The following is a 57,671-nucleotide window of genomic DNA, read 5'->3' on the forward strand; positions in this document are numbered from 1 at the left end:
CCTTGAGTCAGGAGTTCATATTTATGAGGATGAATGGATAAATTGACGCCTCCTGCAATTGCAATTTCACATTCATTCCTGATTAAACTTTCACAGGCAAAATGAACAGCCGTTAATGATGAGGAGCACATCGTGTCCAAAGCAATACTTGGCCCGCTGAAATTAAAGAAGTAGGATACCCGGTTGGCGATTGATGCATATGAGGAAGAAACGGCCGCTTCGTGACCAACGCTGTACAGCTGATATTGGCCGTACATAACCCCTGCAAAAACACCGACGTTTTTTCTTTCAAGCGTTTTCTTTGCGTACCCCGCATCTTCTATGGTGTGCCAAACCGTCTCTAAAAACAGTCTCTCCTGCGGATCAATTAATTCAGCTTCGGCAGGAGAAATATTAAAGAACAACGGATCAAAATGATACACATCGTCAATAAATCCCCCCCATTTGCTTTGGTTTTTTACTTCATCGCCCGCTGCGGGCTGATAGTGCAGCCCCGAATCCCACCGATCCTTAGGTATCTCAGTTATACAGTCTTTACCGTTCAATAAGTTTTCCCACAGAGTATCAAGATCATTTGCCATCGGGTAACGTCCGCTGATACCGATAATCGCGATATCATTGTCATGATACTTCTCCTGCTGCTGCACCTGATTTTTCATCTGGATTTTCTGTTTCCCGTTAACTTCGGCTGTCTGTTTATTGTCTTTTTTCTTCTGAGATGGGGTGCTGCTCCTGTTTTCTCCTAACCGGAGTTTATGAAGAAGAGTATCCCTGTGCTCCTCAACGAAATACTGTGACAATTCTGCCGCAGTCTGATATTCGAATAACAGCGTTTTTGAGAGCGCGCCGAAATGTTTTTCAAGCTCATTCGTCATATTGATAATCATAACGGAATCAAGTCCGTATTTTTCCAATGCCTCTTCTGCATCTATTTTGTCCGCAGGCATCCTGAATTCTGCAGCAATCATTTTTATAATAAAATCAGATGTTTCAGCTGTCAGTTTCTCTGAATCAAATGATTCGATATTTCTCCCTGTTCCTTCATCTGCCTGAATATTGTCTTTTCGTTCATATAATTGATGAACATGATTGTCAATTTGCTCATCTCCGTAAAATACAGTAAATTGCGAAAAACCGGAGGACAATGCGACTGCAAACGCTTCTTTACCTTCTTCTTTTTCTAAAGGATAAAAACCCGCCTTTTTCATTGTCTCTACCGTGCGCTCATCCACTTGCATGCCGACTTCTTTCCACAGCGGCCAGTTCAGAGAGAGAGAAATCGTATCAGAATCCTGGGCAGAACGCATATTCATGAAATGATCCATATAACTGTTTCCGAACGCGTAATCAGATTGCCCGACATTTCCCAACACTGCGGAAGTAGAGGAGAAGCAAATGAAAAAGTCAGGATTTTCTTTCTCAACAGCATCATTCAGCCACATCGTACCCAATACTTTCGGTCTGATTACCTGATCGAATTCCTCTCGTGACTTGTTAAGAAGGAAAGAGTCACGGATGATTCCCGCGCCCTGAATGACCCCGTTTACTTTTCCATAAGAAGTTTTGGCTTTTTTGACTACATATTCGGCTTCTTCCTTATTGGTAATATCAGCCTGAACATAAACAGCTGAAGAACCGGCATCCTCTAATCGTCTCAGCTGTTTTCTTATATGATCTGAAAGCGGAGATCTCCCCGTTAAAACAAGGCAGCATTTTGTTTGAAAAGCCAAATATTCTGCAAAGGTAAATCCTAATCCGCCCGCGCCTCCCGCGATAATATATACTCCATTTTCTCTCAGCGGCACATCTCCGCTTCGGGAATTTTTTTCGGGTTCATACGTTTTGAGCTGTTTAACATAACGCTGCATGTCTTTATAACGGATCTCTACATCTGAAGGCTGGAAATCACTCAGCTCATTGCGTATGATATCAGCCGCGTGAACGGCTGCTATTGACTGCTCCAATTCAATGCTTTTTGCTGAGATTAACGGATTTTCCAGCTGCAATGTCCGCAAAAATCCGCTTGCCGCCGCGTAAAGAGGCTGTTCTCCAGAAAGATGCGAAAAATATCCGTATAACAGCTTGATCGGTTTGCGGCAGTTATTTTTGAAGAGCGCCTGTTGCAGTAAAAACAAAGAATAGACTCCGCTGTCGCATTGTTCACGAATCGCTCTCTCAGTCTTTTCAAACGGCATGTCTGACCATAAATGCACCGCTTCCCGTATATCTGACTTCTCTTCTTCTATAAGCCATCCTAACAGGTTTATGTAATCTCTTTCAGAGCGGGGGTCGATTTCAAATACACCGTCCCCGGTTTTTCGAAACTCTTTCCCCGGCTTAACCAAAATAACCCTTGTATCATGCAATGCAGCAAGTTCATTTCTCACAATTTCATTTTTATCAAATAATAAAAGGCTGCCCTCACGTCGGCCGCCTTTTACATGAATGCTGAGATCTGTCCGCTGCCAGACCGTCTGATAATATATCGCCTGTCCGTTACCCCCTGCGGAATGAGAACCAAGCTGCTGTATCCGCTTTACTCCTTCTTCCAAAGAAATGATGCCGCTTTCTATGTCAGAAAGTACTTTTTTTCTAATATGACGGGCTTCTTTCATAAAAATCTTCATCCCCTTTACAAATGGCACTGCCGCAAAATGATAAACTAATCCTGCATACGCTCCAGCGCATAATCTGCTTCCTCCGCAGTCAGTTCGCCCGCTTTTAATTGTCTGAGGAGCTCTTTTACTCTCTCGTTCTTTCCATTGGAATCCGCTGTTGCACGAGTCTGTGTCTCCGCGGAAAACGTTTCTTTTTTACGAATGGTTACATCCTTCAAACCTGCAAGTCTCTCTCCGTGTTCATTAAGCAGCTGAATATCGTAAATAAGCTCGGATTGACCTTTTTGGCCTGTTTTACGCGCATAAGCCCAGCATTCTGCTGAAACTTTTTTCCGAATCGTAATCTCTCCTATTGAAAAAGGAACATAAACAGATGCCTCTTCTCTTCCGTCGGTAATTCCGAACAAAGATTGCAGAGCCCCATCAATTAAAGACGGATGCAATGTATAATTTTCAAGAGCATATGCGGCTTCTTTTGGCAGCAATAAGTGTGCAACCGCTTCCGTTCCGCCGCCCCATAAACGTTGAATCGGCTGAAAAGCGCGCCCATACAGGAACCCGTTTTCCTGAAAATACTCGTAACATTCATCTTGTTCACGGACAAAAGCACTTCTGTTTATCATCTCTTGTCTGTCGATGTTCTCTATATCATCATCACTGTAATGATGATCATAATCTAATTCCCCCGTCACAAATCCAGTCCTTACAGCAGCATCCTCGTCAGGTGACATGTTAAATAATATGCTGCCGTCTTTTACGGAAATGTGAGTGTAAATGGTCAGGCTCTCTTGCAAAAGCATGGCCGGTCTGGCAAATATCACGTTTTTTAAACGAGTGACCTTTTTCTTTCGATATGACCGCGTTCCCGCTGCGCATGCCATTTCAAGAAAAGCAGCTGCCGGGAGAATGCTCTTGTTTTTTACAATGTGGTCTTTTAACCAAATCTCTTTTTCTCTTAATGTCGTTTTAAAAAACTGCTGTTCCAGAGTAGATTCATTCGAATCCAGAAGCGGGTGCAGTGAAGACTGCTGCGGCAATGTTTCCGGAAATACTGCACTTTGGCTTCCAGGCACCCAGTAAGACTCCTCAGCAAATGGATATAAAGGAAGCTTGACCTTTTGCGGGGTATATTCTTCATATAACTCTCGCCATTGAATATCAGCCCCGAAAGACCATAATTTTGCAAGAAGATTCAAGTCCTTTGTCTCCATCATCGCCTCGAGGAATTTATCTTTCATCTTTTGATCATGAAAGATAAAGACTTTATCAAAATCTTTCGTAACATTGCCTTTGTATACGCCCTCTCCAATTGTTCCTTCGGTACAGAAAGTTCTCAGCTTCTCCTTAAGCTCCGGCAAATCGGAAGCTACAACAGCAAGTCTGTCTTCCATCGGTTCCCTGCATGTCTGCAATGTAAAAGCGATATCAGCTGCCGAGGCCTTTGTCTCCCGCTCTGTGAATTGCAGAAGGCGCCGGGCGTATTCTTTCAGTCTGTCTTCATTTTTGGCAGAGAGAACTGCGGCAAACGGCCCGCTTATTGTTTGTGTGTCCGCATGGTTTTGATATTCTTCCACAATGACATGGGCATTTGCTCCTCCCGCTCCGAACGAACTGATTGCTGCTCTCCTGTTGGAGGCGCCTGATTCTTTCCGCCACTCTTCTTCTTTCCGCTGAACGTAAAAAGGCGTCTTTTCAAATCGGATATTTTGGTTCAGCTGTTCCGAGTGAATGGATGGCGCCAATTTCTGATGCTTAAATTGTAAAAGAACTTTTGTAAGAGCTGCTATACCTGCAGCAGACTCCAAATGTCCGATATTAGACTTCACTGAACCTATAGCACAAAATTGTTTATCATCCGTAAATTTCTCAAACGCTTTTGTCAATCCTGCGATCTCAATCGGATCTCCGAGCGAGGTACCCGTTCCGTGTGCTTCCAAGTAGCTGACGGATCGCGGACTGATGCCCGATTTCTTAAAATTTTCAGCAATCAGCTCAGCTTGTGCATTCGGATTCGGAACCGTAAATCCATTGGTTTTTCCGCCATGATTTACAGATGTTCCTTTAATCACTCCGTATATATGATCCTGATCGGCAATTGCTTTTTCCAGAGGTTTCAACAGGACGGCTCCCGAACCTTCTCCCGGCACATAGCCGTCTCCGCCCTCTCCGAAACTTCTGCACAATCCTTCGGTGGAAACAAAATTACCTTGACTCAGCCAAAGGTATTTGCTGGGGTGTATGGATACATTAACGCCGCCCGCAAGCGCAATTTCACTTTCCCCTCTTTTAATGCTCTCACATGCCAAGTGAATGGCCGTCAGCGATGATGAACACATCGTATCCAGTGCAATGCTCGGGCCGGAGAGATTAAAAAAGTATGAAACCCTGTTCGCAATAGATGAAAAGAAGGAACTGAGCGCGATCGGATTGCCCCGCGCAGTTTCTTCTGCGCCGAATAATTGGTATTGTCCGTACATGGCTCCGACAAACACACCGGCTTTCATACCGTCAAGCTTCTCTTTTGTATATCCTGAATCTTCAAACGTATGCCAGGAGGTTTCGAGAAAAATTCGCTCCTGAGGGTCCATCAGCTCAGCTTCTTTATGAGAAATATGGAAAAACAGCGGATCGAATTGATCAACACCGCTGATAAAACCGCCCCACTTACTGTTGATTTTCCCCTTCTCCATTCTGTCGGGACTGTAAGTCGATCTGAAATCCCAACGTTCCTCGGGGATTTCAATAATACAGTTTTTCCCTCCGGCAATGTTTTCCCAGAACTCCTCAAGAGTATCGGAATTCGGATATCTTCCGCTCACACCGATAATGGCAATATCCTCACCCGGCTGAACCATGCTCGGTGCAGCTGCAACCTTCTGCTGCCGGTGCTGTTTTTTACTCAGATTTTCTCTTTTCTTTTGCACTCTTGTTACCGGAGCTGCCCCTGCGGCCTTAAGCACTTTTTCTTTAAAAGATGTTAGGAAGAAGTTTGAAAGCTCTTCAATGTTCTGATATTCAAAAAAGATTGTTTTTGGAAGATCCCCGAAAGTATCTTCAAGCTTTGAAATAAGTGACATGATCATAAGTGAGTTGATTCCGAATTTCTCAAAAGAGTCTTTCGCATTTATTTTATGAGCTTGGATTTTCAAGACACCGCTGATGATCTTGATTAAATAGTCATTGACTTTTTCTTTCGCAGCATATTCCTCTTCTTCATCGTGTTCCGCCGTGATTGTATCTTGATCTGCTGCAGCTGTATTTCTTTGAATCGAAAGAGCTTTTATCATTTTATCCCGCTCTCCTTCTGCAGGCATTAAGCTGGTAAATGAAGACCGCAGCATTTTCAGAAACGCTTCCAGAACAGAGGAAGTTCGCATCGGAGTCATTCCGTATTTTTCTTTTATTTGAATGATTCCACTGCTGTCGAGACTCATCCCGCCATCTTTCAATAACGGCCAATTGATTGAAAGGGTTTTTCCGTTTCGGGAGAGCTGAGATCGAAGCACTGCAAAACTGTCCATAAAATGATTTGCGTACGCATAGTCACTTTGGCCGGCATTTCCGTAAGCGGAAAAAGAAGAAAAAAGAACAAAAAAATCAAGATCTTCGTCTTTTGTCAGCTCATCCAGCCAGATTGTCCCGTAAACTTTCGGTTTCAGTACGTCCGTAAAATCACTGAGACTTTTATTTACAAGAAATGAGTCACGAAGGATGCCGGCAGCATGAATGATCCCGTTTATGCTGCCGTACCGCTGTTTAACGCCGAAAATGAATCGCTCTGTCTCTGTTCGATCTGTTATGTCCGTCCGCTGATATTCAACAATAGAGCCGCTCTCATTAAGCTTACTGATCCGTTCTTTTTGATCAGCGGTTAAAAAAGAACGGCCTGTAAGTATAATCACGGCTTGGTTTTCTTTAGCGATGTGTTCCGCAAACAGCAGCCCGAGTTTTCCCGCTCCTCCGGTAATGATATATATGCCGCCTTTTTGATACGTTACAGATCCGTTATCGTGTTCCGGATTATCAATATGCTGCAGCCCTTTCACATAACGGGTATGTGAGTCTATTAAAACCTCACATTCATCGGATTGAAAGTGCTGTATTTCACTGATTGCAGCATCCCACACCTCGGAAACCGGAGGATTTATCTCAGAATGCTCATGGCGAATCTGTATGGTTTTCGCTTTAAGCTTGGAGCTTTCCATGTTTACCGTTTTCATGAACCCTCCGACAGCTTCATGAAACGGCTGATTCAGACCGCTTGTCCAATAAATATGCAATAACGTAACAGGTTCGTTTCTTCGCATTAAAGCTTTTGATAATAAAAAGAGCGAGTTTATCCCTCTGCGAAGAGTTTCGTTAACGGATTCTTCAGTGAATTCTCTGATTTCTCCGTTCCATAAATAAAGCACGACATCAGGTGTAAATCCGTTTTCAGCCAAATCAGACAGCAGCATTTCGACATGATTTTCATCAGAAGGATTGATTATGCATCTATTCCGTTCAATTCTATAATCAGAATCGGGCGTTACGAGAATGACACGGTTATGTTCTCCATTCATCATCTCGGCATGCTGAAAAAGACGGTTATCCTGATCAAAAATCAGCATATTTCCCGGCGCCTGCTGATTCGGCATATCAATGTTATTTGTCCTTACCCAATCGTTCTTGAAAAAAATGGTTGGGGACGGAGCTTGTGATTCCGGCTCCGCCTTTTTTTCCATTTGTTCTTTTCTGTAAGTGCGAATTAGCTCCAGTCCTGCATCAGGAGACATTTGCTGTTCTTCAATTAAGGAAAGTATTTGTTTGATCTGCACTATTTTCCCTCCAGCAGCTGATAAACTTGGTCAGCAGAAAGTTCACCGTTTTTCAATTGTTCTAATAAGAAGAGAATTTCCTGATCTTCATTTTTACGTCCTGCGGTTAATTCTCCCCCGGTCACTTTTCTGACAGAAAAGTCTTTCATGCTCACGGCTATTTCGCCGCTCTCGTTAATAAAATCAATGTTATACGTATAAAAACCGGTTTCTTTCACCGAAACATGGCATCGGGCAGTAAGCTCCCTCTTAATGTGAAGCTCTCTAAGTGAATATGGAACAAATAAGCCCTCTTTCTCATTATCTCTTAACAAAAATGCCGCCGCTTGAAAACCGCCGTCAATTAATGAAGGATGAAGTGTAAAATGTGAAAACCCGTTCGCTAAATGAGCAGGAAGCTCCAATTCTGCCATTAACTCCATATCACCGCGATATACGGCTTTCAATGTTTGAAAACTGCTATGATATGTCAGGCCCATACGGCTGAAGCGGTGATAACACTCTTCCCGGCTTATGACCGGCTCACTGCTGCGTATGAACTGATCAATATCGACATACTCAGGATTGCTGTTTATGTCTCCGAATACTGTTTCACTTTGTGTGCAGATTTGCTGCACGCCATCCGGACCCTCTTTACATATCGTTACGTTCAACTTATCTTGTTTCATTTCCAAGTCGGTATAAATGTGCAGCGTTTTTCCTTTAAATAATATAGGTCTGTTCCACATCACATCTTTTATTTTATATACTTTACTTTCTCCGCTTATTTCCGCACAAACAAGAGCCATTTCAAGCGAAGCGGCTCCTGGCAGCACATAGTCTCCTGAAACAAGATGATCAGTGACGAAAAATTCAGTTCCGGAAATAACAGTTTTAAATGCTTGTTTCTTTAATGTTGAGACATTCTCGCTGATTAATGGGTGAAGACTTTTACTATTAACCTCGCTTTTGTTCTTTTTCGGAGTAAACCAATAACTCTCTTTTGCAAACGGATAAGTTGGCATCGGCACTCTATTCAATTTCTTATTGCCGATTGTCTTCCATTCAAACTCGGCTCCATTGGCCCACCATTGTGCGAGCAGCTCCTCTTTTCCGCTTTGAAGAGCCTCCTGAATCATATATTCAGAAACAGCTGTGCGCTCTTCAGTGTTTTCGCTTATAAATACGCCTTTTTGCACCTTGCTGTCATCAAGAAAGCTGACGTATTTATCTCTCAGCTCAGTCAGACTCGCTGCACATACGGCAATTCTTTCGTTCATTGCTTCCCGGCCGTTTTGCAATGTAAATTCCATGTCACTGGCATTAACGGTCATGTCACCGGCAATCACGCGATCCAAGTACTGAACCATAAGCCGGATATACTCAAGTAATTGATCTTTGCTTTTCGCAGATAAAACAAAAATATGTGTGTTACCGTTGTTTTCCGGCACTTCTTTTTGAGGTTCCCTATATTCCTCTAATACAATATGCGCGTTCACACCGCCGAATCCGAATGAGCTGACACCTGCTCTCCTCGGCAGATCGTTGTTCTCTTCATCTTTTATCGGATTCCACTTTTGAGCGGTTTCCGTGATATAAAATGGCGTATTTTCCAGTTTGATGTATGGATTGAGTCCTGAAAAATGGGCGAGTCCCGGAAGTTTGCGATATTTAAAAGCCAGTAACACTTTCAGCACTCCGGCTATTCCGGCAGCGGTTTCGAGATGGCCGATGTTTGTTTTCACAGACCCGATTCCGCAGCATTTCTGTTTCGCAAAAGGAATGTCCCATTCTTGATATAACGTTTTAAATGCCTTTATGATGCTGTTCACTTCAATCGGATCGCCAAGACTTGTTCCTGTGCCATGCGCTTCTATATATCCCGCAGTGGCAGGGCTGACCCCCGCCTTCCGCCAAGCTTCGGTTAATAAGTCCGCCTGTGCGTTCGGATTCGGAGCTGTCAAAGAATTGGCGCGGCCGCCGTGATTTACAGCTGACCCTTTAACCAAACCATATATATGATCACCGTCTGCCTGTGCTTTGCTGAGCGGCTTGAGCAATACTGCAGCCGCCCCTTCACTCCTTACATAGCCGTCAGCGCTTTTATCAAACGTTTTGCACTTTCCGTCTTTGGAAAGCATACCTGCTTTATCAAAAGCTATAAACAGAGTAGGGCTTGTCATAATATGCACTCCGCCTGCAATCGCCATTTCAAAATCGCCTCTTTGAATCCCCTCAGCCGCACGATGGAGCGCAACTAACGAACTTGAACAGGCAGTGTCAATCGGTTCGCTCGGACCCGTCAGGTTCAGCTGGTAAGAAATACGATTTGCCAATATACAATGATTTAAACCGGTTGCGGTCTGCGCCTGAACAGAGACGCCATTTTCATTCAGACGTTCAGCATAATCCGTTGTGGCGACCCCTGCAAACACCGCGGTTTTCGTCCCTGCCAAATCGGACGGCTTATAGCCCGCATCTTCTATTGTTTTCCATACAGTCTCCATAAAAATTCTTTGCTGGGGATCCATTAATTCTGCTTCGGCGGGAGAAATCCCGAAAAACAACGGATCAAAACTGTCCGCGCCTTTGATAAATCCGCCTTTTTTTATTTTTGTTCTATTGACGTCCCTGATCGGATCGCCGTCAAACTCTTTCCAGTTCCAACGGTCTTCAGGAATGTCTGTAATCATATCCCGGCCTTTTTCAATTCCTTCCCAAAAGTCTTCCAGCGTATCTGTTTGGGGGAAACGGCCGCTTATTCCCACTATTGCCACCGGCTCATTTATATGTCTTTCCTCTTGCCTAGTTTTATTTTCAGGCTCAGGGGAATGTTCATAAGATTCCGGCGGAGGCGTGCTGTACAATGTTTTTTCGTCAGCTGCAGAAAAAGATTCTGTCTCAGCAAAAAGGATTTCTCCGTATTGCTCGATTACATAATCAGTCATTTCAGCCAGTGAATTGCATTCAAAGAAAATGGACGGCAATAATTCCGTACCATATTGTTGATTGATTTCATTTCCGAGTCTGGTAAACGTAATAGAATCAAATCCGTACTCGCCGAATGAAGTCTCTTCTTCTATTTCCTTTCTGTCAATCTTCAAAATACTTGACATCATCTTTGCGATGCCCTCAATCAGATTTTCTCTCCGGTCTTTCGCCGCAGATTCATCTGAAGAAAAAGAACCGCAGAGATGAAGCTCCTCGGAATACTCACTCTTTAAAAACTCAAGAAGTTCATTAAAATCAGTAAGACCGAAAAAATCTGACGGCATCATTGATATTCCTAATGACTCGTTTAATTCGTTGCCCAGCATTGTAAACATAATTGAATCAAATCCGTATTCACTTATCGGCAGTTCAAAATCAAATTCCCGTTCTTCAATTTTTAATACGCCGGTGATGATGCGCGTCAAAGTGCTTTTTAAAGATTCAGTTATTGACAGCTCTTTCGGTTCGTGATTTTCGTCGGCGATTGCCGGATCACTTTTTCCGCTGTCAATCGTTATCATTCGTTCCAGCTTTAATTCATTACCGCTAAATACCATTATTTGATGTTCACACCCTGTCATTGCTTGATCAAATGCTGCAAGGCCTTCCCGTTTTCCCAGAGGCAGCATTCCGAAACGGTCATAAAGGAACTTCTCTGAATGAATATCAATTTGCATACCGCCTTCTTTCCATAAAGGCCAATTAATCGAGACTGTTTTTCCAGGTTTATTTTCCGCCGCTCTCATTTCCGCAAAATAATCCATAAACCGGTTTGCATAAGCATAATCGGTTTGTCCCGCGTTCCCGATTATTGCGCTGATAGATGAAAACATTACAAAAAAGTCCAGAGGTTCTCTGTCTGTATACCGGTCAAGCCATATCGTTCCGTAAACCTTGCTGGCCACGACTGAATCGAGATCCTCTTTTTGCTTATTGATGAGTAATGAATCTTTTATCACACCGGCGCTGTGAATAATTCCTTTAACAGGACCTAATTTGTTTTTGACGAGGTTTATCAGGTTATTGACATTTTCCTTATCAGAAATATCGGTTCTTACATAAAAAACCTCTGATCCGTTTTTTTCGAGCTCTTTTACATTGCTTACGGCTTCCTCAGAAAGCTCTGACCTGCCGATAAGGACAAGTTTTATTCTCCCTTTTCGCACAAGATGTCTGGCGAAAATCAGTCCCAGACCGCCCGTTCCTCCTGTAATGAGGTAAACTCCCCCTTCTTTTACTTCCATCTTTTCGGGGGGCTCGGCACTTTCAATTTCTGCAGAGTGCTTGACCTGCCTGATTCCATCTCTGTATCTGATTTCTGAAGTACCATCGCTGATGATTGTTTCTTTCACAAGGTTTTTTAATTCAGGCAGACCGGCGTTCAGCTGTAACTGAATTTCATCGCTTTGTATTTCAATATTTTTACCGGACAACATTGGATGTTCTAAATGAAGCGACCTAAAAAAGCCGCTGATTGCCATTTGATAAGGTAAGATTTGATTTTCCCTTGTGAAAAACACATGTGATATCAGGATTTTATGTCTCGGGATTGTTGCTAGCAGAGCTTTCGTTACATTGAAAACCGGCAAAACAGCCTCTTCCAGCTTTTCATGAATGTTCTGCTCAATTCCCGTTTCAGGGCTCATCCCGATTAAAATGACGCGGTCAATTGTCACTTGTCTTTCTTTAAGAATCGCCAGCAATTTCTGATAGCCTTCAAGTTTGACGCTGTTCAATTCAAAGGAATCAGCTTCTTTTTCTTGAAAACTGCCGCCATGGCGGACAAAGATCATGTTCAAGCCGATATCTTTATATGCCTGGCGGATCAGCGGTTCTGATATATCCCGACGGAGTGAAATCACAAGGCAGCTGTTTAAACCGCTGGCTTCAGGCTGATGAAGCAGAGGGGCCCGCTTCCACATATCAGTGTAATACTTAACTGAATGCCGCTCATCCTGAGTCTGCGGTGCAGCCCTTAACGCCTTCAACGCTAAGTTTTTTATTTTAAGACTTACAGATCCGTTTTCATCCATAAATAATATATGAAACCTTTTGACATCATCATGTTGTCTTTCATCGGCAGCTGTAATGTAAGCATAGCCGTTTGCCGAAGGTGCATGAAGAATCTCCAGCTCACCTAATTCAAAAGGCAAATATGCGGTGTGATCTCCTTCTTGACCGGACGTAAACCCGGTTGTGGATTGAAAAATGCCATCCAATAAACACGGTTCCAGCAGCGTGCCGGATTTTTTATGAATGCTCTCAGGAAGTGATATTCGTGCAAGAACAGCATTTTCATGGATAAACAGCTGTTTTATTACCTGAAAACTGGTTCCATAGTCCAAACCGCTCTGCCGGAAATCCCTGTAACACTCAGCGCCGCTGATTAATCTTTTCTGTCCGGTTAACCAGCTGTCCAATTGAAAATGCTCTGTATGAGAGGCATCTTGATCTCCGCATGTGATAATGTTTCCTTGGCAGTGAACTGCCGCTTCAGGTTGCATATCGGTTTTTACCACAAATCTGCCGTCTTTTTGATTCGGCAGCAGATCTATCATTACCGTCTTTTCTTTCTCAACGGTTATTGGAACCGCCCATACAACCTGACTCAGTTTTATGACTGATTTTCCGTACAGCCTCTCTCCCGCTTCTCTGGCCGCTTCGATGATTGCCGCTCCTGGCAGAACCATATTCCCATGCACAACATGATCTTTTACATAATATTCAGAATCAGAAAGCGTTTTATAAAATCGGCACTCACCTGCAGAAAAATCAAATAAAGGAGCTTTATCAGCTGTTGATTTTGATTGCGCCTTATTTGACACCCACAGTCTGTTTTTTAAGAAAGGGTAAGTCGGCAGGGTAATTTTCGCCGGTTTTCTGCCGGTGCGGAAATCTTCCCAGCTTAAATTGCCTCCTGATACCCAGAATTCAGCCATTTCGGCTAATGTGGTTCTGCCGGATTTGAGCGGAGGATCCGATTGCTGCTGTCTGCGTTTATGATTCGGTTTTTTTCCTCTAAATATTTCGTGATCGTTAATTCCATTATAAAAGTGATTTAATTTCAACATCAGATCATCGATATTATTTGAAATGACAGCAAGCCTTTCCGGCATGGCTTCACGCCCTTCAAGAAGGGTATACGCAATATCAGAAAGGTGAAGCGGCTTGTTTGTTCCCGCTTGCTGCAAAAACTCGCCCTGTTGTTGACGGGCATTTTGAAGATATTCCACCAGCTGTTTTGCCGATTCCCGTAAACTCAGTGAATGCTTGGCTGAGAGTACGATAAGTTCCTCACTTTCCTCACAATCCGTATGACAGTCAGCAGCAGACTCATACTCTTCCACAAGAATATGAGCATTCGCCCCGCCCGCTCCGAAAGAACTTAATCCCGCACGCCGCGGATATTTGCTGTCAGAATGTTTTTCATTCGCGGGTTTTATCCAGTCGGCGGTTTCCTGCTGAAGGCAAAAAGGTGTCTCTTCCAGATAAAGATCCGGATGCACCCGTTCAGCATGCAGTGTTGCGGCTATTTTTTTATACTTCATTTGTAAGATAATCTTTGTCAGGCCGGCAATACCCGCAGCCGCTTCAAGATGACCGATGTTAGATTTAATCGATCCGAGAGAGCAATATGAAACATCTTCGGTATAAGCTCTAAACGCCTTGGTCAGGCCTCGGACTTCAATCGGGTCACCCAGCGGCGTTCCCGTGCCGTGGGCTTCAATAAAGCTGACACTTCTGGCGCTCCAACCGGCCGCTTTAAGAGCTCCTTGGATTAAATCCGCCTGTGCGGCAGGATTAGGCACCGTATAGCCATTCGTCTTTCCGCCGTGATTAATTGCCGTTCCTTTAATGACGGCGTACACAGTATCATTATCACGTATGGCATCTTTAAGCGGTTTAAGAATTACGGCCCCGACACCTTCCCCGGGTACGAAACCGTCGCCGCCTTCTCCAAAACTTCTGCATTTTCCCGATTTTGAAAGCATCCCCATCTGACATCGGTATAAATAGTCAGAAGGATGAAGATACAAATTTACTCCTCCCGCAACCGCAACCGAGCACTCACCTTTTTTTAAACTTTGGCAAGCCATGTGAATTGCCGTTAAGGATGAAGAGCAAGCCGTATCTACAGGGACACTGGGACCTGTAAAGTCAAATGTGTAAGACACTCTGTTCGCGAGAGACCATGGGAACGAATTTGGAAGTACATCGTTTTTGTCCGTCGGTATTCTTTCGCCGAGCAGCTTGTAAGAATTGGTCGTCACTCCCGCAAATACACCGACATGTTTTTCGGTCTGCTTTCTCAACCCTTCAATGGTATATCCCGAATCTTCAAATGCTTTCCACACGGTTTCGAGAAATATTCGTTCCTGAGGATCCATCGCTTCTGCTTCTCTCGGCGATATTTGAAAAAACAAAGAATCAAATGATTCAGCGTTCTTTAAAAATCCGCCCCATTTGCAATAAATTTTCCCCTCATGCGCTTTAGCGGGGTCTGGATCATAGTAGGTCTCATAATTCCAACGTTCTTTCGGAATTTCTGTGATTGCGGTTCTCTCTTTTGATAGAAGTTCCCACAATTCTTCGATATTTTCAGCCCCGGGATAACGGCCGCTGATACCGATTACCGCTATCCCGTCAAGATGTTCTTTTTCCTCCGCCGCAGGTGCAGTGATGTTTTGTTCCGGCCTGGCGGGGGTAATGCTCTGAATCTGTTTTCCTTTTTCCTCCCGTGAAAATAAACGCCCCAGCCGATCCGGATATTCCTTTACAAGATGATCTGCTAAATCTCTGATTGTATGAAATTCAAATAAAAGCGTTTTCGAAATTGCTCCCAGTGACTGCTCCAGCTTTGTGTTGCATTGATGAATCATAACCGAATCCATTCCATATTCAGCCAGATGCACATCTTGATCGATCTCTTCCCGTTCTGCACCGACCTCAGAGGAGATGATATTGGTTAAAAACAAAACTGTCTGATCCAAAATATCGCCTTGAGCCAAAGGAATGGCACTGCCTGTCTCTGTTTCGTCCGTCAAAAATCTCTGCCGCATAAATTGTTCAAAGCGCTCATGATCACCGCAGACTGCAATATTATGCAGCTGACCCGAAGTTACAATCCGCGAAAACCATTGCGTTCCGTCTTCAGCAGGAAGTTCTTCGAGCCCGGAACCATGAAAAAGAGACGTCCGCCCTTGACCTGACAGGTTCGCCCCCATTCCGATGTCTTTCCATAAAGGCCAATTGATTGTCAGCGTACGGCCGCTGCGCAGAGAATTTTGCCGTTTCCATTCCCGATATTCTGCAAAATGATCTAAAAAGCCGTTTGCATATGCATAATCACACTGGCCTTCGTTCCCTGCAATAGAGACGACTGAAGAAAAAACGGCGAAAAAATCCAATTCCAGCGACTTCGTTGCATGATCAAGATTCAACGCACCATGAACTTTCGGAGCAATCACCTCTGAAAGTTCCTGCTTTGTTTTTTGAAAAAGCAGCGAGTCTCTGATAACTCCTGCGCAATGAATGACGCCATGAAGACCTGCATGCTGATCGGTAATACCGTCAATCATTTTTTTTACCGCTTCTTTATCGGATATATTCGCCTGTATATAATAAACCTTGGCTTTAAAGCTGTTCAGGTATTCTAAATGTTTCTGCTTATCTCCGGTTAAAGCAGATCGCCCCGATAGAATAATGGTGGATCTTTCAGTTTTCGCGCAATATTCAGCGACTTTACTGCCAATCCCCCCAAATCCCCCTGTAATTAAATATACTTTATCTTTTTCAGGGTATTGAATGGTCTTTGTGTATGTTTCTCTCTGCTTCTCTAACATCCGTGCATATCTTACGCAGCCTCTGTAAGTGATATGAATATGCCGATCAGGTGCTGTGTTTATTTCTTTATAAAGAATGGCAGCCTTCTCTGAAAATGAAACGGCTGCAGAATCATGTTCAAAGCAAACCGTCTTACAATGCAGCTGCGGATATTCTTGTTTTACCGATTTTAAAAAACCGTTCACACCTTCAAAATACGGCAATTTTTCTTTTTGATCTGCGCTGAATGTATAAATGAACGTTACTTTGTTTATAAGGTTCTCGCTGATTAAAGCCTTAGTCAGATAAAACACGGAATAAATTCCTGATTCGAGTGTTTCTTCCAGTTCAGGCTGTTTTTCAGACCACGTATGCAAAATTGCATCAGGCGCTGCGCCTTTTTCTTTTAACAGACGAATGACACTTTGATAATCATCGGGACGCTGCCTGTTGATCGTGAAAACACTGTCGCTTATCTGCTCTAAACGGTCACCGGGCATAATAAGATATGCGGACGTATTCTCTCTTTTTTTCATCTCTTCAAAATAGTCTTTATTCTCGGAGAACAACAAAATAGTACAGGCTTGTCCGCTGTCCGCTTCATTCTCAAGTGCGGTTTCTTTCCATATCGGCGCATAAAGTGCCTGATTCTTCTTTGCTGAAAAAGCCGCGTCTGATTTTACCTGCTGAGGGTTTAAAGAAAATTGACAGCGCTCAAACGGATAAGGCGGAAGCGGGGCTTTTCTTTTATGATAGTCACCTAGTTTCGCCCATTCAATCTCTTCTCCTGAAAGCCACAGTTGCATAAATGAATGATAAAGAGCTTCATCAGCTGCTTTGTCCGCTTCAAAAGCAGCCGCTTTGTTTAGTTTTGCTGATGGAGGGAGCGATCCGAATTGGAAAACTGAAAAATCAGAAATAACCACATCCGGCTCCGTTCCCTTTTCTTCCGTGTGAAGCGGCATATGATCAGCTATCTCCTGAGACACGGCATCCATTTGATTGTATTCTGTCATCAACGGAAAACGATCCTTATCATAAAAATCTGCCGGCTGCTCATTCATACAAGCAACAGCCTGTTTAATTCCGTCTTGCTTTTTCAATAACATGCTCAGAAAAAGTTCTTTAGACAAAATCCCTTCATCAAGTAAATTTAATATTTCCAGAACATAATCATTATTAAAGAATCCATCATAATCTGTTAAATCCCATCTCTTATACAGTCTTCTCATAGAGGCAAGGATAGCCATGATCGCCGCTTCCTCATCAGCCGGCAGTGCGTTTCTTTTATCCGCCGTGCGATTCACAATATAAGATAAAATCTCGATTTCCTGAGTCTTTCCCGCTTTATCCCACTCTTCTAAAAACCCTTTAAACGTATATTGGTGCTCAAGAAGCAGCCGTGTTTTCCCGTACAGGCGGTCTGCAAAATCAGCCGGGAAGCTCAGACCGTTCAGCAGCATCCTTACATATTCTTCGTTTAATCGAACCGGCGGGTACATTTTTGAAGTGTACGGATTGACAAATGGAATGGACGGCGGCTCACAGGATAAGTGCGAAGGTTTTTCAGCGCCTGTGATGACAGAAATGGCCTTTTCAATTTTGATGATACCCGCTGCTGCAAGAGCAACGTAATATCCGTCTCCGGCGCCTGTAATGAGGCTTGGCTTAAAACCGGATGCCAGGATACTTTTTATGATTTCCGTATTGATAACTAAAGAATACAAGCGGATTTTCTCAGGCGTCCATTTTCTTTTAAATGAACTGTGCAATGTTGGTATACCCTTCAGCACCGGCCTTACGTTCTTTTCTAAATCAGGGAACACCCGTTTCAAAACGGCAAATTGTTTATAACTTTCCCATTTGAAGTCACCGATGGCAAGCGCCCATTCAGAATCTTGTTTCCTCCGAAAACTCAATCCCTCTTTAAGCTGATTTTTAAATTCCTCCTTGCTGCCTGCCAATAAACCAGCCCTGTAATCAAACGATGTCCTCCCTGTTAAAAGGGTGCTGCTGATCACTTCATTTGATATTTTGCAAAATTCCTCTGAATCGTCAGCAAAGGTTCTCCAATGATGTATCATTTGTTTCATGCTTTCTTCACTTTTAGCGGAAAAAAGGAAGGGTACCCTTCCTTTTCTGTCAGATTCGTCTTTTGTATGTATAAATTCTTCGATGATGACGTGAGAGTTGACACCCCCAAAACCGAAGGAGCTGATTCCCGCCCTGAGCGGAGCCCCGTCTGCCGCCTTCCAATCACTTGAATCAAGTGCCGGCCTAAACGGTGTTTTTTCAAACTGTATAATTGGATTTACCGTATGTACATTCAGGCTTTTCGGCACCCTCCGGTGTTTCATCATCATTAGAACTTTTATCAATCCGGCCATTCCCGCCGCTGCTTCTGTATGACCGATATTTGTTTTCACACTTCCGATCCTGCAATATTGAGTATCCTCAGTATATTGCCGATACGCTTTTGTCAATGCTTCTATTTCTATCGGATCGCCCAGAGATGTACCTGTGCCATGTGCTTCTACATAAGAAACCGTCGCAGCATCGACAGCAGCGTTGTGTAAAGCTTCTGAGATGACCCGGCTCTGCGCTTCTGCTCTGGGAGCGGTTATGGAACGGGATTTACCGCCATGATTAACAGCTGTCCCTTTTATGATCCCGTATATATGGTGACCGGCTTTTACTGCATCACCAAGGCGCTGCAGCAATACAACGCCTGCCCCTTCTCCGGGAACGTACCCGTTCGCCGCTGCGTCAAAGGTTTTACATTTGCCGTCAGGACTCAGCATTCTGGCTTTGGAAAAAGAAATATATTTTCCGGGTTGGAAATTCAAGTTTACTCCCGATGCGATTGCATAATCGCTTTCTTTTGTCCGCAATGACTTAACCGCTTCATGTAAAGCAACAAGCGATGATGCACAAGCGGCATTTACAGACATGCTTTTTCCGGTCAAACCGAATGTGTATGAAAGCCGGTTGGAAAGCATAGCTTCGAAACTTCCTAAACAGGCGTAACTGTCGATTTCCGATTCAGCATGACCTGTCTGCCGGTAGTCAGAATTCATAATACCCGCAAAAACAGAAGTGGTTTTACGCTGGATATCCTGCAAAGAAACCCCGGAATCTTCGATGCACCGCCAAGTTTCTTCTAAAAGGATTCTTTGCTCAGGATCCATGTTTTTCGCTTCCCGGGGAGAGATATTAAAAAACTTATGGTCGAAATGGTCAGCTTTATGAATAAAACCTCCCCACTTGCTGATTGTTTTGTTCGGTATACTGATATCAGCTGAATAATAAAGATCGGGATCCCACCGTTCAATCGGCACTTCCCGGATGGAATCTTTGCCGCTATTTATGTTTTCCCAGAATTCATGATAATGATCTGCATCGGGGAATCTGCAAGCAACCCCGATTATCGCGATATCCGCACTCTGTTTATTCAAATGAACCATTGGCCTCCACCCGCCCCTTCTTTAGTGTAGAAATAACGTATCCAATCTGCGCCTCAGCAGACTTTCGGTCTCATTCATCAATTTTTCACCAATGTCATCGACATGTCTGTTTCTCCATGATTCCAAATCCGTGCCCTTTACCCAATGATTAAAAGCGCCTAAAGACGGGCCGCAATGAACTTGGAAATTCACCTTTTGTTCTTCCTGCCCTTCCAAAGCAAGCAGACATCCTCTTTGCAAATACCACTTAAATAGTAACAGCATCTTATATTTTTGATTGCGCTCAGCTTTTTGGGCCAGGTTCGGCTGTTTTTCTATTATGCTTTCGTAGATTTCATCAAAAGTCTTGTTAAAATAATCATTTTCGAGCTGAATCTTTGTCTTTTCATCTATCTCATTCAAAGACTCGTATTGTTGGTAGATTTGAAATAATTTATTTGCCCTGACCGGAAACAGCGTGCCCTTTTTCAGCACCTGAACCTTTGTTCCGAACTCAAACAGAGTCTCCGAAGGCGCATAAGCAGTATCGCATATTCCTGTCTCACTCAGCATTTCTTTAACAAAACCGCTTGTATCGGCTTCAACTGTACATTGATTAATGGATCCCGTCATAATAAAATCAGCGCCCATTAAAAAAGCAGACGCGGCAGACTCGGGAGTCCCGATTCCTCCCGCAGCCCCGATCCTTATCTTCCTTGCGTATTTGTGTGTTTCCATCATTTCATCCCGCAGGTTAACAAAAAACGGCAGCATCGCTGTCAATGAGCCCTGTTCAGTATTACTTCCGCAATCTGCTTCAATAATGATATCGTCTGCTGCCGGAATACGGCTGAGCCACTCCGCCTGCTCTTCCGTCAGCATACCGTGCTGACACATTCTCTTTACGATACTTTGAGGAGGCGGACTCAGAAATGCGGCCGCAACTTCCGGCCGTGAAACTTTGGCAATGATCCGATTATGAGGTATGACGCTGCCGCTTTTGTCTATCTTCAACTGATGCGCTTTGTAATAAATTAATGGCGCGCTGACGGAAAGATACGAAGACGCTTCTATTACTCGTACGTCATGCTTGATATATAAATCTATCAATTCCTTTTCTCTATCTTGATGATCCGGCTCAAATCGCAGATTCATTCCGTAGGGCTGGCCATTTTTGAGTGTCTTCTTAATAGAAATAAGGGCCTGTTCAATTTCCCTTATCGTTAAACCTGCTGTGCCAAAGAACCCCAGCATTCCTTTCTTCCCGAGGCGGATCAGCATTTCAGCGGAAGAGATCCCTCTATGCATCGCACCTGCCAAATACGCGTATGTCAAACCGTAATCTTCTTTAAAAGATTGATCACCCAATCGGGACATCGGTGAAGCTGCACCGCTCTCTATATTTTCGGCCAAGAGGCTATGCTCTTTCCCGCTTTCCGAATTGTCCTTATTCCCTTCAGAAAAGAAGAGACTGTCTTCCGGCGCACTGATAGTAAGCGGTTCCTCATCTCTTTGTATGGTTTGAATTAATTTAGTCAGAATGTTGCCGGGACCGATCTCTTCAAACACAGTGACGCCTTGTCCCATTAGATACCTGATGCTTTCAGTCCATTTTACCGAGTTTGTTATTTGTTCAATTAAATTCCGTTTGATATCTTCTTGTTTATAAGGTCTTGCCGTGTAGTTAGAAATGACCGGGAAATTCAATTCAGAAAATTGAAACCCCTCGATAAATTCCGCAAATTCACGCTGTGCACTTTCCATGAAACGAGAATGAAAAGCCCCGCCGACCTGCAATACGATATAAGCTTTCGCCCCTTCTTTTTCAAAAAAAGAGGCTGCCCGCTTTATCTCTTCTGCAGCCCCTGCTATCACAATTTGTGAAGATGTATTGTAATTGGCGATATCTATTTGGCCGAATTCATACTTTTGAAGTATTTTTTTTATGTGGTGCTCATCCAGTCCGATCACGGCAGCCATTCCGCCCTCGGAAGCCTCACTCATTAGCTCGCCTCTTTTAGCAACCAGCCGGAGACCTGTTTCAAAATTAAAAACGCCGGCCGCAAAAAGCGCAGTATATTCACCCAGACTATGTCCTGCAACAGCATCTGGGCGTGTATGACCTTCTTTTAAACCCTTTAAATATTGCAGTGCGCTCACTGTATAAATTGCAGGTTGTGTATACTTCGTATCAGTCAGCCTCTCTTTTTCGTCTGAAAGGCATAAATCCTTTATGGAGTATCCTAAAATATGATCTGCCTTTTTAATGAGCTCACTGAATTCATCGAATAAGTCTCTGCCCATTCCTTTAAACTGCGCTCCCTGTCCGGGAAAGACGTAAGCAAGCATTTGTTTTCCTCCTGTTCCGTATTTCTGCCGTTTCTTTTCGTTCCGATTTTGATAAACGTTTTTCACTTCAATTTTAAAATTGTCGTTTACTTTCAACACCCTTACTTAATAAGCATTACTAAGCAAAATAAAAAAACCTTTATGCCGGATAAAGGTTTAAAAGCAAAAAGCATGTACAAATATCATATTGCCGTAAATATAAATAGATAGAATTTTCTGATAATTAAAATCACATTTTCATTCTGTTTTATATATATATATCAATATAATAAAAACATTCCAACGTGCCGAAACAACGATTGGTTTTATGTGAATATTTCCCTAAATAAATACTATACTATGATTTACTTGTTGTCAATGGGAAACACACGTATTTACCAATTCTTCAGCCGCCTTTTTACAGGCGGCTGAACTCGGTTGTTATCAGTTCATCAGCCCATGCCGATATGCCTTCACTATACTATTTGCGGAATAATAGTTCTTTCTCTTTGTTGTAGTCTTTAGTAAATTGATTGAACTCATCTGCTTGTTTATGCACCTTTTCGTAAACTGAGTTTACTTTGCTGATTTGCTCTTCCAGCTGCGCTAATGTGAGCTTTTTATCTTTAATCAGTTTATAAAGGTCCTTATCAAGTGAAATGGCTTTTTCGTACTTTTTGTACAAAAGGTCATAAGATGCATACCTTTTCTCCATTAAAGCGACCGCATGCCCGGCTTTTTCTTTTACTTTCTTATCCTTTATTTCTTGAGAAGTTTTTTTTGCGGATTCAAACGCTTGTTTTGAATCATCAATACTGTCTTTTTCTGCTTTCAGATGTTTTTTTCGCTGATTTGCATTGCTCAGAGCCTGATCAGACAGTGTGACAATTTTCTGGTAATCATCCATATTCAGTTTAACCGCGCTGTCGTATAGCTTATGCTCTTTTTTCTCCAATTTTTCTAATGTTTTCTGCTCTTTTTGAAACGGTTTTTCCGCTTGAACGGCTTTTTCCATCGAGTCATGAAGCGATTCAACCGGATCTTTTCCCCCGCAGCCGGCAAGCAGCATACTTGCGGCGCCGAGCGCTCCGATTCCTGCTAATACCTTTTTTTGAATCATATTCACTTAAAATCCCCCAATCTTGACAATTTCCACTATAGAAGCCCGAACGCTTTTTGACAATAGCTGAGCTGTAATTGGCATGACCGGGTAAAAAGACGCTTACGGTGCTGTCAAAGAATACTTGCGTAAAAAATTGAGAAAACAGGGCGGATGACCATACATCTTTTTGGCTTTTACATAGTTTATAGTAGACGCCGGCCCTGCTGACAGAGGGTCAGCGTAATTAAAAGAGGAGGTTTTTTTATGTACGGATATGGATTTGGCGGCGGATTTGGCGGCGGTTGCTGCGGCGGCGGATATGGTTATGGCGGCGGTTACGGTTACGGCTGCGGCGGCGGATACGGCCGCACATTCGCATTAATCGTCGTATTGTTTATCTTATTAATCATCGTCGGTGCCGCTTATTTAGGCTGCGGCTGCTGACCTTATACACCATGAACATCGGCCGGCCTGCTATGGCCGGCCAATTGTTTCGTTGCGCCGCGATAAAGAAATTCGCTATAATTTACATATTAAGCTTTAGGAGTGAAGTTTCTTGATTACTATGGAAAATATTGTACGCGATGGACATCCCGCGCTCAGAGAGATCGCTGAAGAGGTTCAGCTTCCCGCTTCTGACGAAGAAAAACAGCATCTTGCTGATATGATTGAGTTTGTGAAAAACAGCCAAAATCCTGAATTAGCCGAGAAATACAAGCTTCGTCCGGGCGTCGGTCTTGCCGCTCCGCAAACAGACGTAAAAAAACGGATGATCGCCGTCCATGCAGAAGATGCGAAAGGCACTTTATACAGCTATGCTCTTTTTAACCCTAAGATCGTCAGCCACTCAGTGGAAAAAAGCTACTTGACGAGCGGAGAAGGCTGCCTGTCGGTAGACGAACCCATTCCCGGCTATGTGCCGCGCTACGCCCGCATCCGCGTAAAGGCGGTGACGCTTGAAGGAGAACAGATTGACATCCGCCTCAAAGGTTTTCCGGCCATCGTGTTTCAGCACGAAATCGATCATCTGAACGGCGTGATGTTTTACGACCATATCGACAAAGAAAATCCGTTCAAAGAACCTGAAAACGCCATTGCCATTGACCGTTAAAAATAACCGGCACTTCCCAAAGTGCCGGTTTTCTCTATTTCAAAAGGCCCAGTTCTTTGACGGCCCAGCTGATTCCCTCTTCATCCACCGGCTTTGTGACGAAATCGGCGGCAGCTTTTAATTCCGGAACCGCATTTCCCATCGCCACCCCGGTGCCGACAAAACGGATCATCTCAAGGTCATTTAGTCCGTCGCCGAATGCATAAGTGTCACTTACCCCGTACGGAAGCCGCTCAAGCACTCTTTTAATGCCTTCCGCTTTTGAACCGCCTTTCGGAAGCACATCCGTTGACAATTCATGCCAGCGGACATAATCAAACTCCGGAAAAGCGGCATATGCTTTTTCTTCATGACCGCGGCAGAATAAAAGCAGCTGATAAATTTCTTTTCCTTTATAAAATGTTTCATCCACTTCGGGATAAGGCGCTTTCAGACTGCCGATACCTTCCGAGACGTGCGGATGTCCGGGGACGGTCGTTTTCATCGTGTCTTCCGCCATAAATACGACGGGGTGCTCCCCTTCTGCCGCCTGCTTTAATAAACGCGCAACCGCATCTTCAGGAAGCGGATTTTTATAAATGACCTCACCTTCAAATACGACATACTGGCCGTTGTATGAAATAAATGATTCAATCTCAAGCTCTTCCAGAATCGGTTTTACCATAAACGGGGACCTTCCGCTGGCGATAAAAACGTGATGGCCAGCCTCTTTAAGCGCCTTCACGGCGTTTCTTGCGCTATCGGGAATATGTTTATCATGGTCATAGATCGTGCCGTCAATATCAAAAAAAATCAATTTTGGTTTCATGTCAATTTCTCCTTTTTCCCGTTTATCAGTCGTGTCTTTTTCAATATCATCATACATAAAGTTTTTCTTCCGGAAAACCGCATTGATGAAATTCCAGTTTTACCCACGAAAACAAATTCATTTTTTCCGCATACTACTGCTATAAAGGGCTTTTAAGGAGGTATACGATGCTGCGCCGATTACGGAAGAAACTCAGAAGACAGTGGGGCGGAATGCTCCGGAAAAAAGTCATCGCGTAGAAGGGATCTTTCGGTTTTTGAAAGTCCCTTTTTTGCTCGAGACTTTCCTTATAATCCGTTTTCGAATATAATAGAATAAGCGAGTCTAACATACGGCATTTAAGGAGAGATTTGGATGATTTATAAGGTATTTTATCAAGAGAAGGCTGACGAAGTACCTGTTCGGGAAAAAACAGATTCACTTTACATTGAGGGCGTTTCAGAACGGGACGTCAGAACGAAACTGAAAGATCAGAAATACAACATTGAATTTGTTCAGCCTGTGGACGGTGCTTTTTTAGAATATGAGAAGCAGAGCGAAAATTTTAAAGTATTGGAGTTATGAGCGGAATGAAATTTGTAAAAAATGACCAGACTGCCGTTTTCGCCCTCGGCGGATTGGGCGAGATCGGGAAAAATACGTACGGGGTGCAGTTTCAGGATGAAATTGTACTGATTGATGCGGGAATCAAGTTCCCGGAAGATGAACTTCTCGGCATTGATTACGTAATCCCCGATTACACGTATTTAGTAAAAAATGAAGATAAAATTAAAGGTCTGTTTATCACCCACGGTCACGAAGACCATATCGGCGGTATTCCGTACCTGCTCAGACAAGTAAATATTCCCGTTTACGGCGGTAAACTCGCGATCGGCTTACTTCGGAATAAACTTGAAGAGCACGGGCTGTTAAGACAGACCAAATTAAACATCATCGGTGAAGACGACATCGTGAAGTTCCGCAAGACGTCTGTATCCTTCTTCAGAACGACACACAGCATTCCGGATTCATACGGAATCGTCGTCAAAACACCGCCGGGCAATATCGTACATACCGGGGACTTTAAGTTCGATTTCACACCGGTAGGCGAACCGGCAAACTTGACTAAGATGGCTGAAATCGGGAAAGAAGGCGTTCTGTGCCTGCTTTCTGACAGTACAAACAGTGAGGTTCCTGATTTCACCATGTCAGAACGCCGCGTAGGCGAAAGCATTCACGATATTTTCCGAAAAGTGGACGGCAGAATTATATTTGCGACATTCGCTTCGAATATACACCGTCTTCAGCAGGTGATTGAAGCAGCCGTTTTAAACGGCAGAAAAGTTGCCGTATTCGGACGCAGTATGGAATCGGCTATTGAAATCGGACAAAATCTCGGTTACATTACCTGTCCTAAAAATACGTTTATTGAGCATAACGAAATCAATCGTATGCCTGCCAATAAGGTAACGATTTTATGTACGGGAAGCCAAGGTGAACCGATGGCGGCGTTATCACGCATCGCTAACGGGACGCACCGGCAGATTTCCATTAATCCCGGAGATACGGTCGTCTTTTCTTCCTCTCCGATTCCCGGAAACACAATCAGCGTAAGCCGCACCATCAACCAGCTGTACCGTGCGGGCGCAGAAGTCATTCACGGTTCATTGAATGACATTCATACATCCGGGCACGGCGGACAGGAAGAGCAGAAATTAATGCTCCGCCTGATCAAACCGAAGTTCTTTATGCCGATTCACGGTGAGTACAGAATGCAGAAAATGCACGTCAAACTCGCGACTGATTGCGGCATACCCGAAGAAAACTGCTTTATCATGGATAATGGCGAAGTGCTGGCCCTCAAAGGCGAAGAAGCCGCTGTGGCAGGCAAAATTCCGTCCGGCTCCGTTTACATTGACGGAAGCGGAATCGGTGATATCGGCAATATCGTGCTCCGCGACCGCCGCATTCTTTCAGAAGAAGGCCTTGTTATCGTTGTTGTCAGCATCAATATGGACGACTTTAAGGTTTCAGCGGGACCTGATTTAATCTCAAGAGGTTTTGTATACATGAGAGAATCCGGTGATTTGATCAATGACGCGCAGCAGCTCATTTCGAACCATCTGGAGAAAGTAATGGATCGGAAAACAACGCAGTGGTCCGAAATTAAAAACGAAATTACCGATACGCTTGCTCCGTTCCTATACGAAAAAACAAAACGCCGCCCGATGATCCTTCCGATCATTATGGAGGTCTAAAAAAACTGCACTCATTACGAGTGCAGTTTTTTTATTGCAGCGGAATATGCTGAAAGGCTTTGACATCAAACAGACCGGCTGCTGTCATTTTAATATCCGGAATCACCGGAAGCGCTAAAAACGATAATGTGAGAAACGGATTGAAATCACCGGTGAATCCGAGCAGCGGAAGCTTTTCATGAAGCACGCCCAAGCTGTCATTGACCCATTCCGCCGACTTATCAGACAAAAGCCCGGCGATCGGAAGCGGAACGGAGTGAAGCAATTCTCCGTTTTTCACGGCTGTTAATCCTCCTCCGGTGTCACGGAGCCTGTTGATTGCTTTTGCCAAATCGGCATCGTTTGTACCGACGGCGATGATATTATGGGAATCGTGAGAAATGGTTGTGGCGATGGCGCCTTCTTTTAACCCGAACCCTTGTACAATCCCGAGTCCTATCATTTTTTCGCCGCTGTGCCGCTCTGCGACGGCGATTTTTAATAAATCATTTTCTGTATCAGGACGAAACGCGTCAGCAGACGGTGCAGGCACTTCTTTTTTTCTCGTCTCCAAATGATTCGGTATCATTTCGATTACATTCATTTTCTTGCCCTCTTGAATCGGTATATGAAAATCCGATTCAGTCAGCGGCGCTTTCAGCCGCACTGTATCCAACAGCGCCTGGTCCGGCGAATAGGAACCGGCAGACTGTTCATAAACCGTGCGTCCGTTCTCGGCAACGGTCCGGCCGGCGACCATGGTCTTCGTGACGGCAGCCTCCCGTACATCTGAAATGAACAGCAGATCTGCGTCAAAACCCGGCGCTACCGCCCCTTTTGTTTCAAGACCGTAGCACTCAGCCGCATTTAAACTGGCAAGCTGATACGCAAGGAATGGATCAAGTCCCGCCTTTATCGCCATTTTGACTTGGTGGTTCACACTTCCTTCTGAAAGCAGATCATCTACATGCTTATCATCCGTGCAAAAGAAAAAGCGCCGCGCGTTTTTTTCATTCACCGCCGGCAGCACATTGAGCGTATTTTTTGCCACCGATCCTTCGCGCAGCATGACATACATTCCCCGTCTGATTCTGTCCAGCGCTTCTTCTTTTGTCGTCACTTCATGATCATTTGACACCATTGCGGTTCTATATATATTGATGATATCTGAAGAGAGTCCGGCTAAATGCCCGTCGATCCGTTTTCCGTGACGCTTGGCGTCAAGCAGTTTCTGAAGCATATCCTCTTCACCTTCCGCAACAGACACATAATCCATTACTTCCGCAAGTCCGAGCACCTCTTTCTCCTGATAAAAAGGCTTTAAATCCTCGGCTTTTAATACGGCTCCCGAGCGTTCAAAGCTAGCGGCGGGAACACAGGAAGGAAGCATGAAACGGATGTTCAGCGGCGCCTTTTTCGCCTGCTCTATCATAAAAGAGATGCCTTTTGCTCCGGAAACGTTCGCAATTTCGTGAGGATCAGTAATGACCGTAGTCACTCCGTGTGGGAGGACGGCTTTAGCAAATTCAATCGGAGTAACCATAGAGGACTCGATATGAACATGTCCGTCAATAAAGCCCGGAACGATCATTTGGCCTTCTGCATCAATGACTTCTTCCCCTTCATATTCGCCCAGCCCGACGATCACTCCGTCCGTAATGGCGATATCTGCAGAAATCCATTCCTGGTTAAATACATCCATGATTTTTCCGTTTTTAATGACGGTATCGGCTTTTTGTCTGCCGGCTGATGCATTCAGCCGTTCAGCCAGTGTTTCTTTGTTCAAAATGAGGCCTCCTCTTTTTCTTTATATGGTACAATATGCTATCGGATCGCTTGATCATAGTCAATAAAAATCGCAGAAAATACCGCTTACACGATAAATGTCTTACTATTCTGACATAATAAAAGACCGCCCTTTTACGGACGGCTTTTCACTTTGTATGAAGCACTCTTTTTTCAAATCGGGAAATGTCCGTAAGAGAGCCGATAACGATGAGAATATCTTCTTTTTGGATCATTTCAGTCGCCAGCGGAGATACGATCACTTCTTTTTCTCTCTTGATGGCCACGATATTAATGCCGTACTTCGCCCGGATGTCCAGGTCAAGCAGTGTGTTGCCCGCAAGCCTGCTGTTGGCCACGATCTCCACAATGCTGTGTTCGTCGGACAGCTCCAAATAATCAAGCACATTATTTGATACGATGTTGTGGGCGATGCGTTTTGCCATGTCACGTTCAGGGTGGACGATGTGGTCGGCCCCGATTTTCGCAAGCACTTTCTCATGATAATCGTTCTGCGCTTTAACCGTGATCGTGTTCACGCCGAGTTCCTTTAAGATCAGCGTCGTTAAAATGCTCGCCTGTATATTTTCGCCGATTGCCACAATGACGTGGTCAAAGTTGCGCAGCCCTAAGTTTTTCAGCACCGATTCATCGGTTGAATCGCCGATGACCGCGTGTGATGCGATTTTGGCGTATTCATTTACTTTATCTTCATCAATATCCATCGCCATGACCTCAAGGCCTTCTTCACTTAATGCTTTGCAAATACTTCCGCCGAAGCGTCCGAGACCGATAACGGCAAACTCTTTTCTCATAACAGTACTCCTTTAAACAATATCTCTAATAGGAATAGTATCACATTTTCGGCAATGAGTTCATATAGCGTTTAAGCTTTTCTGAAAAGGCGGGCGATAAATACAGGTCCGCTCCGCGTTCGATTTCTTCCTGATAGTGACCCGGAGGCGCAATTTCCTCAGCTTTATCAAGAACGAGAAACGTCAGGACGCCTCTGTATACACGGCCGCCGGCACACACTTCTATGAATGCTGGACGGTATGTGTGGTTATCAACACCTTCTCTTTTGTACAGATAGGTTGCCGCTTCAAACGGGAGCTTGTACAGCACGCCTTCAGTTCGTCCCCCGTCTTCAACAAGATCGGCTCTGGAACCGTCAGGACGCCTTAACGTGAATCTCGTCGAATACCCTTCAACAACCGCCCCTCCGACCGGCTCGGCAAAAAAGTGGTCGACCCCCGCCTGTTTAAACCGGGCATTGTCCATACAGGAGCCGTAAGCGAAATAATAAACCGGACTGTCATCCTCCCGTTTCATAAAACGGTATTCTTTCCAGTCTCCGCTTTTGATACGGCTGAATGAGGCACACTGGCCGGGCTTTACGACATATGCGAAGGCGGTTTTATTCCCGGCATCCGTCGTCACGGCAACCTCTTTCCGATCAAAATCAGCATAATACGCATCCAGCTTACGGATCATCTGATGATCTGTTTCATACAATTCCCCGTACACAAAAGCTGTTTCTGCTAAAGACGCCGCAGGCTGACCTTTATCCGTTTCGTACAGCACGCCGTTTATCGCGGCCTGCTCGCACACACACGGAGCGCCTTTCAGCAGTTCATGGTTTTCTTCACGCTTCCGTAACAAACCGTATACAAAAAGAAGCAAGTTATTTTTCCTCCTTTTGGACAGCAGCCGCTTCTAACGGCAGAATCACCTGAAACGTACTGCCTTCTCCATTTTTGCTCTTAATGTTAAGTTTACCATTATGCTCCTTCAGAATTCGTAAACAAATCGGAAGACCGAGACCCGTTCCCTGATCTTTTGTTGAGAAAAACGGTTTCCCGATGTTTTCAAGCTTTTCTTTCGACATGCCGTTCCCTTCATCCTGTATGCTGATCACCGCGTATTCTTCATCCCGTTTTGTATAAATATGAATATTCCCGCCGTCAGGCATCGCTTCAATCGCATTTTTAATAATATTGATAAATACCTGTTTCAACTGGTTTTCGTCACCGTTGACCATACAGGACTCAGTCTGCCTGAAATCCTTCTCAATCACAGTGTTCGACAGCACCGCGTTCGTGTCAAGAAGCGTCGCCACCTGCCTTAAAATATGGTTGAGATGATGAGCGGTAAACGTCACGGTCTGCGGCTTGGCGAGCAGAAGCAGCTCCCCCAGCACGAGATCAATCCTTTTAATCTCCGAAAAAATAATATCAAAATAATCCGTTCTTTCCGGATACTGGGCTTTCATCAGCTGGAGAAAGCCGCTGACTGACGTTAAAGGATTTCTTACTTCATGGGCGATTCCTGCCGCAAGCTCCCCGGCAATGGCCAGCTTTTGAGATTGCATGGCAAGGCGTTCGTTCGTCTCCAGAAGCTCGTCGACCGCTTTTTTCCGTTCACTGATATCAGACATCGTCCCCAGGCTTCCGACAAATTTCTGTCTGCGGTCATAATACAGCTTATAATGGACTTCTCCCCAAAAGATCGAGCCGTCTCTTTTAATATATTTGGCCGTAAACATTCCTGACGGGGACTGCTGCTTGATTTGGGAGATAATATAATCAATGATATGTTTTTCTTTTATAAAATAATCATTATACATCGTGCCCATACATTCGCTGATGGAGTGGCCCGTAATCGCCGTCCAGGCCTGATTCAAATATGTAATATTCCCTTGTGCATCCGTCTGAAAAACGATTTCCTGCAGATTGTCCATGATCCGGTTTTTCTCATCTGAAAGCGCCTTTGCTTTCTGCTCGCTGTCCTTCAGCTCCGCCAGCAGCTGCTTTTTATTATCCACATAATAAGCCAGCAGCCAGACGCCGATTAATGTGACGGCGGTAAAGGTGATGTCAACTGGCCAGTTAATCGGATTCCGTTCAATCATATAAAATAAATAATCCCAAAACATAATAAAAATCATTGCCAAGATTAAGGAAATGATACGCGCTTGATATTTTCCCATAGTCCCACCTGCCGCTAGCATTTCTACATATATTGTAACATTGTTGACTGCATTATTGACTAAAAAATGATAACTATTCCCAATTAATTGAGCAGGTTCGCTTACTTTTCCCGTGAGTTTTTGCACAAGTTCATAATAAAAGGACGGAATGATGCTCCGCCCTTTTTGCCGATTATGATCTACCTTTTAACGCTTCCTCGATTTCCTCAAGCAGCATTTTCGCTCCTTCAGGACTTAAAATAATTTTGCCGTTGCCGTACTCCTGATTTTCGGAGGTAATTTCCCCCGTCATTAAGCAAATGCCGTGCGGCTTGTATTTTTTTAAGACAATTTTGTCTCCGTCAACGAAAAATTCAATACTATCTTTAATAGCGATATCCAATGCTCTTCTCAATTCAATCGGCATGACAATACGCCCGAGTTCGTCTACTTTTCTTACTACACCAATTGATTTCATAGAAATCCCCTACTTCCTTTAATGTCTCTTCTTTATGTCCAAGGAAAATCCTTCATAAACGTAGACGAAAGGAACGGAGCAAAAGTTTCTCAGCATCCGGAACTGAATGTTTTTTTACAAAAGAAAATCCTTTTGAAATATGGGATACAGACTTTCCCTCCTTTTTTACAAAAACATTTCATTCCCGGCGGAAACCCCCAAAAATCGTGGTTTTTCTCAGAAACTTTAAATGTAGAATCAATTAAATCAGGATAGGGATTGGGTGAAAACATGTTTCAATCAACTGAGATCGGAATCGACTTAGGAACCGCTAATATACTTGTTTACAGTAAAAATAAAGGAATTATTTTAAACGAACCTTCCGTTGTCGCTGTAGATACAACAACGAAAGCGGTGCTTGCCATCGGAACGGATGCCAAAAGCATGATCGGAAAGACGCCGGGGAAAATCGTCGCCGTACGGCCGATGAAAGACGGTGTCATTGCTGATTATGATATGACAACTGACTTATTAAAACACATTATGAAAAAAGCCGGAAAAAAAATCGGAATGACCTTCCGCAAACCGAATGTCGTCGTCTGCACGCCTTCAGGCTCAACAGCCGTTGAACGCCGCGCCATCAGTGACGCTGTCAAAAACTGCGGAGCGAAAAACGTTCACTTGATTGAAGAACCCGTAGCCGCTGCAATCGGGGCCGACCTCCCTGTTGACGAGCCGGTCGCAAACGTCGTCGTAGATATCGGCGGCGGTACGACTGAAGTCGCCATCATCTCATTCGGGGGCGTCGTATCCTGCCATTCGATCAGAATCGGCGGCGACCAGCTTGATGAAGATATCGCCTCGTTCGTCAGAAAAAAATACAACCTGCTGATCGGGGAACGTACGGCAGAACAAGTGAAAATGGAAATCGGTTTTGCATTGATTGAACATGTGCCGGAAACGATGGAAATCCGCGGCCGTGACCTTGTAACCGGTCTGCCGAAGACAATCAGACTGCAGTCTAATGAAATTCAGCACGCGATGCGTGAGTCGCTCCTGCATATTCTTGAAGCGATCAGAGCGACACTTGAAGATTGTCCGCCGGAGCTCAGCGGTGATATTGTTGACCGCGGCGTCGTGTTAACCGGCGGAGGCTCCCTTTTAAACGGGATGAAAGAATGGCTGACAGAAGAAATCGTCGTTCCCGTTCATTTGGCGGCAAATCCGCTTGAATCAGTGGCTATCGGCACGGGGCGTTCATTAGACGTCATCGACAAGCTGCAAAAAGCGATTAAATAATAAGATTGTGCTTCTTTTTTCTCCGGCCGGCTCATATTGTGAGAACTGGAGAAACATTAAGGAGGAAGCATATGCTTAGAGATGTGGGAAGACGCGTAGCAGTAGCCGTCATTTTAAGCGGAATTATTTTGGGGGGTATGAGCATTTCACTGGCCAATATGCCCCATTCTCCGGCCGGCGGCGCCGTAAAACTGAATCACCCGTAAAGACGCAGCAAAAGCTGTGTCTTTTTCGTTTGTGCTCCTTTCTTTCCTTTATGAGGCGATATTTGATATGATGAGAAAAACCGATGAGGAGGAATGAACGATGAGTTCGTTTACTGAAAAGTTACATACATATGCTCAGCTGGCGGTAGAAGTCGGCGTCAATGTCCAAAAAGGACAGCATGTCGTAATCAATGCCTCAACTGATGTTAGGGAACTTGTCAGACTGCTTGCCAAACATTCTTATGAAAAAGGCGCAAAAAACGTCACCGTAAATTGGCAGGACGATGAACTGTCCAGATTAAAATACGAGATGGCACCTTTTGAAGCGTTTGAAGAGTATCCTGAATGGGAAGCAAAAGGCAAAGAAGAGCTCGCGAAAAAAGGGGCTGCGTTTATTTCTGTCGTCTCATCCGACCCCGACCTGTTAAAAGGCACTGACGGCAAACGGATTGCAGCGTTCCAAAAAGCCGCCGGAAAAGCATTGCATACATACAGACAATATATTCAATCAGATAAGGTCAGCTGGACGGTGATCGGAGCGGCTTCAACAGGCTGGGCGAAAAAAGTGTTCCCGGATCAGCCGGAAGAAACAGCCGTTCAGCTTTTATGGGAAGAAATTTTCAAAACGACCCGAGTAAATGAAGAAAACCCTGTGGAAGCATGGAAAAAACATGATCAAAATCTTCATGAAAAAGTGGAACACCTGAACAAAAAACATTACAGCGCCCTGCATTATCAGGCTGAAGGAACAGACTTAACCATTGAACTGCCGAAAAAACATGTATGGGCAGGCGCGGGAAGCGTGAATGAGAGCGGGCACGAATTCATGGCCAACATGCCGACAGAAGAGGTTTTCACCCTCCCGCAGCGTGACGGGGTGAACGGCACGGTTTCCAGCACGAAACCGCTGAGCTACGGCGGCAACATTATTGATAACTTCACTCTTACCTTTGAAAACGGCCGCATTGTCGATGTGAAAGCTGAAAAAGGCGAGGAGATTTTAAAAGGCATCGTCGAAACCGATGAAGGCTCACACTATCTCGGAGAAGTGGCCTTAGTGCCGTACGATTCACCGATTTCACAATCAAATATTTTATTTTACAACACACTGTACGATGAAAACGCCTCTAACCACTTGGCGATCGGCAGTGCGTATGCCTTTAATATTGAGGGCGGCAAACAAATGACACGGGAAGAGCTTGTCAAAGAGGGCTTAAATGAAAGCATTACACACGTAGATTTTATGGTCGGTTCCAAAGATATGAATATCGACGGCATTACGGCGGACGGCAAAAGAGAACCGATCTTCAGAAACGGAAACTGGGCATTTTAATAAAAAAGGAGGCGATCAGGCCTCCTTTTTTTATTTCGCTTCATACATTTGCAAGTTGGCGCAGACGGTTTCCAAAACAGGTGTATCAACTGACAAGCCTTTCGCTTTCTCAAGCAAAAATCCGTGTAAATGATCACCTTCCGTCACCCTGCCCTTTTCCATATCTCTCAGCATCGACGATTTCATATGGTAAGACATGCTTGTCAATGTGCGATAACTCTCTTCTTCCAGACCAGGATCTTTCGGGATGCCGGCAGCCTTGAAAATGGCTCCGATTTCAGCAAAGAGGCGCTTTGCCGTGTTGCGGCCGCCTTCTGTTTCTAAAATCGGTCCGACCGGCTGTTGAAACAGAGTGGTCACTCCCGCCTGCGCGGCAATAAACATATATTTTTTCCAAATGTCCTTTTCAATATCCCGGCTGATGATGACATCCGCTTTCACACCTGCAAATGCGTTTTCCAGCTCGTTCATACGTTCTGTGCGTTCCCCGTTCCATTCACCGAAAACAAAGCGGTGGGCAGCGCTCGTATGAAGAATTTCCCCTTTGTCGTTAAGGGCGCTCTCAATAAAGCAGAGGCCGCCCAGCACCTGCCGTTTTGAAAAAGCTTCAAACAGCTGGTTATAGTGCCTGTATCCGTTTAAAAAAGGAATAATGACCGACGAAGGTTTGACAAACGGTTTGACATCCCGAATAACGTCCTGCAAAGAATACGCTTTTGAAGCGATAATAACGGCGTCAAATGCTCCTTCTTCGCCCGCCATCATTAATTTCGGCTTGATTGAAACATCACCTTTTGCACTTTTGACGATCAAACCCGTTTCTTGTAATTGTTCCGCCCGTTTCTTGCGGACGAGAAACGTAACGTCATTTCCCTTTTCTGCAAGACGCGCGCCGATATATCCGCCCACTCCTCCAGCTCCGACAATTAAAAACTTCATGATGCATTCCTCCGTCTCTTTTCAAGTTATGTATTCATTTATTGTAACGGGAAGTCAGAAGATTGAAAACTTTTTTCATAAATAAAAAAGCAGAGTCTCCCCTGCTTCTTTATTACGCGTATAGCTCTTCAAGCTTTTTCTGTACATCCGCGTTTTCAAGAAATTCGTCATAAGACATTTGTTTGTCAACAATGCCTTTAGGCGTTAATTCAATGATGCGGTTGGCAATTGTCTGTACAAACTGATGGTCATGAGATGAAAACAGCATAGCGCCTTTAAAACTGATTAAGCCGTTGTTAAGCGCCGTAATGGATTCCAAATCTAAGTGGTTTGTCGGTTCATCCAGAATTAAAATATTCGCGCCGGAAAGCATCGCTTTTGAAAGCATGCAGCGCACTTTTTCTCCTCCGGAAAGGACGTTTGATTTTTTGTTGACTTCTTCTCCTGAGAACAGCATGCGTCCTAAGAAACCGCGCAGAAAGCTTTCGCTTTGGTCATGCGGCGAGTATTGGCGGAGCCAGTCAACAAGGTTCGCATCGCTGCCGTCAAAATACTCGCTGTTGTCTTTAGGGAAGTACGCCTGAGAAGTGGTCACGCCCCATTTAAATGTGCCGCTGTCTGCTTCCATTTCCCCGGAAATGATTTTAAACAATGTCGTAACGGCAAGTTCGTTGCGGCCCGTAAAAGCGATTTTATCTTCTCTGTTCATAATAAAGCTGACGTTATCAAGCACTTTTACCCCGTCAATCGTTTTTGTTAAGCCTTCAACCCGCAGCACGTCATTTCCGATCTCGCGTTCCGGCGTGAAATTGACATAAGGATAACGGCGTGATGACGGTTTGATATCATCAAGCGTGATTTTATCAAGGAGTTTCTTTCTTGATGTCGCCTGCTTTGATTTAGAAGCGTTGGCGCTGAATCTGGCCACGAACTCCTGAAGCTGTTTAATCTGCTCTTCTTTTTTCTTGTTGGCTTCCTGAGAAAGCTTTAAAGCAAGCTGGCTGGATTCATACCAGAAATCATAGTTGCCGACGTACACTTGAATTTTATTAAAATCAAGATCGGCGATGTGCGTGCACACTTTATTTAAAAAGTGACGGTCATGGGATACGACGATGACTGTGTTCTCAAAGTTGATTAAAAACTCTTCCAGCCACTGAATCGCTTTCAGATCCAAGTGGTTGGTCGGTTCATCAAGCAGCAGAACGTCCGGCTTGCCGAACAGCGCCTGTGCCAAAAGCACTTTCACCTTTTCTGAACCGCCTAAGTCCGCCATTTTCTTCGTATGCAGGTCTTCAGAGATGCCCAGGCCCTTTAACAAAATAGCGGCTTCACTTTCAGCTTCCCATCCGTTTAATTCCGCAAACTCTCCTTCAAGCTCAGCGGCGCGGATGCCGTCTTCATCTGAAAAATCAGGCTTCATATAAATCGCGTCTTTTTCCTGCATAACTTCGTATAAACGTTTATGTCCCATAATGACGACTTTCAGCACTTCGAAGTCTTCATATTCAAAGTGGTTCTGCTTCAGAATGGCAAGACGTTCACCCGGGCTCATATGGACATCGCCGGTCTGCGGCTCCAGCTCACCGGATAAAATTTTCAAAAATGTTGATTTTCCGGCACCGTTTGCGCCTATTAATCCGTAGCAGTTGCCCGGCGTAAATTTAATATTGACATCTTCAAATAACTTGCGATCCGCAAAACGCAAGCTCACATTATTTACAGCAATCATTTAGAATCCTCCATCGTGTCTATCATCATTAAAAGTATACCATGAATAAAGGGGAAGAGAAATGTTTCCCTGCGAATATACGGGTTTGAAAAGATGCAGGCGTCAAACCCGGAACGCTGTGATACAATAGATATATATACATATTCATCACGGAGGAACAAGTTGAAGCTTTTAACACTCACAGAATATTGTCTTATGATTTTCTTCACCGGGGTTTTTCTGGCCGTCACAGGCTTTACGGCACGTGACATCGGCTTGTACGTCGGAATCGCCCTCATTTATACGTTTTCGCATCTCTTTTCAAAACGGATGCTTGAAAAACGCGGCAAAGAGAAGAAGCAGGTGAATCTTTTTTTCAGCGTTCTGGCCATTGTCGGATCAGTGCTGGCCACGGTATTGTTCATCGCCGTCGCCGCCTCGTTTGCCAAATAAAAAACGCCTGCTGTCCAAATCGGGCAGCGCGGCGTTTTTATTTTGTCTGACGCATATCATGAAACGGGAAGAACACAAACTTCGAGGTGCCGACGATCCGGTTTTCGGCAATTAAACCGAGTCCGTTCCGGCTGTCCATTGAGTTCAGCCGATTGTCGCCCATGACGAAGTATTTGCCTTTCGGAACCTTTACGGGGCCGAAATCTCCCGTCAGGTTGACTCCCAGTTTTTTCGCTTCTTTTTTATTGCTCGCGAGGTACGGTTCTGCGATTTTTTTGCCGTTTATATAAAGCGTGTCATTTTTCATTTCCACCGTTTCTCCCGGTTTTCCGATGAGCCGCTTTACATAATGGACTTTCGATGTATCGCCGTTAATAATGACGATGTCCCCCCGCTCGATTTCTCCGATATAATTGACGCTTTTGTTGACAAACAGCCTTTCACCGTCATGTAATGTCGGGTACATTGATGATCCTTCCACTAAGTACGGTTCGAACAGGAAATGGCGGATTAACAGCGCAAGTGCGACCGCTATAATGATGGCCTTTCCCCATTCCCAATACGTGTTGGATTTTCTTTTTACCGATTTTTCAGAAGTAGGTTTTTGTTCTTCAGTCAACGTGGTTCCTCCTAGACGATCACTGTTTCAGTTCATGCACCATCTTTACTTTATCATAACTCATCACAAAATACATAACGCTTCTATGCGTACATGATTGAAAAAAGCGCCCGTAAAGGACGCTTTTTGCTTATTTCTCTACAACCGGTTTTTTGACGATTCCCAAGATAACAGCCGTTACAATCGCTCCGATCACGATGCTCATTAAATAAAGCAGCGGATGGTTCGTAATGAATGCAACGAATATTCCTCCGTGCGGTGCAGGAAGCGTTACCCGGAAAAACTCTGTCAACCCGCCAGCTACCGCAGAACCGACAACAGCTGCAGGGATGACGCGAAGCGGATCAGCCGCTGCAAACGGGATAGCGCCTTCTGTAACGAAAGCTGCTCCCATGAAGTAGCACGTAATACCGGCTTCACGGTCACGTTTAGAGAATTTGTGTTTAAAGAATGTTGTCGCCAGTGCGATTCCAAGCGGCGGAGCCATTCCGCCCGCCATGATGGCCGCATGCGGCGCATAGTTTCCGGCATCGATCATCGCAATTCCGAAAGTGAACGCCGCTTTATTGAGCGGGCCGCCCATGTCGATAGCCATCATACCGCCTAAAATAATCCCCATTAAAACAAGGTTTCCAGTTCCAAGGCTTTCAAGCCAATTTGTTAAGAAATTCATGAACGCTGCTACAGGTGTGTTAATGACAAATTGCATCAGAACTCCTGTGATAAAAATACCGAGCAGCGGATAAATCAATACAGGTTTTAATCCGTCAAGAGATTGAGGGATAAAGACAAACAGCTTTTTCAGCAGGATTACGACATAACCGGCTAAGAATCCGGCAATCAGTCCGCCCAAGAATCCGGCATTCGCCTGCGTAGCCATAAATCCGCCGACCATACCCGGCGCAAATCCCGGACGGTCCGCAATACTCATTGCGATGAATCCGGCAAGAACGGCAACGATCAGTTTTAACGCATTATCGCTGCCGATAAAGTTCAGCGCTGCGGCAAACGTGTTGTATGTCGGGTCTTTCGGATCAGCTGAATGAATTCCCCAGAAGAATGAGATCGCAACGAGAATTCCGCCACCGACGACAAATGGCAGCATGTTGCTGACACCGCTCATTAAGTGTTTATAGAAAGTGCTTCCGATACTTGTGCCTGATTTCTGTTTCGGGCCGTCTTCATTTGAAGCGGAAGATCCGCCGCCGCTGCCCTCGTAAATCGGCGCATCTTGGTTAACGGCTTTTTCAATCAGTTCCTGAGGACGTCTGATACCAGCTGTTACAGGTACTTGAAGAACATGTTTGCCTTTAAAGCGCTCCATTTCAACCTGTTTATCAGCCGCCACGATGATCGCAGGCGCGTCTTCAATTTCTTGAGCCGTCAGCTTATGTTTGATACCGCTTGAGCCGTTTGTCTCGACTTTAATGTCAACGCCGAGCTCTTTCGCTTTTTCCTTCAGTGCGTCAGCTGCCATGAACGTATGGGCGATACCTGTCGGACATGCCGTAACGGCAAGGATTTTGCCTTTTCCTGACGGCGCTGCCTGTTCTTCCTGCTCTTCTTCTTCCTCATCGTCATCTTTGTCATGCTGATTGATGATGTCAATGATCGCGTCTTCTGATTCAGCTTCAAGAAGCTGTTTGCGGATTTCCTCACGCATAAGAAGCGTTGAAAGTCTTGATAATGCCTCAAGGTGCGTATTATTCGCTCCTTCGGTTGCCGCAATCATAAAGACCAGGTGTGCCGGCTGACCGTCTAATGATTCATAATCCACACCATCTTTTGAACGGCCGAATGCGATGGCCGGGTTAATGACGCTCGCCGTCTTCGCATGAGGAATGGCAATGCCTTCGCCGATTCCCGTCGAGCTTTGGCTTTCACGATTTAAAATGGCTGCTTTGTAAGCCTCTCTGTCATTTAATCTGCCGGCTTTGTCAAGCACTGTCACCATTTCATCGATAACGTTTTCTTTCTCTTTGCTTTCTATATTGAGATGAATTGTATCTCTTGTTAACAGCTCAGTTATCTTCACTTTTCTTTCCTCCTCTATAGACGTGTGACTTTAACTTCAGGAAGAAGCTGCTGTACAAACTCTTCAGTTCCGAGTTCTTCAGAAAATGCCGTCGCGCTTCCGGAAGCAACTCCTAAACGGAACGCATCTTCCAAAGGCAGCTGTTTTGAAATTCCCGCAAGGAATCCCGCGACGACGGAATCACCCGCGCCTACGGAATTGACAAGCTTTCCTTTAGGAACATTGGCGAGGAAAACCGCCTCTTTCGTAAATAAAAGCGCACCGTCGCCAGCCATCGAAACAATCGCGTGTTCAGCGCCTTGTTCAATTAATTTTTTACCGTAAGGAACGGCAGCTTCGGCTGAATCAATGACCGTATTAAACATTTCCCCAAGCTCATGATGATTCGGCTTCATCAAAAACGGTTTCATTTCTGTCGCTTTCATCAGCGCTTCACCGGAGATGTCCACCACTACCCGGGCATTCTGCTTTCTGCATGCCTCAGCAATTTTTTCATACGTGTTATGCGGCAGGGAAGAAGGAATGCTTCCCGCTAAAACGACGATGTCTCCCTCTTCCAGAGCGGAGAACTGTTCTAAAAAGGCATTGAACACTTCGTCTGAAATCGTCGGGCCCTGTCCGTTAATTTCCGTTTCATCGCCCGTTTTCAGTTTTACATTTATACGCGTGTCTTCATCTACCTCAGAAAAAGCCGTTTCCAGACCTTCCTGCTGCAAAAATGACGTGATATAATTTCCGGTAAATCCGCCGACAAACCCCAATGCTTTTGACGGCACATGGTGTCTTTTCAGTAATCTCGAAACGTTGATGCCTTTTCCGCCGGGATACTTCGTGTCATAGCTGGAACGGTTTAAACCGCCTACGGCAAAATCTTCAACGTGAACGATATAGTCAACAGAAGGATTGAGGGTTACAGTGTAAATCATGGTTTCACTACCTTTACGACAGTTTTTTCTTGGTAATTATCGAATGCAAGTTCTTCAGCTTCAGTGGTAATGATAGCTGCATCGCCCAAGGCGGCGAACGCTGCGAAAGAAATCTCGCCGAATTTAGAAGGATCGGCTAAAACATACGCATTTTTCGCCTGTCTCACAGCCTTTGTCTTCAGAAGAGCCTCATCCGGATCGGGTGTTGTAAAGCCGGCTTCAATGTGCACGCCGTTCACCCCGAGAAAGCTTTTGTCAAAACGGTACTGGCTGACCGCCGTTAATGAGGCGCCGCCGATCATCGCACCTGTTCTATGCTTCACATATCCTCCGAGAAGATAAAAAGGAATCCCTTTCCTTATTAAAGCGTCGATATGCATAACTCCGTTTGTGATAACCACAATGTCCTTTGTATGATCTATAAAATCAATCATGTGCAATGTAGTTGTTCCCGCATCGAGGTAAATACAGTCACCTTCTTCTAATAAAGATGCCGCTTCTTCAGCGATCTTCAGTTTATCTTGAAGGTTTTTGGAGGATTTTTCAAGCATATCGGGTTCTTGCCTGCTGTTGGAAAGTTTAGACGCCCCGCCGTGAACGCGCTTTAAAAACCCGCGCTCTTCAAGTGTTGATAAATCTCTTCTGATCGTTGATTCAGAAGCGTTTGTCATGCTTATCAGCTCTTGAATCTTCACCACATCTCGCTTTTCAATCTGATCCATAATCAGCTGATACCTTTCAGGAGTAAGCATATTCCGCCTCCTTTGAAAACGTATTCATTTCGGCTGCAAGATAATTGTAAACGCTTTTTTTACTTCAAGCAACTAAAATCACTCAAATTCATTCAATAACTATCAAAATCTTTCACATTTGTTCATATTAACGTATGTACATAGGGTTTGTAAACTGTAAATTCGACAAAAAGGGGGACAATTGTATGACATTTTCTTTTTATCATAAATGAAAAAAGTCTATTATATTCATTCAATCATTAAAACACAAAAAACCCCATGCAGACTGCATGGGGTGCCGGTTATTCATACCTTAATGCTTCAATCGGATCTAAGCGTGATGCTTTGTTGGCGGGCAGCATGCCGAAAATGACACCGATCAGCATACTGAACAGCACGCCGATACAAACCACCTGCCAGGAAACGAGCGACGGCCAGCCTGCGATAAGGGAAACGAGTGATGCTCCCCCGTAGCCGAGACCGATTCCGATTAAGCCGCCGATTAATGTAAGCACAACAGATTCAATTAAGAATTGTGTCAGAATCTGTCCTCTCGTGGCACCGAGCGATTTGCGGATGCCGATTTCTCTTGTCCGTTCCGTCACTGATACGAGCATAATATTCATGACCCCGATCCCGCCGACAATGAGAGAAATACCGGCGATCGAACCGATGATCGTCGTCATGACGGTCGTGACCTGACCGATTCCCGCCGCGATTTCTTCCATATTCATGACTTGATAGGCCTCTTTTGTACCGTGATTGTCATTTAAGAGACGGGCCGCTTCTTTTCCTGTTGTTTTGATTTGATCAGCGGACTCCGTCTGAACGGAAACGTTGCTGTAGTCGTTAGTACCGAAAGACGTTTTCAGCATGTTGAACGGCACATACATTTCACTGAGTCCTAACGATAAAAAACCGCTCTCTTCTTTCAGTACGCCGATTACTTCAACGGGCTGTCCGCCGGCCCAGACGATTTTTCCGAGCGGAGACGTTTTCCCGAACAGCTTTTCAGCCATTTTTTTCGAGATGATTCCTGCTCTTTTCCCGGAAAGAAAATCATTGTCCGTAAATGTCCGTCCATCTTGAACGTCCAGCTTTTTTACGTCCATGTAGCCGCTGTTAATGCCGTTCAACGTAATATCCGTGTCTTCTTCATGGTAACGGGCCGTCATGGATTTTACCGCGGAAGCGACAACCTGCTTTACGCCGTCCACTCCTTTTAATCCATTAATATCTTCTTCTGTAAAACTCGCTTCCTGTAAGGCGTTCGGATTGGCTGTTAATTCTTCATCACTCGGAAGGTAAAACAATTCAATCGTATTGCCCGGCCCGCTGATGGATTGCTTCAGCATTTGCTCTCCGCCCTGGCCGACAGCCACAACAACAATTACTGAACCGACGCCGATAATGATTCCGAGCATCGTCAGAATCGATCTCAGCTTGTGAGCTCTTACGGAACTGAGGGCCATCCGGAGATTTTCTAACAGGCTCATTCTCCCACTCTCCTCTGCTCAGCATCGCGGGAAACGATCATGCCGTCACGGACGAAAATCACTCTGTTTGTACAGTCCGCCACTTCAGGCTCATGAGTGACAAGCACCACGGTCACGCCCTCTGCATTAAGCTCTGTGAACTGCTCCATAATAGAAATGCTTGTTTTCGTATCCAGCGCGCCGGTCGGTTCATCAGCTAAAATGAGCTTCGGTTCGTTCACGATGGCTCTTGCAATCGCGACACGCTGCTTCTGGCCGCCTGACAGCTCATTCGGCATGTGACGCATCCGATCCGCCAAACCGACTTTTTCCAGCGCATGCTCAGCCCGTTCCTCACGCTCTTTTTTGCCGATACCGGCGTAGATCATGGGGAGTTCGACATTTTTTCTTGCATTCAATCGCGGCAGCAGCTGAAATTGCTGAAAGACAAATCCGATTGATTTGTTCCGGACCGCCGCAAGCTCTTTTTCGGTACATGAAGAAACATCTTCGCCCGCAAGCCTGTAACTGCCGGACGTCGGTCTGTCCAGACAGCCGATGATATTCATGATCGTAGATTTTCCCGATCCCGACGGTCCCATAATTGACACATATTCTCCTTCTTCAATCGTCAGGTCGATTGAACGAAGAACATCAAACGTCTCCTTGCCGATCTGATAACTTTTTTTCACCTTTGAAAGCTGAATCATCTATGCTTTCACATCCGTTCCGTCAGTCAAACCGTCAGCCGGATTCAGAATGACTTTATCATCCTTTGAAAGCCCCTCTTTTATCTCCGTAAGCTGATTTGCGGTATCACCGACTTTAACTTTCACGCGTTTGGCCTTCCCGTCTTTTACCGTAAAGACCCAGTGCTCATCTCCGTCTTTTTTGACCGCGGAGGACGGCAGCGTATCGGCTTTCCGTTTGTCGGTTTCAATGTTCATAATTAATTTAAACCCCGGCTTGCCCTCCGGAAGGTTTCCGATCAGCTTAACCTGAAACGGATACTGCACGGCCTGTTCCGTGCTTTCCCCCGAAGCAGCGCTTGACTTTTGATCAGGAACGAGTCCGACAGCCGCCACTCTCCCTTTCCACGTTTTACCGGGGATGGCGTCTGAGGTAATCGTAACGCTTTGGCCCTTTTTCACTTTCAGCGTATCGTATTCGGACAAATTGCCGGCAACGATCAGGTGTTCCGGGTCTCCTATATGTATAACCGGTTCTTGAATATCCGATTTTTTAGAAGCCGCTTCTTGATTTACCGAGATAACCGTCCCGTCCATCTCACTCTTAACATTGAGATTCGCCACTTGATTTTCAAGAGACTGCTTTTGCAAATCAGATTGCTTTAATTCGATTTCCGCCGTTTTTTGCTGAAGCTGCAGATCAGTCCGTTCGGATTCAATTTGTTTTTGGGCTTCCGCTTCTCCCACTTGTTTTTCCAGATCTTGTTCCTTGCTGTTTAATGCTCTGAGTTTTTCTTCAACTTGTTCGATTTGCATCCGTTTTGATTGTTCTGTCAACTCATTTTGTTCTTTATCAAGATTGAGCTGCTCATTTGTATACGTGACTAACGACGACCCTTTTTTTACTTTGTCGCCTTCTTTTACTTTCACTTTATCAAGAGTTCCTTTATCCGCTTCATAAAAAACATACTGTTCTTTAGAGAATTTAAGTGTTCCCGGAACCATAACCGTAGAGGAGATTTCTCTGTTTTCCATGGTTCCGGTTTCGATTTTTTTCCCGGCGCTGCCGCCCGCGGGAGCGGCAGACTTATAAATATTGATACCGATGAATACTGCAACAATTACGGCGATGCCGATTCCGATCCAAATTTTTTTCATGTTATACACCTGCTGTCACTGAACTTAACAGTCCTCCGACTGCCGAAACCAAAAGCATAATAACAAACAGGACAATCGCGGAAGTCCAGGCCGCTTTTTTCGAAATGCCGCCTGTATAGCGAAGTCCCAAAGCGAGCAGAATATAGCTCCAGATGCTGAAAATGTCGAACGCGCTTAAAAAGACCGCGACGCCGTCTCCGGCCGGTATGACACTCGCCAAAGATGTAACGGCGTACAGTGAGCCCGCACCGGTAAAATAAGTGACAAGACCGTTAATGACTAAGCCGATATTGGTAATGAATGCCGTAAACAGGCTGAGTGAGAGCATTTTTTTGTAAGTTGTCACGCCGCCTGAAATTTTGACGCACAGCCAGTAAATGAGCGGAACGATAAACAGAGCGATAATGCCCCCGAAGATTCCTCCGAACATCGAGCCGAATTTAGCAATGGTTTTGGTCATTTCAATCTGATCATCCGACAATCCGTCAAGAGATGTGCTGTTCAGCACTTCTTCATAATTCATCCCCAGTCCGCGCAAAATACTGCCGGCCGCGATGAGAATGATGACAATCAGGAGAGGAATGCCGATGACCGGCTTTTCTTTTAATCTTTTAAACTGCACAACAGGACTTGTAATGACGCCGAAAATTGACGGCTTTTCCGTTACTGCCGTATTGCTTTTTTCCAGGTTTGGTTCCATATTGCTGATGCCTCCTATGTATTATTCTGTTTATACGTACGCTTTAGGCTGAGAGAAGTTTCAATTTTTTTGCCGTTTGCGTATTTATGCTAAATTGTAACACAAATTCTTAGCTTTACGTTCCATAAATATGTAAAAAAAAGTATTGTCAGACCGGTATGACGGGAGGCTCAAAGCCTTGTGAAGGCACTGTCTTCAGCCTATTCATCTAATCAAAACCGCCTCAATCACAAATCCCTTTAAATCCCATTTAGATATTCTCTGTAATTCAGCTCCTATATACAAAAAAGCCGGATGGCAATGATGCACATCCGGCTCTTTTTTCACCCTCCGCTTACAGGAGGGATAAAGGCAATAGTATCACCTTCTGTTACGATGCTGTTGTCTTTTACATATGTTTCATTGATTGCGATCATGGCATTGTCAATCGTCTGAAGGCCGTACCGTTCCTTTAACAGCGTTTTTACAGCAGACGCCGCCGTCTCTTTTTCGTCAAGTTCAATGACCGGTGTTCCCGCCTGCTCCGCAAGCCCGGCAAACAATAGTACTTTAATCATCGCGATTCCCCTTTATCCAAATCCGGTTCTCCGTTCGGATAGGGCGTTGTTTCCAGCTGATCGCCTATCCATTCTTCTCCGTCTTCCCAGATTTCTTTTTTCCATATCGGCACAATCTGTTTTATCCGTTCAATTGCATATTCATTCGCCTCATATGCCGCCTTTCTGTGCGGTGAAGACACGGCGATTACGACCGCTGCTTCTCCGATATCAAGGACGCCGACACGGTGTGTGATTGCAGCTTCGGCTCCTTCCCATTTCGCACTGATTTCATCGCCGATTTGAGAAAGCATTTGAACAGCCATCGGTTCATACGCTTCATATTCGAGCCGTACCGTCCGCCGTCCTGCAGTCCACTCTCTGACCGTGCCGATAAACGTTGTGATGGCGCCGGCTTCACGCTTTTCAACTTTTTTTACGATATTTTCCGCAATGATAGGTTCCCTTGTAATTTGAAAACGTTCCATTTATGCAGATTCCCCTTTCAGCTGCGAAAGCACAAACATAATGGCAGCCGGATCATCCGCATGGAATACGGGCATACCTGCATCTGCCGGCATATGCTCCGTATTTCTGCTGACAACCGCGATCACGTGCTCCAAATGCTTCAGCTTTTGCCAATCTTCGCTGTCTTTGATCATAATGATTTTCGGATGCGGCGCATGTTTAAATCCCTCTATGAGAAGACCGTCAATTCCCAGACATTCATACAGACTGATCAAACCCGCCAGATCCCATTTTTTTCGCGCCGTAAGCTGCAGGACGCCGTCCCCTTCTACTGCCGTAACCGCGGCTCCGGCTTTTGAAAAACGCTCCGAGTCTTTTCCGTCAGAAAAAGGTTCCGGTTCTCCGCCATGTCCGTGATGTTTTAAACATCCAATATCGCACTCTTTCGGCGCCGCTTTCAGCACACGTTCAATAAACGTTGTTTTACCGCTGTTTTGAAAACCTACGATCTGGACGATCGGGAAAGAATTGACCACGGCCATTCACTTCCATTCTCATCACGGATGAGGAGCACGTGAACCGTCCGGCCCGCTTCATACCCCCTCGTTCCTCCCGGCAGAAGGATAAACGCGTTTGCTTCGGCTAGAGATGTGACTGAGCTTGATTTGTCGAGACCGACTGGTGACGCCATCATCTTTCCGTCCTTATGATAAACAAATGCCCTCACAAATCTCGTAAACGGATTCGGCTTCGGAAAGTCGTTTGTTAACACGGCTTCCGCCCATCCGGAATGAGGTTTTTCATTCAGAAGCCACGTCTGAATCATCGGTTTGACAAACAGGGTGAATCCGACATAACATGCGGACGGATTGCCTGAAAGGCCGAACAGCAGCATGTCATCGGCCCGGGCGACAGTTGTCACGCTCCCCGGGCGCATTGCCACTTTGTTAAAAAGAACTTCCGCTCCGAGCTTATTATAAATGTCTGGAAGAAAATCAAAATCGCCGACTGACACGCCGCCGGTCGTGATCAGAAAATCAACTTTTTTCATAGCTTCCTTCACCGCAGCATAGCTGTCATCAAAATCATCGGAAATTTTCCCTAAGTTCAGCGGTACCGCGCCCGCTTCAATGACCTGGGCATACACCATGGCAGCGTTGCTGTTGCGGATTTTCCCCGGCTCAAGCGGATCGCTGACATGAAGAAGCTCGGTTCCCGTTGCGATAATGCCGACAACCGGCTTTCTGACCACGGGAACGGAAGCATAGCCGAAGGTTGCTAAAAGAGCGGTTACGCCCGGCGTGATTTTCGTCCCTTTTTTTAATAGCGAGCTGCCCTTTTTCGCATCTTCTCCTTGATATGAAATATTATCACCCGCATGAAAAGGGCGTTTCACTGACATGTAATTCGTCCCGTTTTCAGAAAACGTTTTTGTCAGTTCAAGCATCACTACGGCATCCGCGCCTTTTGGAATCTGCGCACCCGTCATAATGCGGACCGCTTCATAAGGCCCGAGTTCTTTTTCTGACACGGCGCCGGCTCCGATATGGTCAATGACTTCAAAGGTGACGGCATTGTCACGGGAAGCCGTTTTTGAATCGCTCGCCCTGATGGCAAACCCGTCATACGGGGAACGGTTAAAGGCCGGCACATCATGATCCGCCTTAACATCCTCCGCCAAATAGCGGTGGAGACTGTCCTCAAGCGCCACCCATTCGGTATCCCCCTGTTTTTTATACCGGCTCACCCGGCGGACTGCTTCGTCCACCTGAATCGGCGTTCTTTTTTCAAGCATAGCAATATCTCCCCTTCCTACAGTCCGATCACTCTGGCCAGAACTGAATTTGCTTCTTTTATATCGTTTGTACCGTGAATCAAAGCCCGTCCGTCCTGAAAAATAACGATTCTGAAGCGCTCATACGCCATGTGCAGCAGAAATTCATTTGCTTCCACTTTACCGATCTGCTTCAGACGTTTGACAAGCTCTTCTTTATCCAGCCTCTTTAAGGCTTCCGATCTGATTTGAACGGTGTCTCTTCCGCACAGCACGCTTGCTTTCGGCCTGTTTTCAGGCTGCAGATACGGATATACGGGCTCCGCGCCGCAGGAAGGGCAATGATCCCGTTTGATCTGATCCACATTTATGCTCATATTGGTGTTATTCCACACGTCAAACGTGAAAAAGCGCCGATTTACCGCCGCATGATTTCCTGTCAGCAATTTCAGCGCCTCAGCCTGCTGATAAGCGGAAACGATATGAACCGCCGGAGGTATGATGCCTGCTGTATCACATGTCGCTCCGCCCACGGGCATTTGCTCAAACAGGCAGGATAAACACGGCGTAACCCCCGGAATAATCGTCATGCACATTCCCTGACTGCTGACACAGGCACCATAAATCCAAGGTGTTTTCGTTTTCAGCGCCAGATCATTGATGACCATTCTCGTTTCAAAATTATCTGTCGCATCCACGATGCAATCCGCTTGTTCGATCAGCGGTTCGAGCGTTTCCGCCGTACCTTCCGCCGCGTAAGCATCGATATGTATATCACTGTTTACCGCCAAAAGACGCGCCTTGGCCGCCATTGCTTTCGGCAGGCGCTGTCTCGCGTCTTCTTCTGTATACAGCTGCTGTCTTTGTAAATTGCTCCATTCCACATAATCCCGGTCAATAATCGCCATACGGCCCGCTCCGGCTCTTGCCAAACCCTCTGCCGCGGCTGTTCCGAGGGCTCCGGCTCCGACAATCAGGACACTGCTGTCAGCCAGCGCCTGCTGCCCTTTTTCCCCTATCGGCTTAAATCTTGTCTGCCGCGAATAGCGCTCTTCCATCTGTGTTGTCCCCTTGCATTTTTATTTCCATCATACCATGTTTCTTCCCGATCAGTCCTGATTTGAAGACTCGACATGCGCCAAAAGTCTGGTGTAATCGTCCCGTGTGTTGATATTAGCGAACTCCTCCGGCCCGGCGCCGATGTCTTCAGCCTGCACATAACAGACAGACAGCCGTTTCAGCGTGTCTGTCATTTTCAGTTTGTTTTGTGTCAGCTGATCAAAAAGCACATCCTGCACCCGTTTATGGTAAACCGCCAAGAGGGGATGCTCTCTGTTTTCACAAACCGGTATGACAGCGTCCAGATTTCCGGTCAGCTTCATTTCTAGTGCAGCCATCGTCTTTCTTGTCACGAGCGGCGTGTCACAGGATATGACCGTGTATGTTTCGCCTTCCGTTTGTTTCATTGCCGTATATATGCCGGCCAGCGGGCCCATTCCCCGAAACCGCGGCTCATCGGCAAAAACATGCCGCTCCCTGTTTGATAAGAACTTTTTTATATGCTCAGGGCGGCTGATAATTACCGTTTCTCCGCCGCCGAAGGCTTTTTTCGCCTGTTCATAAAACATGCCGCCCTTCCACTTTGCAAAAGCTTTCGGTTCTCCGAATCTTCGGGAAGCTCCCCCCGCTAATATTACATTCACCCGTTTCATGTCATCTCTCTCCCATTCTATATAAAAGCATAGCAAACGCCTCAGCCGAAATACAATATTACGGTGCTTGTCTGTTTAATTAAGAGGAATAGCCGTTGATCCTTTCCCATATTGTAGTGTTAACATCATGAGGGAGATGGTTCTTATGAAAATATCCGGTCCGTTTTTCCACGACACTTCTCAAGAGAACCTTTACTTGAAATCCGAACTTTCCAGATGCAGAAAATTAATTTCAGAATTTGAAGCAAGCTACTTCCATCAGAAAAATAATAAGCTTCAGGAGGAAAACGCCAATATTAAAGAGCGGCTTCACAAGCTTTCTGACGAATTGGAAGCCATGGCTCAAAAACACAAACAGACAAGTGACACGGAACGTTCTTTGCATGAAATCAGAGCCGGGCTGCTCGATAAAATCGTCATTCTGCAAGAACTGCTTCAGCAGGAAACGTTTCGGCGGAAAAATGAGATGGAAGAAAAGCACCGTCTGCATCTTACAAATGTAAAATTTGAAGAAGAAAATAAAAACTTACATACCCGCATCCGCTCACTTGAGACCGCCATTCAAACTGAACGGACTTCTCACGAAGATATGAAACAGCGTTATCATGCCGCTGCAGACGAAAATACCCGGCTCCAAACACAAATGATAGAAAAAGAATACCAGCTCAAACATATTAAAATAGAAATTAATCATATGAGAGATCGAATACTAGAAACAAAAGAACGGCTTGTAGAAATAGAAAAAACGAAAGAAAAGTTATTTCAAGAAACCATTCTTTCGTATAAACGGCAGCTGGACGAAAGTGATGCTTGGATTGCCGGCCATTTTGCTGATATTGACAGCCGCACGGCGGAACCGGCGGAACAAGCTCTGGAAATCCCTTCTGTTTCCAAAGAGACTGTTCAGGCAGAAGACTTGCTTAAAGCCGTTACCGAACAAGTCATCTCCCTGCAAAAACAATTTGTACAATCAGAGTCCCGCGATCAGTCGTTTGATGAAAAACTGGATGCGTTGAAAGAACGTGCTGACGGCGAAAAGCCTTTCCAAAAATATGTCGTCAAGCTTGAAAAAAAGCCTGGAAAAGATGCGTCACTTCCGCAGAATAAGCGGGAAAACGCAAAAAAACTGCTTGAGTAACGCAAGCAGTTTTTACTGTTTTATTCAGCAGCCGTATCATTTGCCGTTTCTGCTGTTTCCTGAGAAATTTCTCCCTCAAGAATATATTGGCCGCGGTATGGTTTTTTCACTTCCGGATACATTTTAATTAAGCTTTGCATAAATGTTGTCATATTAGGAATTTCAAGGCCGCTTTCCTTTTCAATTTCCTTTTGCAGTTCGGAACTTTTGATCGCTGCATTGTGGCGTTTCAACGTTTTAATCGCTGCTTCGCGCAGTTTTGCCGCTTTTGATCCCGGTCTCGCCGTCCCTCTTCTTCTTCTTGTAGAACCGTCCGGAATGCCGGCGGGAAGAGACGTAATAGACTGCATCTGCGGCTGGGAGGATTGAGGCTGTGTCTGCGGCTTTTGATAGCTTCTCATTTCCTGTGCTGCAAGCTCTGCAAGCACCGGGAGAGAGTCACTTTTTTTCTCCGGACGAAACTCTTTTTTTGTATCGGACAGGCTGCCTGTATTGTCTAATTCTCTCAGTTTTGCATATATTTTATCACGTTCTATTTGATATTCACGAATGACTTTTACCTCTGCTTCGTTTAATTGTTCTAAACGTAAGCGCAGCGCTTCTCTTTCATTAAACATGTGTAAAACCCCCTGTCAAAAATTTAAACGCTTTTATTAAGATATTAGATTACAAAAGTAATTTTATCAACTATTATTTTATCATTTTACTATTTTATTTACTCTATGAAAAATTGCTTATTTTCTGAAAATGGTACTTTATATACAAAAATCCTTATCATATAGGGGATTCTGGACAAAGTTCCAATTTATTCAACCATTTCAAAATATAACTTGAAATGACTTGTTTAATGAAAATTAGCGTGATATCTACAATTTTCGACTATAATATGTAAAAGATAATGATACGGATAAAACAAGCGGTACAGCGTGTTTACGGCTGTTTCTCTTATTTTTTAAGCCACACATGTCATATTGGAATTTTTTATCCAATAGGCACAAAAAAACCCTGTTACCTAAACGGCAAAGGGTTTGCGGAACCGAGACAATAGTCCGACGGAGATTGTCCCGATTACTCAGAAGCCTGCTCCGTTTCTGAAAGTACTCGGCTGACGCGTTTTTCAAGCATTTTCATCCCGCTTCCTCCCGCTTGAAAATGGCGGAGCTGTCCGCTTTTATCAAAAACGTAATAAGCCGGCACATATTCATTTTCAAATGCTTCAGTCAGCGTATGATCGCTGTCGACGTAAATCGGCTGAGAGATATCATGTTCAGCCGCTGTTTTCTTGATTTTCTCAAGATCAAGATCGTCTTCGGAACGGGGCATGTGAACGGCCATCACATTCAGCTGATCTTTATATTTATCACGAAACCCGTTCACCTCAGGCATCGCTTCTTTACACATGCGGCAGCTGGCGGACCAGAAGTGAATCAGTGCCGGCTTTCCGCCGACCAGCTGTTCCTTCGAGACTTCTCTGTTAATCCATGCTTTAGCGCCTGTCAATTCAGGCATTTGCTGACGTAATTTCATCTTATTTCCCTCCTTACGAAAAAGGTTTTTTGCCGGGGCTTTCAGTCCGCCGGGCAACGTTCTCCTGTTTTCCCTCCAAAGGATATGATTTGGCTGAATCACCATGTTAAAATGAGTGTGGCGATTCCTTAGTTCATATCTTCACAAAAATGATGATATTGAAACCGGGCAATATGAACAAATCATAAATGAAATAACTGATTTCTATTAAAAGGTTTATTTTATTTTAAAAACGGGTATATCACTTTTAGCTTTTTCCGCAATAGACTTGAAAGGAAGACATCACTATGATTGATCTAAAACACTTTGATTGGGCCGGGCTTCTCACATCTGCCGGGATTTTCATCATAAAGCTGGCTCTCATTATTTTAGCGTATTTTATTTTCCGGACGGCAGGAAAAAAGCTGATCAAGCATCTGTTTCAGAAATTCGAGCAACAAAACAACCTCTCTACAGGCCGCGCTTATACTTTGCGAAGCCTGGCGCTTAATGTATATGGATACATCCTGATTTTCGTTTTTATCGTAATGATTTTGGATTTATTTCACTACAATCCGAGCGCTCTCATTGCCGGCGCCGGCGTGGTCGGTCTCGCAGTCGGCTTCGGGGCTCAGGGGCTTGTCAGTGACATCGTCACCGGATTTTTTATCCTTTTGGAAAAACAGATCGACGTCGGTGATTATATTACGGTTGCCGGCTACAGCGGCATTGTCGAGCAGGTCGGTCTCCGTACGACGCAAATCCGGAGCTTTGACGGCACGCTTCACTATCTTCCCAACCGGGGCATTACGAATGTGAGCAACCATTCCCGCGGAACGATGCAGGCGCTTGTCGATATTAAAGTGCCGCTTGAAAAAAATCTTGATGAAACCATTCAAATCCTGCAAACCGCGTGTGACAAAGCAGCCGCTGAGCTCCCGCAGATTAAGGAAGGGCCGGACGTCATCGGGGTTCAGGATTTAAGCTCGTCAGAAATGGTGCTCAGAATCATTGCCAAAACAGAAAATATGGAGCAATGGCGGGTTGAACGCGTACTGCGGAGAGAAATGAAAATCGCGCTCGACCGTTTTAAAAACGCCGCTTCCGCCGAATAGAAAAACCGAAGCGTAAGCTTCGGTTTTTTCTTTTTAATGAAATTTTTTTTCCACTTCGCTGCAGATTTCGTCGGCGGTCATTCCGGAAGCCGTAATGACGGGAGCCTGAGTTGACGTATCGGCAATTCCTTGGACATTGCTGTCAAGTCCGGTTACGACACAGCAGTCACAATTCTTCGCATCCTCAGGAGTCTTCATCATCACTACGTCATATCCTTTTTGTTTTAACGCCTGTTCTACATCCGATAAAGATTGTTCAATTCCAATTTTTTTCGTCATATTGAACACCTCCGTTATGTAGAATGCTCAATTTTTGTTAGATTATTCTTCTTTTCGGATTTAATTGGCATACTTCGAAAAATATCCGACCATGACATTTACCGCGGTTTCCATCGCATCTTCATCCGGGTTCAGCTTTGCGTGATGAAGCCCGTGGGATGAATCGGCCCCCAGCCAGAACATAAAGCCGGGATATTTTTTCAGCATATATCCGAAATCTTCTCCGGTCATCGCTTCTTTCGCCGTTTTCACGTCAGCAAGCTGATGATCGCTGACAAATTGCATAAATTCTTCGGTCAGGCCGCTTGTATTATAAACTTGATGATAAACGGACGGATACGTGACTTTTCCTTTGCATCGGAAGCCGATTTCAATTCCTTTGACAAGCTCTTCAATCCGCTTTTTCACCATACGCATTGATTCCTCGGAAAGCGTCCGGATGGTTCCCTCCAGATGAGCATGCTCTGCGATGATATTTTGCGCCGTGCCCCCGGTAATCGTTCCGACAGTTATCACAGCGCTGTCAAGCGGATCCGTATTTCTGGATATGACCGTTTGCAGCTGCGTGACAAGCGTGCTCGCGGCAACGACCATGTCGTCTGCTGTATGCGGATATGCCGCATGCCCGCCTTTCCCCTCAAGATCGATGACGAGCTCGCTCGTATTGGCAAACAGCAATCCGCTTTTGGTGGAGATTGTGCCTACAGGAAGCTCAGGTGCTATATGGAGAGCGGTAATCAAATCCGGCGTCCATTTTTTCAGCACATCGCTTTCAAGCATCGGTTCCGCTCCGCCCGGTCCTTCTTCAGCCGGCTGGAATAAAAAGAGCAGATCATGTTTGACGGGATGATGGACAAAATGATCAATAATGCCGAGCGCGATGGTCATGTGCATATCGTGGCCGCATGCGTGCATAAAACCGGGGTGTTCAGATGCAAACGGAAGTCCCGTCTGCTCTTCAATCGACAGAGCGTCTATATCCGCTCTGTAGGCGAGCATTTTTTCCGGAGCCGTGCCGTTGACTTTGACAAAGATGCCGGTTCTCCAAGTTTCAATTTCAATTCTTTCCTCCGGATATTGGTTCAATAGATTCAGCAGGTACTGCTGGGTTTTATATTCCTGAAAGCCGATCTCCGGAATGCGGTGCAGATCTCTTCGGATGGCAATGAGCCGCTCTTTTTCCATATGTATTCCTCCTTGAGATAAGAATAAGGCGTGGATTTTATCATCCACGCCCATTCTATCAAACCATTCCTTACAGCTGGCGTAATTCCTGTTTGATTTCTGTTTTGCCTTTTGTTTTTTCATCGATATCTTTGATTTTTTTCGCAGGTGTTCCCGCTACAACGGTATATGGTTCGACATCGTTCACAACGATGGCTCCCGCAGCGACAACCGCGCCTTTACCGATTGTTACGCCTTCAAGCACAACCGCATTTGCGCCGATCACAACGTCGTCTTCCACGACAACAGGCTTAGCGCTAGGCGGCTCAATAACGCCCGCTAATACAGAACCCGCTCCGATGTGGCAGTTTTTGCCGACAGTCGCGCGCCCACCGAGAACAACGTTCATATCAATCATCGTACCTTCGCCGATGACTGAACCGATATTAATAGACGCACCCATCATGATAACGGCATTGTCGCCGATTTCGACTTGGTCGCGGATAATAGCGCCGGGCTCGATTCTCGCTTTAACATCTTTTAAATCAAGCATCGGGATCGCAGAGTTGCGGCGGTCATTCTCAATGACATAATCCTCAATTTTGTCTTTGTTTTCTTCGATTGCGCTTTTAATTTCAGCCCACTCGCCAAAAACGACGCCGGATTGGCCGTTCAGGAATGTTTTAGCGGAATCGCCAAAGCTGATTCCTTCGAGATCGCCTTTTACATACACTTTTACAGGCGTTGATTTTGTACTATTTTGAATAAATGAAATAATTTCATTTGCATCCATCATTTTCATATGTATTGTCCTCCTCTGATTTTCTACCTCATTACTGTAACAAAGGAAGGATACAAAGACAAGAAAAAAAGGAACAAGCCTTTATTCTGCCGGCTGGCTGCACAGCGCGGCAAACTGTCTTCCGAATTCCCGGAGCTCTTCTTCCTCACTGCCCTCAGGGTTGTTTTCAATTTTGACCGACGGCAGCACCACCCGCCCGCCGCGGGCCGTGATTACTTTTTCCAATTCGTCAACCGCTCCGCAAAAAAACTCATAGGACGTATCTCCGGAACCGAACAAAGCAAATGTTTTTCCCGTAAACTCCAGGTTTTCCATATCTTCAGCAATATCGAGCATTTCATCAGGAAGATCCCCGTCTCCCCACGTATATGTGCCTAATAAAATATACTCGTAATCATTAAAAAGTTCGGCATGAATATCCATCGCTTCATATCTGTCTACGGATGCTTGTGCTTGG

43 protein-coding genes (2 of these 43 only partly in view) are annotated in these 57,671 nt (G+C 45.0%); 10 read left to right on the forward strand and 33 right to left on the reverse strand.

What is annotated here, in order from left to right:
• From G9F75_RS09820 to G9F75_RS09840, 5 genes are all read right to left on the reverse strand, one after another.
• Positions 1 to 2,615, reverse strand: the 5' end (the start) of a protein-coding gene (locus tag G9F75_RS09820; protein WP_167409078.1) for a type I polyketide synthase. It extends 6,097 nt beyond the left edge of the window; the window shows 2,615 of its 8,712 coding nt (coding positions 1-2,615); its start codon is at positions 2,613 to 2,615; its stop codon lies off the left edge, out of view.
• Positions 2,616 to 2,662: 47 nt separating this feature from the next.
• A complete protein-coding gene (locus G9F75_RS09825) occupies positions 2,663 to 7,435 on the reverse strand; it encodes a type I polyketide synthase (protein WP_167409079.1) in 4,773 nt (1,590 codons plus the stop codon).
• Positions 7,435 to 19,692, reverse strand: a complete 12,258-nt coding sequence (locus tag G9F75_RS09830; RefSeq protein ID WP_167409080.1) for an SDR family NAD(P)-dependent oxidoreductase — start codon at positions 19,690 to 19,692, stop codon at positions 7,435 to 7,437. Before G9F75_RS09830 ends, G9F75_RS09825 begins: the two co-directional genes overlap by 1 nt.
• A gap of 21 nt (positions 19,693 to 19,713) precedes the next feature.
• Positions 19,714 to 22,020: an ACP S-malonyltransferase gene (fabD, locus tag G9F75_RS09835; protein ID WP_167409081.1), complete on the reverse strand. Its 2,307-nt coding sequence runs from the start codon at positions 22,018 to 22,020 to the stop codon at positions 19,714 to 19,716.
• A 460-nt stretch (positions 22,021 to 22,480) separates the two neighbouring features.
• Positions 22,481 to 23,119, reverse strand: coding sequence for a YkyA family protein (locus G9F75_RS09840; RefSeq protein ID WP_031304004.1), 639 nt, complete (start codon positions 23,117 to 23,119; stop codon positions 22,481 to 22,483).
• A gap of 246 nt (positions 23,120 to 23,365) precedes the next feature.
• Between G9F75_RS09840 and G9F75_RS09845 the strand changes: the two genes are divergently transcribed.
• Both G9F75_RS09845 and def read left to right on the forward strand, forming a co-directional pair.
• Positions 23,366 to 23,545 (forward strand): YjcZ family sporulation protein, encoded by a 180-nt coding sequence (locus G9F75_RS09845; protein WP_007409651.1) that lies wholly within the window; start codon positions 23,366 to 23,368, stop codon positions 23,543 to 23,545.
• Between the two features lie 112 nt (positions 23,546 to 23,657).
• Positions 23,658 to 24,212, forward strand: a complete 555-nt coding sequence (def, locus tag G9F75_RS09850; RefSeq protein WP_003154544.1) for a peptide deformylase — start codon at positions 23,658 to 23,660, stop codon at positions 24,210 to 24,212.
• Between the two features lie 34 nt (positions 24,213 to 24,246).
• Here the strand turns inward: def and G9F75_RS09855 are convergent, their stop codons facing one another.
• Positions 24,247 to 25,020 carry a Cof-type HAD-IIB family hydrolase gene (locus G9F75_RS09855; RefSeq protein ID WP_015239775.1) on the reverse strand — a complete coding sequence of 258 codons (774 nt, stop codon included), beginning with the start codon at positions 25,018 to 25,020 and terminating at the stop codon, positions 24,247 to 24,249.
• Positions 25,021 to 25,374: 354 nt separating this feature from the next.
• Between G9F75_RS09855 and G9F75_RS09860 the strand changes: the two genes are divergently transcribed.
• On the forward strand, positions 25,375 to 25,584 hold the full coding sequence (locus G9F75_RS09860; RefSeq protein WP_003154548.1) for a DNA-dependent RNA polymerase subunit epsilon: 210 nt from the start codon (positions 25,375 to 25,377) through the stop codon (positions 25,582 to 25,584).
• A gap of 5 nt (positions 25,585 to 25,589) precedes the next feature.
• The gene (gene rnjA, locus G9F75_RS09865) at positions 25,590 to 27,257 is read left to right on the forward strand and encodes a ribonuclease J1 (RefSeq protein WP_003154550.1); all 1,668 of its coding nucleotides are present in this window, start codon (positions 25,590 to 25,592) and stop codon (positions 27,255 to 27,257) included.
• Positions 27,258 to 27,288: 31 nt separating this feature from the next.
• On the opposite strand, the gene ade is transcribed toward rnjA, so the two are convergent.
• From ade to G9F75_RS09890, 5 genes are all read right to left on the reverse strand, one after another.
• Positions 27,289 to 29,022, reverse strand: coding sequence for an adenine deaminase (ade, locus tag G9F75_RS09870; RefSeq protein ID WP_021493747.1), 1,734 nt, complete (start codon positions 29,020 to 29,022; stop codon positions 27,289 to 27,291).
• A gap of 148 nt (positions 29,023 to 29,170) precedes the next feature.
• Positions 29,171 to 29,836 carry a Ktr system potassium transporter KtrC gene (gene ktrC / locus G9F75_RS09875; protein ID WP_003154554.1) on the reverse strand — a complete coding sequence of 222 codons (666 nt, stop codon included), beginning with the start codon at positions 29,834 to 29,836 and terminating at the stop codon, positions 29,171 to 29,173.
• 40 nt (positions 29,837 to 29,876) lie between these two features.
• On the reverse strand, positions 29,877 to 30,704 hold the full coding sequence (locus G9F75_RS09880; RefSeq protein ID WP_014417635.1) for a gamma-glutamylcyclotransferase family protein: 828 nt from the start codon (positions 30,702 to 30,704) through the stop codon (positions 29,877 to 29,879).
• Position 30,705: 1 nt separating this feature from the next.
• Positions 30,706 to 32,010 carry an ATP-binding protein gene (locus G9F75_RS09885; protein ID WP_014417634.1) on the reverse strand — a complete coding sequence of 435 codons (1,305 nt, stop codon included), beginning with the start codon at positions 32,008 to 32,010 and terminating at the stop codon, positions 30,706 to 30,708.
• A gap of 172 nt (positions 32,011 to 32,182) precedes the next feature.
• Entirely contained in the window at positions 32,183 to 32,467 is a 285-nt protein-coding gene (locus G9F75_RS09890; RefSeq protein ID WP_014417633.1) for a transcriptional regulator AbhA, read from the reverse strand.
• Positions 32,468 to 32,737: 270 nt separating this feature from the next.
• Here G9F75_RS09890 and mreBH point away from each other — a divergent pair, with 270 nt between their 5' ends.
• The 3 genes from mreBH (at position 32,738) to G9F75_RS09905 (ending at position 35,284) form a co-directional block, all read left to right on the forward strand.
• Positions 32,738 to 33,745 (forward strand): cell shape-determining protein MreBH, encoded by a 1,008-nt coding sequence (mreBH, locus tag G9F75_RS09895; RefSeq protein WP_014417632.1) that lies wholly within the window; start codon positions 32,738 to 32,740, stop codon positions 33,743 to 33,745.
• Between the two features lie 71 nt (positions 33,746 to 33,816).
• A complete protein-coding gene (locus tag G9F75_RS09900; protein ID WP_003154559.1) occupies positions 33,817 to 33,951 on the forward strand; it encodes a protein YkpC in 135 nt (44 codons plus the stop codon).
• Between the two features lie 100 nt (positions 33,952 to 34,051).
• Entirely contained in the window at positions 34,052 to 35,284 is a 1,233-nt protein-coding gene (locus G9F75_RS09905) for an aminopeptidase (RefSeq protein WP_007409644.1), read from the forward strand.
• Positions 35,285 to 35,314: 30 nt separating this feature from the next.
• On the opposite strand, the gene G9F75_RS09910 is transcribed toward G9F75_RS09905, so the two are convergent.
• Both G9F75_RS09910 and G9F75_RS09915 read right to left on the reverse strand, forming a co-directional pair.
• Positions 35,315 to 36,223 (reverse strand): ketopantoate reductase family protein, encoded by a 909-nt coding sequence (locus tag G9F75_RS09910; protein ID WP_021493748.1) that lies wholly within the window; start codon positions 36,221 to 36,223, stop codon positions 35,315 to 35,317.
• Positions 36,224 to 36,335: 112 nt separating this feature from the next.
• Positions 36,336 to 37,955, reverse strand: coding sequence for an ABC-F family ATP-binding cassette domain-containing protein (locus G9F75_RS09915; protein ID WP_007409642.1), 1,620 nt, complete (start codon positions 37,953 to 37,955; stop codon positions 36,336 to 36,338).
• Between the two features lie 162 nt (positions 37,956 to 38,117).
• On the opposite strand from G9F75_RS09915, the gene G9F75_RS09920 reads away from it, so the two are divergent.
• The gene (locus tag G9F75_RS09920; protein ID WP_021493749.1) at positions 38,118 to 38,387 is read left to right on the forward strand and encodes a hypothetical protein; all 270 of its coding nucleotides are present in this window, start codon (positions 38,118 to 38,120) and stop codon (positions 38,385 to 38,387) included.
• A 37-nt stretch (positions 38,388 to 38,424) separates the two neighbouring features.
• Here the strand turns inward: G9F75_RS09920 and sipT are convergent, their stop codons facing one another.
• The 14 genes from sipT to G9F75_RS09990 all read right to left on the reverse strand — a co-directional run bounded on the left by sipT (position 38,425) and on the right by G9F75_RS09990 (position 51,210).
• Entirely contained in the window at positions 38,425 to 39,006 is a 582-nt protein-coding gene (gene sipT / locus G9F75_RS09925; RefSeq protein ID WP_003154568.1) for a signal peptidase I sipT, read from the reverse strand.
• A gap of 130 nt (positions 39,007 to 39,136) precedes the next feature.
• Positions 39,137 to 41,041, reverse strand: coding sequence for a PTS fructose transporter subunit IIABC (locus G9F75_RS09930; protein ID WP_014417629.1), 1,905 nt, complete (start codon positions 41,039 to 41,041; stop codon positions 39,137 to 39,139).
• Between the two features lie 14 nt (positions 41,042 to 41,055).
• Entirely contained in the window at positions 41,056 to 41,967 is a 912-nt protein-coding gene (gene pfkB / locus G9F75_RS09935) for a 1-phosphofructokinase (protein WP_003154572.1), read from the reverse strand.
• The gene (locus G9F75_RS09940) at positions 41,964 to 42,719 is read right to left on the reverse strand and encodes a DeoR/GlpR family DNA-binding transcription regulator (protein ID WP_167409082.1); all 756 of its coding nucleotides are present in this window, start codon (positions 42,717 to 42,719) and stop codon (positions 41,964 to 41,966) included. The genes pfkB and G9F75_RS09940 overlap by 4 nt, the downstream gene beginning before the upstream one ends.
• 281 nt (positions 42,720 to 43,000) lie before the next feature.
• A complete protein-coding gene (locus tag G9F75_RS09945; protein ID WP_014417626.1) occupies positions 43,001 to 44,194 on the reverse strand; it encodes an ABC transporter permease in 1,194 nt (397 codons plus the stop codon).
• Positions 44,191 to 44,883, reverse strand: coding sequence for an ABC transporter ATP-binding protein (locus G9F75_RS09950; RefSeq protein WP_007409637.1), 693 nt, complete (start codon positions 44,881 to 44,883; stop codon positions 44,191 to 44,193). Before G9F75_RS09950 ends, G9F75_RS09945 begins: the two co-directional genes overlap by 4 nt.
• Complete coding sequence (locus G9F75_RS09955) at positions 44,884 to 46,020, reverse strand: efflux RND transporter periplasmic adaptor subunit (protein ID WP_021493750.1); 1,137 nt, start codon at positions 46,018 to 46,020, stop codon at positions 44,884 to 44,886. It lies immediately after the preceding gene.
• Position 46,021: 1 nt separating this feature from the next.
• Entirely contained in the window at positions 46,022 to 46,720 is a 699-nt protein-coding gene (yknW, locus tag G9F75_RS09960) for a YknW family membrane protein (protein ID WP_017417688.1), read from the reverse strand.
• Positions 46,721 to 47,043: 323 nt separating this feature from the next.
• Complete coding sequence (moaD, locus tag G9F75_RS09965; RefSeq protein ID WP_007409633.1) at positions 47,044 to 47,277, reverse strand: molybdopterin converting factor subunit 1; 234 nt, start codon at positions 47,275 to 47,277, stop codon at positions 47,044 to 47,046.
• Entirely contained in the window at positions 47,274 to 47,744 is a 471-nt protein-coding gene (locus G9F75_RS09970; RefSeq protein WP_021493751.1) for a molybdenum cofactor biosynthesis protein MoaE, read from the reverse strand. The genes moaD and G9F75_RS09970 overlap by 4 nt, the downstream gene beginning before the upstream one ends.
• Positions 47,745 to 48,266 (reverse strand): molybdopterin-guanine dinucleotide biosynthesis protein B, encoded by a 522-nt coding sequence (gene mobB, locus G9F75_RS09975; RefSeq protein ID WP_021493752.1) that lies wholly within the window; start codon positions 48,264 to 48,266, stop codon positions 47,745 to 47,747.
• Complete coding sequence (locus G9F75_RS09980) at positions 48,227 to 49,519, reverse strand: molybdopterin molybdotransferase MoeA (protein ID WP_014417621.1); 1,293 nt, start codon at positions 49,517 to 49,519, stop codon at positions 48,227 to 48,229. Before G9F75_RS09980 ends, mobB begins: the two co-directional genes overlap by 40 nt.
• Before the next feature lie 17 nt (positions 49,520 to 49,536).
• Complete coding sequence (locus tag G9F75_RS09985) at positions 49,537 to 50,556, reverse strand: molybdopterin-synthase adenylyltransferase MoeB (protein ID WP_007611113.1); 1,020 nt, start codon at positions 50,554 to 50,556, stop codon at positions 49,537 to 49,539.
• Between the two features lie 51 nt (positions 50,557 to 50,607).
• On the reverse strand, positions 50,608 to 51,210 hold the full coding sequence (locus tag G9F75_RS09990; RefSeq protein ID WP_014417620.1) for a molybdenum cofactor guanylyltransferase: 603 nt from the start codon (positions 51,208 to 51,210) through the stop codon (positions 50,608 to 50,610).
• A 145-nt stretch (positions 51,211 to 51,355) separates the two neighbouring features.
• Between G9F75_RS09990 and G9F75_RS09995 the strand changes: the two genes are divergently transcribed.
• Entirely contained in the window at positions 51,356 to 52,348 is a 993-nt protein-coding gene (locus G9F75_RS09995) for a coiled-coil domain-containing protein (RefSeq protein WP_021493753.1), read from the forward strand.
• 20 nt (positions 52,349 to 52,368) lie between these two features.
• On the opposite strand, the gene rok is transcribed toward G9F75_RS09995, so the two are convergent.
• Entirely contained in the window at positions 52,369 to 52,965 is a 597-nt protein-coding gene (rok, locus tag G9F75_RS10000) for a transcriptional regulator Rok (RefSeq protein ID WP_003154591.1), read from the reverse strand.
• 451 nt (positions 52,966 to 53,416) lie between these two features.
• Positions 53,417 to 53,875, reverse strand: coding sequence for a TlpA disulfide reductase family protein (locus G9F75_RS10005; RefSeq protein ID WP_031304005.1), 459 nt, complete (start codon positions 53,873 to 53,875; stop codon positions 53,417 to 53,419).
• A gap of 287 nt (positions 53,876 to 54,162) precedes the next feature.
• On the opposite strand from G9F75_RS10005, the gene G9F75_RS10010 reads away from it, so the two are divergent.
• Positions 54,163 to 54,969 carry a mechanosensitive ion channel family protein gene (locus G9F75_RS10010; RefSeq protein ID WP_021493755.1) on the forward strand — a complete coding sequence of 269 codons (807 nt, stop codon included), beginning with the start codon at positions 54,163 to 54,165 and terminating at the stop codon, positions 54,967 to 54,969.
• Positions 54,970 to 55,002: 33 nt separating this feature from the next.
• Here the strand turns inward: G9F75_RS10010 and G9F75_RS10015 are convergent, their stop codons facing one another.
• The 4 genes from G9F75_RS10015 to G9F75_RS10030 all read right to left on the reverse strand — a co-directional run.
• Complete coding sequence (locus tag G9F75_RS10015) at positions 55,003 to 55,248, reverse strand: YkuS family protein (protein WP_003154596.1); 246 nt, start codon at positions 55,246 to 55,248, stop codon at positions 55,003 to 55,005.
• A gap of 60 nt (positions 55,249 to 55,308) precedes the next feature.
• The gene (locus G9F75_RS10020) at positions 55,309 to 56,433 is read right to left on the reverse strand and encodes an N-acetyldiaminopimelate deacetylase (RefSeq protein WP_017417680.1); all 1,125 of its coding nucleotides are present in this window, start codon (positions 56,431 to 56,433) and stop codon (positions 55,309 to 55,311) included.
• 70 nt (positions 56,434 to 56,503) lie between these two features.
• Positions 56,504 to 57,214, reverse strand: coding sequence for a 2,3,4,5-tetrahydropyridine-2,6-dicarboxylate N-acetyltransferase (gene dapD / locus G9F75_RS10025; RefSeq protein WP_007409623.1), 711 nt, complete (start codon positions 57,212 to 57,214; stop codon positions 56,504 to 56,506).
• Between the two features lie 81 nt (positions 57,215 to 57,295).
• Positions 57,296 to 57,671: the 3' portion of a flavodoxin gene (locus tag G9F75_RS10030; protein WP_014417614.1), read on the reverse strand. Its footprint extends 80 nt past the window's final position; only the last 376 of its 456 coding nucleotides appear in the window; its start codon lies beyond the right edge, outside the window; it ends in the stop codon at positions 57,296 to 57,298.

Source organism: Bacillus sp. EKM208B (assembly GCF_011800725.1).
Classification (GTDB): domain Bacteria; phylum Bacillota; class Bacilli; order Bacillales; family Bacillaceae; genus Bacillus; species Bacillus velezensis.

Excerpts from the sequence above, each read along its gene's own strand:
- mobB (WP_021493752.1), bottom strand. The coding sequence starts at position 48,266 with ATGGCCGTGGTCAATTCTTTCCCGATCGTCCAGATCGTAGGTTTTCAA.
- G9F75_RS09915 (WP_007409642.1), bottom strand. The coding sequence starts at position 37,955 with ATGATTGCTGTAAATAATGTGAGCTTGCGTTTTGCGGATCGCAAGTTA.
- G9F75_RS09970 (WP_021493751.1), bottom strand. The coding sequence starts at position 47,744 with ATGGAACGTTTTCAAATTACAAGGGAACCTATCATTGCGGAAAATATC.
- G9F75_RS09840 (WP_031304004.1), bottom strand. The coding sequence starts at position 23,119 with ATGATTCAAAAAAAGGTATTAGCAGGAATCGGAGCGCTCGGCGCCGCA.
- G9F75_RS09845 (WP_007409651.1), top strand. The coding sequence starts at position 23,366 with ATGTACGGATATGGATTTGGCGGCGGATTTGGCGGCGGTTGCTGCGGC.
- G9F75_RS10005 (WP_031304005.1), bottom strand. The coding sequence starts at position 53,875 with ATGAAATTACGTCAGCAAATGCCTGAATTGACAGGCGCTAAAGCATGG.
- G9F75_RS09980 (WP_014417621.1), bottom strand. The coding sequence starts at position 49,519 with ATGCTTGAAAAAAGAACGCCGATTCAGGTGGACGAAGCAGTCCGCCGG.
- G9F75_RS09905 (WP_007409644.1), top strand. The coding sequence starts at position 34,052 with ATGAGTTCGTTTACTGAAAAGTTACATACATATGCTCAGCTGGCGGTA.
- yknW (WP_017417688.1), bottom strand. The coding sequence starts at position 46,720 with ATGGAACCAAACCTGGAAAAAAGCAATACGGCAGTAACGGAAAAGCCG.
- G9F75_RS09990 (WP_014417620.1), bottom strand. The coding sequence starts at position 51,210 with ATGAAACGGGTGAATGTAATATTAGCGGGGGGAGCTTCCCGAAGATTC.
- mreBH (WP_014417632.1), top strand. The coding sequence starts at position 32,738 with ATGTTTCAATCAACTGAGATCGGAATCGACTTAGGAACCGCTAATATA.
- G9F75_RS09890 (WP_014417633.1), bottom strand. The coding sequence starts at position 32,467 with ATGAAATCAATTGGTGTAGTAAGAAAAGTAGACGAACTCGGGCGTATT.
- moaD (WP_007409633.1), bottom strand. The coding sequence starts at position 47,277 with ATGATTAAAGTACTATTGTTTGCCGGGCTTGCGGAGCAGGCGGGAACA.
- G9F75_RS09950 (WP_007409637.1), bottom strand. The coding sequence starts at position 44,883 with ATGATTCAGCTTTCAAAGGTGAAAAAAAGTTATCAGATCGGCAAGGAG.
- dapD (WP_007409623.1), bottom strand. The coding sequence starts at position 57,214 with ATGAAAATGATGGATGCAAATGAAATTATTTCATTTATTCAAAATAGT.
- G9F75_RS09860 (WP_003154548.1), top strand. The coding sequence starts at position 25,375 with ATGATTTATAAGGTATTTTATCAAGAGAAGGCTGACGAAGTACCTGTT.
- G9F75_RS10015 (WP_003154596.1), bottom strand. The coding sequence starts at position 55,248 with ATGACGAAAAAAATTGGAATTGAACAATCTTTATCGGATGTAGAACAG.
- G9F75_RS09885 (WP_014417634.1), bottom strand. The coding sequence starts at position 32,010 with ATGGGAAAATATCAAGCGCGTATCATTTCCTTAATCTTGGCAATGATT.
- fabD (WP_167409081.1), bottom strand. The coding sequence starts at position 22,020 with ATGCTTGCTTACGTCTTTCCCGGACAGGGAGCGCAGTTTAAAGGAATG.
- G9F75_RS09940 (WP_167409082.1), bottom strand. The coding sequence starts at position 42,719 with ATGCTTACTCCTGAAAGGTATCAGCTGATTATGGATCAGATTGAAAAG.
- rok (WP_003154591.1), bottom strand. The coding sequence starts at position 52,965 with ATGTTTAATGAAAGAGAAGCGCTGCGCTTACGTTTAGAACAATTAAAC.
- G9F75_RS09945 (WP_014417626.1), bottom strand. The coding sequence starts at position 44,194 with ATGAGCCTGTTAGAAAATCTCCGGATGGCCCTCAGTTCCGTAAGAGCT.
- G9F75_RS10010 (WP_021493755.1), top strand. The coding sequence starts at position 54,163 with ATGATTGATCTAAAACACTTTGATTGGGCCGGGCTTCTCACATCTGCC.
- G9F75_RS09910 (WP_021493748.1), bottom strand. The coding sequence starts at position 36,223 with ATGAAGTTTTTAATTGTCGGAGCTGGAGGAGTGGGCGGATATATCGGC.
- G9F75_RS09995 (WP_021493753.1), top strand. The coding sequence starts at position 51,356 with ATGAAAATATCCGGTCCGTTTTTCCACGACACTTCTCAAGAGAACCTT.
- rnjA (WP_003154550.1), top strand. The coding sequence starts at position 25,590 with ATGAAATTTGTAAAAAATGACCAGACTGCCGTTTTCGCCCTCGGCGGA.
- G9F75_RS09855 (WP_015239775.1), bottom strand. The coding sequence starts at position 25,020 with ATGAAACCAAAATTGATTTTTTTTGATATTGACGGCACGATCTATGAC.
- ktrC (WP_003154554.1), bottom strand. The coding sequence starts at position 29,836 with ATGAGAAAAGAGTTTGCCGTTATCGGTCTCGGACGCTTCGGCGGAAGT.
- pfkB (WP_003154572.1), bottom strand. The coding sequence starts at position 41,967 with ATGATTTACACTGTAACCCTCAATCCTTCTGTTGACTATATCGTTCAC.
- G9F75_RS09830 (WP_167409080.1), bottom strand. The coding sequence starts at position 19,692 with ATGGTTCATTTGAATAAACAGAGTGCGGATATCGCGATAATCGGGGTT.
- G9F75_RS09985 (WP_007611113.1), bottom strand. The coding sequence starts at position 50,556 with ATGGAAGAGCGCTATTCGCGGCAGACAAGATTTAAGCCGATAGGGGAA.
- G9F75_RS10020 (WP_017417680.1), bottom strand. The coding sequence starts at position 56,433 with ATGGAAAAAGAGCGGCTCATTGCCATCCGAAGAGATCTGCACCGCATT.
- G9F75_RS09955 (WP_021493750.1), bottom strand. The coding sequence starts at position 46,020 with ATGAAAAAAATTTGGATCGGAATCGGCATCGCCGTAATTGTTGCAGTA.
- G9F75_RS09900 (WP_003154559.1), top strand. The coding sequence starts at position 33,817 with ATGCTTAGAGATGTGGGAAGACGCGTAGCAGTAGCCGTCATTTTAAGC.